This window comes from Micromonospora sp. AB353, assembly GCF_049538395.1.
GTDB classification, from domain to species: Bacteria; Actinomycetota; Actinomycetes; order Mycobacteriales; family Micromonosporaceae; genus Micromonospora; species Micromonospora aurantiaca.
In genome coordinates, this window is the sequence record NZ_JBMVFV010000026.1 from 1 (window position 1) to 56,975 (window position 56,975).

51 protein-coding genes, 1 tRNA gene and 2 pseudogenes (1 of these 54 running past the window's edge) are annotated in these 56,975 nt (G+C 73.4%); 36 read left to right on the forward strand and 18 right to left on the reverse strand.

Annotated features, from left to right (window positions below; genetic code table 11):
- Both ACPCK6_RS13640 and ACPCK6_RS13645 read right to left on the reverse strand, forming a co-directional pair.
- Positions 1–726, reverse strand: a 726-nt coding sequence (locus ACPCK6_RS13640; protein ID WP_423481289.1) for an ABC transporter permease, incomplete at its 3' end; no start/stop codon positions are given.
- Positions 723–1,445, reverse strand: coding sequence for an ABC transporter ATP-binding protein (locus ACPCK6_RS13645; protein ID WP_396882257.1), 723 nt, complete (start codon positions 1,443–1,445; stop codon positions 723–725). The genes ACPCK6_RS13645 and ACPCK6_RS13640, both read right to left, overlap by 4 nt.
- 110 nt (positions 1,446–1,555) lie before the next feature.
- On the opposite strand from ACPCK6_RS13645, the gene ACPCK6_RS13650 reads away from it, so the two are divergent.
- The 5 genes and pseudogenes from ACPCK6_RS13650 (at position 1,556) to ACPCK6_RS13670 (ending at position 5,443) form a co-directional block, all read left to right on the forward strand.
- A complete protein-coding gene (locus ACPCK6_RS13650; protein ID WP_423481290.1) occupies positions 1,556–1,945 on the forward strand; it encodes a MerR family transcriptional regulator in 390 nt (129 codons plus the stop codon).
- Positions 1,946–2,097: 152 nt separating this feature from the next.
- Positions 2,098–2,733: pseudogene (locus ACPCK6_RS13655) on the forward strand (phosphoribosyl-AMP cyclohydrolase); the annotation flags it as partial.
- A 192-nt stretch (positions 2,734–2,925) separates the two neighbouring features.
- Positions 2,926–3,339: a phosphoribosyl-AMP cyclohydrolase gene (gene hisI, locus ACPCK6_RS13660; protein ID WP_366622266.1), complete on the forward strand. Its 414-nt coding sequence runs from the start codon at positions 2,926–2,928 to the stop codon at positions 3,337–3,339.
- The gene (locus tag ACPCK6_RS13665) at positions 3,336–4,889 is read left to right on the forward strand and encodes an anthranilate synthase component I (RefSeq protein WP_423481291.1); all 1,554 of its coding nucleotides are present in this window, start codon (positions 3,336–3,338) and stop codon (positions 4,887–4,889) included. The genes hisI and ACPCK6_RS13665 overlap by 4 nt, the downstream gene beginning before the upstream one ends.
- A complete protein-coding gene (locus ACPCK6_RS13670; protein ID WP_423481292.1) occupies positions 4,886–5,443 on the forward strand; it encodes a Trp biosynthesis-associated membrane protein in 558 nt (185 codons plus the stop codon). The genes ACPCK6_RS13665 and ACPCK6_RS13670 overlap by 4 nt, the downstream gene beginning before the upstream one ends.
- On the opposite strand, the gene ACPCK6_RS13675 is transcribed toward ACPCK6_RS13670, so the two are convergent.
- Entirely contained in the window at positions 5,436–5,711 is a 276-nt protein-coding gene (locus ACPCK6_RS13675; protein ID WP_194801254.1) for a hypothetical protein, read from the reverse strand. The genes ACPCK6_RS13670 and ACPCK6_RS13675 overlap by 8 nt on opposite strands.
- Positions 5,712–6,156: 445 nt before the next feature.
- On the opposite strand from ACPCK6_RS13675, the gene trpC reads away from it, so the two are divergent.
- Genes trpC through trpA form a run of 3 tightly spaced genes read left to right on the forward strand, consistent with a single transcriptional unit; the run spans position 6,157 to position 9,029 of the window.
- A complete protein-coding gene (trpC, locus tag ACPCK6_RS13680; RefSeq protein WP_194801305.1) occupies positions 6,157–6,960 on the forward strand; it encodes an indole-3-glycerol phosphate synthase TrpC in 804 nt (267 codons plus the stop codon).
- 34 nt (positions 6,961–6,994) lie between these two features.
- Positions 6,995–8,221, forward strand: a complete 1,227-nt coding sequence (gene trpB, locus ACPCK6_RS13685; protein WP_396882253.1) for a tryptophan synthase subunit beta — start codon at positions 6,995–6,997, stop codon at positions 8,219–8,221.
- Positions 8,222–8,225: 4 nt separating this feature from the next.
- Positions 8,226–9,029 (forward strand): tryptophan synthase subunit alpha, encoded by an 804-nt coding sequence (gene trpA / locus ACPCK6_RS13690; protein WP_423481293.1) that lies wholly within the window; start codon positions 8,226–8,228, stop codon positions 9,027–9,029.
- A gap of 338 nt (positions 9,030–9,367) precedes the next feature.
- Here trpA and ACPCK6_RS13695 read toward each other — a convergent pair whose 3' ends face one another.
- Positions 9,368–9,919 (reverse strand): NUDIX hydrolase, encoded by a 552-nt coding sequence (locus ACPCK6_RS13695; protein ID WP_396882251.1) that lies wholly within the window; start codon positions 9,917–9,919, stop codon positions 9,368–9,370.
- A gap of 102 nt (positions 9,920–10,021) precedes the next feature.
- Between ACPCK6_RS13695 and lgt the strand changes: the two genes are divergently transcribed.
- Both lgt and ACPCK6_RS13705 read left to right on the forward strand, forming a co-directional pair.
- A complete protein-coding gene (lgt, locus tag ACPCK6_RS13700) occupies positions 10,022–11,242 on the forward strand; it encodes a prolipoprotein diacylglyceryl transferase (protein ID WP_423481294.1) in 1,221 nt (406 codons plus the stop codon).
- Between the two features lie 11 nt (positions 11,243–11,253).
- On the forward strand, positions 11,254–12,441 hold the full coding sequence (locus ACPCK6_RS13705; RefSeq protein ID WP_318334886.1) for an FAD-dependent oxidoreductase: 1,188 nt from the start codon (positions 11,254–11,256) through the stop codon (positions 12,439–12,441).
- Between the two features lie 54 nt (positions 12,442–12,495).
- On the opposite strand, the gene ACPCK6_RS13710 is transcribed toward ACPCK6_RS13705, so the two are convergent.
- Complete coding sequence (locus ACPCK6_RS13710; protein WP_318334885.1) at positions 12,496–13,338, reverse strand: GNAT family N-acetyltransferase; 843 nt, start codon at positions 13,336–13,338, stop codon at positions 12,496–12,498.
- A 145-nt stretch (positions 13,339–13,483) separates the two neighbouring features.
- On the opposite strand from ACPCK6_RS13710, the gene gltB reads away from it, so the two are divergent.
- From gltB to ACPCK6_RS13725, 3 genes are all read left to right on the forward strand, one after another.
- The gene (gltB, locus tag ACPCK6_RS13715) at positions 13,484–18,151 is read left to right on the forward strand and encodes a glutamate synthase large subunit (RefSeq protein ID WP_423481295.1); all 4,668 of its coding nucleotides are present in this window, start codon (positions 13,484–13,486) and stop codon (positions 18,149–18,151) included.
- Positions 18,144–19,649: a glutamate synthase subunit beta gene (locus tag ACPCK6_RS13720; RefSeq protein WP_396882247.1), complete on the forward strand. Its 1,506-nt coding sequence runs from the start codon at positions 18,144–18,146 to the stop codon at positions 19,647–19,649. The genes gltB and ACPCK6_RS13720 overlap by 8 nt, the downstream gene beginning before the upstream one ends.
- Before the next feature lie 146 nt (positions 19,650–19,795).
- The gene (locus tag ACPCK6_RS13725) at positions 19,796–20,323 is read left to right on the forward strand and encodes a hypothetical protein (RefSeq protein ID WP_423481296.1); all 528 of its coding nucleotides are present in this window, start codon (positions 19,796–19,798) and stop codon (positions 20,321–20,323) included.
- Between the two features lie 52 nt (positions 20,324–20,375).
- Here the strand turns inward: ACPCK6_RS13725 and ACPCK6_RS13730 are convergent, their stop codons facing one another.
- Positions 20,376–21,911, reverse strand: a complete 1,536-nt coding sequence (locus ACPCK6_RS13730; protein WP_423481297.1) for a M1 family metallopeptidase — start codon at positions 21,909–21,911, stop codon at positions 20,376–20,378.
- Between the two features lie 197 nt (positions 21,912–22,108).
- On the opposite strand from ACPCK6_RS13730, the gene ACPCK6_RS13735 reads away from it, so the two are divergent.
- On the forward strand, positions 22,109–22,894 hold the full coding sequence (locus tag ACPCK6_RS13735) for an SGNH/GDSL hydrolase family protein (protein ID WP_423481298.1): 786 nt from the start codon (positions 22,109–22,111) through the stop codon (positions 22,892–22,894).
- Between the two features lie 132 nt (positions 22,895–23,026).
- Complete coding sequence (locus tag ACPCK6_RS13740) at positions 23,027–25,705, forward strand: type 1 periplasmic-binding domain-containing protein (protein ID WP_423481299.1); 2,679 nt, start codon at positions 23,027–23,029, stop codon at positions 25,703–25,705.
- Between the two features lie 73 nt (positions 25,706–25,778).
- On the opposite strand, the gene ACPCK6_RS13745 is transcribed toward ACPCK6_RS13740, so the two are convergent.
- A complete protein-coding gene (locus tag ACPCK6_RS13745; protein WP_423481300.1) occupies positions 25,779–27,239 on the reverse strand; it encodes an MFS transporter in 1,461 nt (486 codons plus the stop codon).
- 262 nt (positions 27,240–27,501) lie between these two features.
- Here ACPCK6_RS13745 and ACPCK6_RS13750 point away from each other — a divergent pair, with 262 nt between their 5' ends.
- The gene (locus ACPCK6_RS13750) at positions 27,502–28,095 is read left to right on the forward strand and encodes a TetR/AcrR family transcriptional regulator (RefSeq protein WP_423481301.1); all 594 of its coding nucleotides are present in this window, start codon (positions 27,502–27,504) and stop codon (positions 28,093–28,095) included.
- Positions 28,096–28,132: 37 nt separating this feature from the next.
- Here ACPCK6_RS13750 and ACPCK6_RS13755 read toward each other — a convergent pair whose 3' ends face one another.
- From ACPCK6_RS13755 to ACPCK6_RS13765, 3 genes are read right to left on the reverse strand one after another with little or no spacing between them, the layout of a single operon-like run.
- Positions 28,133–28,387 carry a hypothetical protein gene (locus tag ACPCK6_RS13755; RefSeq protein ID WP_423481318.1) on the reverse strand — a complete coding sequence of 85 codons (255 nt, stop codon included), beginning with the start codon at positions 28,385–28,387 and terminating at the stop codon, positions 28,133–28,135.
- A gap of 26 nt (positions 28,388–28,413) precedes the next feature.
- Positions 28,414–28,689, reverse strand: coding sequence for a hypothetical protein (locus ACPCK6_RS13760; protein WP_366622144.1), 276 nt, complete (start codon positions 28,687–28,689; stop codon positions 28,414–28,416).
- On the reverse strand, positions 28,686–28,814 hold the full coding sequence (locus tag ACPCK6_RS13765; RefSeq protein WP_423481302.1) for a hypothetical protein: 129 nt from the start codon (positions 28,812–28,814) through the stop codon (positions 28,686–28,688). The genes ACPCK6_RS13760 and ACPCK6_RS13765 overlap by 4 nt, the downstream gene beginning before the upstream one ends.
- Positions 28,815–29,047: 233 nt before the next feature.
- On the opposite strand from ACPCK6_RS13765, the gene ACPCK6_RS13770 reads away from it, so the two are divergent.
- Positions 29,048–29,278 (forward strand): winged helix-turn-helix domain-containing protein, encoded by a 231-nt coding sequence (locus ACPCK6_RS13770; protein WP_318334875.1) that lies wholly within the window; start codon positions 29,048–29,050, stop codon positions 29,276–29,278.
- Positions 29,279–29,569: 291 nt separating this feature from the next.
- Here ACPCK6_RS13770 and ACPCK6_RS13775 read toward each other — a convergent pair whose 3' ends face one another.
- The gene (locus ACPCK6_RS13775) at positions 29,570–30,982 is read right to left on the reverse strand and encodes an alkaline phosphatase PhoX (RefSeq protein ID WP_396882240.1); all 1,413 of its coding nucleotides are present in this window, start codon (positions 30,980–30,982) and stop codon (positions 29,570–29,572) included.
- A gap of 183 nt (positions 30,983–31,165) precedes the next feature.
- Here ACPCK6_RS13775 and ACPCK6_RS13780 point away from each other — a divergent pair, with 183 nt between their 5' ends.
- From ACPCK6_RS13780 to ACPCK6_RS13795, 4 genes are all read left to right on the forward strand, one after another.
- Complete coding sequence (locus ACPCK6_RS13780) at positions 31,166–33,682, forward strand: FtsK/SpoIIIE domain-containing protein (protein WP_423481303.1); 2,517 nt, start codon at positions 31,166–31,168, stop codon at positions 33,680–33,682.
- A gap of 58 nt (positions 33,683–33,740) precedes the next feature.
- Complete coding sequence (locus tag ACPCK6_RS13785; RefSeq protein ID WP_423481304.1) at positions 33,741–34,520, forward strand: hypothetical protein; 780 nt, start codon at positions 33,741–33,743, stop codon at positions 34,518–34,520.
- Between the two features lie 62 nt (positions 34,521–34,582).
- Complete coding sequence (locus ACPCK6_RS13790; RefSeq protein ID WP_073830945.1) at positions 34,583–34,846, forward strand: DUF6244 family protein; 264 nt, start codon at positions 34,583–34,585, stop codon at positions 34,844–34,846.
- A gap of 170 nt (positions 34,847–35,016) precedes the next feature.
- On the forward strand, positions 35,017–35,820 hold the full coding sequence (locus tag ACPCK6_RS13795; protein WP_396882237.1) for a lipase family alpha/beta hydrolase: 804 nt from the start codon (positions 35,017–35,019) through the stop codon (positions 35,818–35,820).
- A 41-nt stretch (positions 35,821–35,861) separates the two neighbouring features.
- Here the strand turns inward: ACPCK6_RS13795 and ACPCK6_RS13800 are convergent, their stop codons facing one another.
- A complete protein-coding gene (locus ACPCK6_RS13800; RefSeq protein ID WP_423481305.1) occupies positions 35,862–37,454 on the reverse strand; it encodes a GMC family oxidoreductase in 1,593 nt (530 codons plus the stop codon).
- 78 nt (positions 37,455–37,532) lie between these two features.
- The gene (locus tag ACPCK6_RS13805) at positions 37,533–38,399 is read right to left on the reverse strand and encodes an aldo/keto reductase (RefSeq protein ID WP_355509070.1); all 867 of its coding nucleotides are present in this window, start codon (positions 38,397–38,399) and stop codon (positions 37,533–37,535) included.
- Positions 38,400–38,563: 164 nt separating this feature from the next.
- On the opposite strand from ACPCK6_RS13805, the gene ACPCK6_RS13810 reads away from it, so the two are divergent.
- From ACPCK6_RS13810 to ACPCK6_RS13835, 6 genes are all read left to right on the forward strand, one after another.
- Positions 38,564–38,929, forward strand: coding sequence for a YciI family protein (locus ACPCK6_RS13810; protein WP_013287532.1), 366 nt, complete (start codon positions 38,564–38,566; stop codon positions 38,927–38,929).
- 279 nt (positions 38,930–39,208) lie between these two features.
- Positions 39,209–40,657 (forward strand): pyruvate kinase, encoded by a 1,449-nt coding sequence (gene pyk, locus ACPCK6_RS13815; protein ID WP_318334868.1) that lies wholly within the window; start codon positions 39,209–39,211, stop codon positions 40,655–40,657.
- The gene (locus ACPCK6_RS13820; RefSeq protein ID WP_423481306.1) at positions 40,654–41,532 is read left to right on the forward strand and encodes an acyl-CoA thioesterase; all 879 of its coding nucleotides are present in this window, start codon (positions 40,654–40,656) and stop codon (positions 41,530–41,532) included. Before pyk ends, ACPCK6_RS13820 begins: the two co-directional genes overlap by 4 nt.
- A 71-nt stretch (positions 41,533–41,603) precedes the next feature.
- Positions 41,604–42,074 (forward strand): RrF2 family transcriptional regulator, encoded by a 471-nt coding sequence (locus tag ACPCK6_RS13825; protein WP_135241228.1) that lies wholly within the window; start codon positions 41,604–41,606, stop codon positions 42,072–42,074.
- Positions 42,075–42,185: 111 nt separating this feature from the next.
- Positions 42,186–43,244 (forward strand): sulfite exporter TauE/SafE family protein, encoded by a 1,059-nt coding sequence (locus ACPCK6_RS13830; protein ID WP_423481307.1) that lies wholly within the window; start codon positions 42,186–42,188, stop codon positions 43,242–43,244.
- Between the two features lie 441 nt (positions 43,245–43,685).
- Complete coding sequence (locus ACPCK6_RS13835; RefSeq protein ID WP_423481308.1) at positions 43,686–45,956, forward strand: rhamnogalacturonan lyase family protein; 2,271 nt, start codon at positions 43,686–43,688, stop codon at positions 45,954–45,956.
- Positions 45,957–46,123: 167 nt separating this feature from the next.
- On the opposite strand, the gene ACPCK6_RS13840 is transcribed toward ACPCK6_RS13835, so the two are convergent.
- Both ACPCK6_RS13840 and ACPCK6_RS13845 read right to left on the reverse strand, forming a co-directional pair.
- On the reverse strand, positions 46,124–47,119 hold the full coding sequence (locus ACPCK6_RS13840) for an LLM class flavin-dependent oxidoreductase (RefSeq protein ID WP_396882234.1): 996 nt from the start codon (positions 47,117–47,119) through the stop codon (positions 46,124–46,126).
- A 61-nt stretch (positions 47,120–47,180) separates the two neighbouring features.
- Positions 47,181–47,660: an Lrp/AsnC family transcriptional regulator gene (locus ACPCK6_RS13845; RefSeq protein WP_123110940.1), complete on the reverse strand. Its 480-nt coding sequence runs from the start codon at positions 47,658–47,660 to the stop codon at positions 47,181–47,183.
- An 83-nt stretch (positions 47,661–47,743) separates the two neighbouring features.
- Here ACPCK6_RS13845 and ACPCK6_RS13850 point away from each other — a divergent pair, with 83 nt between their 5' ends.
- Entirely contained in the window at positions 47,744–48,919 is a 1,176-nt protein-coding gene (locus ACPCK6_RS13850) for a trans-sulfuration enzyme family protein (RefSeq protein ID WP_396882233.1), read from the forward strand.
- 36 nt (positions 48,920–48,955) lie between these two features.
- Here ACPCK6_RS13850 and ACPCK6_RS13855 read toward each other — a convergent pair whose 3' ends face one another.
- The 3 genes and pseudogenes from ACPCK6_RS13855 to ACPCK6_RS13865 all read right to left on the reverse strand — a co-directional run bounded on the left by ACPCK6_RS13855 (position 48,956) and on the right by ACPCK6_RS13865 (position 49,809).
- A complete protein-coding gene (locus tag ACPCK6_RS13855) occupies positions 48,956–49,453 on the reverse strand; it encodes a hypothetical protein (protein WP_423481319.1) in 498 nt (165 codons plus the stop codon).
- A 141-nt stretch (positions 49,454–49,594) separates the two neighbouring features.
- Positions 49,595–49,762: pseudogene (locus tag ACPCK6_RS13860) on the reverse strand (hypothetical protein); the annotation flags it as partial.
- Positions 49,736–49,809, reverse strand: a tRNA-Leu gene (locus ACPCK6_RS13865). The gene ACPCK6_RS13865 and the pseudogene ACPCK6_RS13860, both read right to left, overlap by 27 nt.
- Positions 49,810–49,902: 93 nt before the next feature.
- On the opposite strand from ACPCK6_RS13865, the gene ACPCK6_RS13870 reads away from it, so the two are divergent.
- The 8 genes from ACPCK6_RS13870 to ACPCK6_RS13905 form a co-directional block, all read left to right on the forward strand.
- A complete protein-coding gene (locus ACPCK6_RS13870) occupies positions 49,903–50,523 on the forward strand; it encodes an ANTAR domain-containing response regulator (RefSeq protein WP_396882231.1) in 621 nt (206 codons plus the stop codon).
- A gap of 37 nt (positions 50,524–50,560) precedes the next feature.
- Positions 50,561–51,778: a hypothetical protein gene (locus ACPCK6_RS13875; RefSeq protein ID WP_423481309.1), complete on the forward strand. Its 1,218-nt coding sequence runs from the start codon at positions 50,561–50,563 to the stop codon at positions 51,776–51,778.
- Positions 51,779–52,035: 257 nt separating this feature from the next.
- The gene (locus ACPCK6_RS13880; protein WP_423481310.1) at positions 52,036–53,196 is read left to right on the forward strand and encodes a branched-chain amino acid ABC transporter substrate-binding protein; all 1,161 of its coding nucleotides are present in this window, start codon (positions 52,036–52,038) and stop codon (positions 53,194–53,196) included.
- 105 nt (positions 53,197–53,301) lie between these two features.
- The gene (locus ACPCK6_RS13885; RefSeq protein WP_091420555.1) at positions 53,302–54,252 is read left to right on the forward strand and encodes a branched-chain amino acid ABC transporter permease; all 951 of its coding nucleotides are present in this window, start codon (positions 53,302–53,304) and stop codon (positions 54,250–54,252) included.
- Positions 54,249–55,388, forward strand: a complete 1,140-nt coding sequence (locus tag ACPCK6_RS13890) for a branched-chain amino acid ABC transporter permease (RefSeq protein WP_194801286.1) — start codon at positions 54,249–54,251, stop codon at positions 55,386–55,388. The genes ACPCK6_RS13885 and ACPCK6_RS13890 overlap by 4 nt, the downstream gene beginning before the upstream one ends.
- A complete protein-coding gene (locus ACPCK6_RS13895; protein ID WP_374536463.1) occupies positions 55,381–56,226 on the forward strand; it encodes an ABC transporter ATP-binding protein in 846 nt (281 codons plus the stop codon). The genes ACPCK6_RS13890 and ACPCK6_RS13895 overlap by 8 nt, the downstream gene beginning before the upstream one ends.
- Positions 56,216–56,926 carry an ABC transporter ATP-binding protein gene (locus ACPCK6_RS13900; RefSeq protein WP_262014660.1) on the forward strand — a complete coding sequence of 237 codons (711 nt, stop codon included), beginning with the start codon at positions 56,216–56,218 and terminating at the stop codon, positions 56,924–56,926. Before ACPCK6_RS13895 ends, ACPCK6_RS13900 begins: the two co-directional genes overlap by 11 nt.
- Before the next feature lie 32 nt (positions 56,927–56,958).
- Positions 56,959–56,975: the beginning of an ABC transporter substrate-binding protein gene (locus ACPCK6_RS13905; RefSeq protein ID WP_357906337.1), read on the forward strand. 889 nt of this gene lie beyond the right edge of the window; only the first 17 of its 906 coding nucleotides appear in the window; its start codon is at positions 56,959–56,961; its stop codon lies off the right edge, out of view.

Here is a 56,975-nt window from a genome sequence, read left to right on the forward strand (position 1 = left end):
CGGCGCACCGGGCGGCGGCCCGGCCGCCCCGGACACGACCGCGACGTCCCGCCACATCGTCCCGGTCGGTTCGGCGTGCGCGCCGACCTCCTGCAACGCCTCGACCGCGTACGAGAGCGGAAGAGCGTCGCTGATCGCCTGGAGCCAGCCGGCCATCTGGTCGCGCGGCACGAACAGGCCGCACAGCAGCAGTTGCGGCGCCACCACGACCGGCATGAACTGGACCGCCTGGAACTCGGTGCGGGCGAACGCCGAGCAGAACAACCCGAGCGCCACCGCGAGCACCGCGTTCACCCCGGCGATCAGCACGACCAGCCACGCGCTGCCCGCGGTCTCCAGCCCGAACACCCGGTACGCGACGAGCGAGGCGACAGTGGACTGGAGCACCCCGGCCAGGCCGAACGCGATGCCGTACCCGAACAGCAGGTCGAGCTTGCCCAGCGGCGTGGTGAGCAGTCGCTCCAGCGTTCCCGTGGTGCGCTCGCGGAGCATGGCGATGCTGGTCACGAGGAACATGATGATGAACGGGAAGAAGCCCAGCATGATCAGGGCCACCCGGTCGAACGTACTGGGCCCGCCGGGCGGGGCGGGCTGGTCGACGTACATGTAGTAGACGAGCGTGAGCAGCACCGACGGCACCACGACGAGCAGCGCCACGGTCCGCCGGTCGTGCCGGAGCTGGCGCAGGATGCGCCCGGTGGTGGCGGCCAGGATCCGTCCGTTCATCGCGCCTCTCCCTCGGCGTCGCGGATCAGGCGCAGGAACGCCTCTTCCAGGTCGTCGGTGCCGGTGGCGGCGCGGACCGCGGCCGGGGTGTCGTCGGCGACCAGCCGGCCCTCGCGGATCAGCAGCAGCCGGTCGCAGCGGGCGGCCTCGTCCATCACGTGGCTGGACACCAGCAGCGTGGTGCCGTTCGCGGCCATCGCGTGGAACCGGGCCCACAGGTCGGCCCGCAGCACCGGATCCTGGCCGACAGTGGGTTCGTCGAGGACGACGAGTTCCGGTTCGCCGACGAGCGCGCAGGCGAGCGAGGCGCGGCTGCGCTGACCGCCGGAGAGCGTGCCGACGAGCTGGTCGGCCGCCTCGGCGAGGCCGACGTCGGCCACCGCGCGGTCGGCCTCGGCGCGGCCCCGGCCCTGGAGCACCGCGAAGTAGCGGGCGTTCTCCCGCACCGTCAGGTCGGCGTAGACGCTCGGCGCCTGGGTCAGGTAGCCCACCCGGCGGCGCAGGTCGGCCGAGCCGGCCGGGCGGCCGAGCACGTCGACGGTGCCGGAGCCGACCGTCTGCACGCCGACCACCGCGCGCATCAGCGTGGTCTTGCCACTGCCGCTGGGCCCGAGCAGCCCGGTCACCGTGCCCCGGGGCACCGCGCAGCTGATGCCGTGCAGCACCCGCCGCCCGCCCCGGTCGACCACCAGCTCGCGGACCGACACCGCGTCGTCCATGCTCGCCTCCATCAATTCATCACCCGTTGAACTCAACGGTAGGTGAATTCCGTCGGCAGGGCAATGAGGGACTTGACTTCGAGTGCGCTCGAACTGGAAGCCTGGAGGGCGTGGACATCAGCACGCGGGAGATGAGCCTCACCGTGGGTGAGGCGGCGGAACGGGTCGGCCTGACCACCTACACGCTGCGCTGGTACGAGCAGGAGGGCCTGGTGGGCCGCGTCGGGCGGGACTCGTCCGGCCGCCGGCGCTACACCGAGTCCGACGTCAACTGGCTGTTCCTGCTCACCCGGCTGCGGCGCACCGGGATGCCGGTACGCGACATGCGCCGCTACGCCGAGCTGGCCCGGCACGGGGACAGCACGCTCGGCGCGCGGCGGGCGCTGTTCGAGACGCACCGGGCCCGCGTGCTGGCCCGGATGGCCGAGCTGGAGGAGGACCTGAAGGTCCTCGAACACAAGATCGACGCGTACCGCCGGGCGGAGGAGGAGTCGGGCTGACCGCGCCCGACGGCGGACAGGGAGTCCGGCACCGGAAGATCGGATCTCGGCACCATGACGCCGTGGGTCCAGCTCCGTTGCCCGAAAGCGGGTTCCTCGACGACTGGGCCGCCCGACTCCGGCAGGTCGCGGACCGGCCGGTCGTCGGGATCATGCTGCGCGGCAGCCACGCCCGGCGGGCCGCCACCGAGCACAGCGACGTCGACGTGGACGTGCTCGTCGCCGCCGACGACGGACGCGCCGCCGCCGGAGCCCGGCAGCCCACGTCCCGCCGCGGCACCCCGTACGCGGCCCGGCGGGCGTACCTGGCCGAGTTCGGCGGGCGCCTCGTGCACGTGTCGGTGGCCGCCCGCGACATCCGCTCCTGGGTGCGCCGCCTGGGCCAGCCCGCCGACTGGGCGTTCGGGCTCCCGGTCACCGCGCCCGCCCGGCTGCTCTGGGCCGCACCGGAATGGCGCCGCCGGATCGACCTGCCGGTGCTCTGCCAGCCCGCCGACGAACCGCGCCTGGAGGAGCTGATCGCGACGCTGGGCAAGGTCGCCGCGGCCCGGGAGGCCGACGACCCGGCCGGGGTCCGGCTCGCCGCGGCCGACCTGGCCCGGCTCTGCCCCTCGGTGCTGCGGCCGGCCAACCCGTCGGTACGCGTGGTGTCCCGCCGGGCCGCCCTGACCGCCGCGCTGGACCTGCCGGTCGCGCCGCCCGGCTACCGCGACGACATGCTGCTCTGCCTCGGCTCGCGCCCCGGCGACCCGGCCGAGGTCGGCGCCGCCGCCGGACGGCTGGTCACCGGCATCCTCCCGCTGATCCGCCCGTACGCCGACGAGATCGCCGCCACCCACGGCGCGGACCTGGCCGAGGCGCTCGTCGACGGCCGCGTGGACCGCTACCTCGCCCAGCTGGGCCGGGCGCTGGGGCCGGTGACGCCCGCCTCCCGGGACACGTCGGCGGTCCCCGGGCCGCGTGCGGGAGAATGGTCAACCGTGCCCGCCCCTGACGCGCCGCTGACCGGCGCCCCCACTCCCGGCCCGGCCCGGCCGTCCCGGCTCGACCCGGCCATCGCGGCCAAGCTCCGCCGCACCCCGGACGGCCTGGTCGCCGCCGTGGTCCGCGCCCATGACACGGGCGAGGTGCTGATGGTCGCCTGGATGGACGACGAGGCGCTGCACCGCACGCTCACCACCGGCCGGGCCACCTACTGGTCGCGCAGCCGTGGCGAGTACTGGGTCAAGGGCGCCACCTCCGGCAACCACCAGTACGTGCGCTCGGTGGCGCTCGACTGCGACGGCGACGCGCTGCTGGTCAGCGTGGAGCAGGTCGGCGCGGCCTGCCACACCGGGCAGCGCACCTGCTTCTTCACCGACCTGCCGGTCAGCTCCCCGGAGGTGACCCCGTGACCGACGGCACCGTCAGCCCGGACCGGACCACCTTCGCCGGCCTGGCCGCCCGCTGGCGGGTCGTACCGGTGACCCGGCGGCTGCTCGCCGACGCGGAGACACCGGTCGGGGTCTACCGCAAGCTGGCCGGCGGTCCCGGCACGTTCCTGCTGGAGTCCGCCGAACAGGGCGTCGGCTCGGCCGGCACCGCCTGGTCGCGCTACTCGTTCATCGGCGTCCGCAGCAGCGCCACGCTGACCGAGCGCGACGGCGCGGCGAGCTGGACCGGCACCCCGCCCGCCGGGGTGCCCACCGGCGGCGACCCGGTCACCGTGCTGCGGGAGACCGTCGCCGCGCTCGCCGGGCCGGGCTGGGATCCGGCCGGTGACATGCCGCCGCTGACCGGTGGCCTGGTCGGCTACCTCGCCTACGACCTGGTCCGCCGCTTCGAGCGCCTGCCCGAGCTGACCGAGGACGAGCTGGACGTACCCGAGCTGGGCATGATGCTCGCGACCGACCTGGTGGTCCTCGACCACTACGAGGGCTCGGCGATCCTGGTCGCCAACGCGGTGCTGCCGCCGCTCGACGACCCGGACCGGGCGGAGCTGGTGGAGGCCGCGTACCACCACGCCGTCGGCCGGCTCGACGCGATGACCAGCGCGCTGTCCCGACCGATTCCGCCCATGGTCTCGACAGTGGACCGGCCCGGCGTCGGCGAGGTGGTCAGCCGCACCCCCGAGGGCGGCTACCCGAAGGCGGTGGAGACGGCCAAGGAGGCGATCCGGGCCGGCGAGTGCTTCCAGATCGTGCTCAGCCAGCGCTTCGAGCGCCCCACCGACGCCGACCCCCTCGACGTCTACCGGGTGCTGCGCACCACCAACCCCAGCCCGTACATGTACCTGCTGCGCTTCGACGGCTTCGACATCGTCGGCTCGTCGCCGGAGGCGCACCTCAAGGTCAGCGCCGGCCCGGACGGGCGGCGACGGGCGCTGCTGCACCCGATCGCCGGCACCCGCCCGCGCGGCGGCTCCCCGGACGGCGACGCGAGGCTCGCCGCCGAGCTGCTCGCCGACCCCAAGGAACGCGCCGAGCACGTGATGCTCGTCGACCTGGGCCGCAACGACCTGGGCCGGGTGTGCCGGCCGGGCACCGTCGAGGTGCCCGAGTTCGCCACCATCGAGCGGTACAGCCACGTCATGCACATCGTCTCCACAGTCGTCGGCGAGCTGCGCGACGACCGCACCGCGTTCGACGCGCTGGCCGCGACGTTCCCCGCCGGGACGCTCAGCGGCGCGCCCAAGGTGCGGGCCATGGAGATCATCGAGGAGCTGGAGCCGGTCCGGCGCGGCGTCTACGGCGGCACCGTCGGCTACTTCGCCTTCGGCGGCGACCTGGACATGGCCATCGCGATCCGGACCGCGCTGATCCGTGACGGCCGCGCCTACGTGCAGGCCGGCGCCGGGATCGTGGCCGATTCCGACCCCGCCGCCGAGGACCGGGAGACGCGCAGCAAGGCCGCCGCCGTGCTCGCCGCCATCGCGGCCGCCGAGACGCTGCGGGCCGCCCGGTGAGCGCGCCCGGCACCACCGCGCCGGCGGCCCGCGGGCGGCGCGAACTCGCGTACGCGGTGCTGCTCTGCCTGGCCGGCGCGGGCCTGGCCTGCTGGGCGGTGACCCGGACCTGGGCGGTGGAGGCGACCCCCCGGGGGTCACTGCCGTCCGGGCGGGCCGGGCGCACCGGTACGGAGCTGCTGCCCTGGGTGCTGGCGCTGACCTACGTGGGGCTGGCCGGCGGTGGCGCGGTGCTCGCCACCCGGGGCCGGCTGCGCCGGCTGCTGGGTGTGCTGCTGGCCGGCGTCGGGCTGGCGGTGGCCGTCGGCGGCGGGATCGGCCTGACCGAGGCGGGGGTGAGCCGGCAGTGGCCGGCGCTGGTGCTCGCCGGTGGCCTGGCCCTGGCGGCCGGTGGCGCGTTCACCGCCCTGCGCGGGGACGGCTGGCCGGCGATGGGCGCCCGGTACGAGCGGCGGTCCGCTCCGGCGGACGAGCCCGGCCGGCCGGCGGTCGAACGTGGCACCCGGGACGCGTGGGACGCGCTGGACCGGGGCGAGGACCCGACGGTCAGCTGACCGGCTGCGCCTCGCGGGCGTCGCGCCGCTGCCGGGCCGCGGCCCGCGCGGCGGCCAGCTCGGCCACCAGCCGCTCCAGCTCACGGCGCTGGGCGGCGCGGGCCCGGTCGGCGCAGACGGCCTCCCAGGCGTTGCCGCGGGCGGTACGCGCCCGGCCGTCGCCGGCCACCGCGCGTTCGAGCGTGTCCACCACGCCGACGGCGAGGGAGGCGACGGTACGGGAGATGGTGGTCAAGCCGATGGTCTGGGTCGGCCCGTTGGCGCTCATGGTCACCCCATACGAGATCGTTGGCGACGGTCGGCAGCCGCCGGCGTCGAGTGTGCCCGACGACGATGCTTCCGGGCGGACGTTTCGCCGCCGTGAAGCACAGGTCAACGCTGTCGCACCGGGGACGACCTGGGCAGGGCCGGAGGTCCTTGAGCTTGGTCACAGCCCATCGCCGGGACCCGTCCTGCGGGCCCGGAACGATCGTGGTGAGATAGGGGATGGGTGACGGTCGATGCCAGCGGTGGCGCTGCGTGACATGGCGTTCACCGGAAGTCGGCCATCATGCCACAGCCCATGTCGTGAGGTGCGCCATACCCCCCGGCACTCGTCGCCAGGTGGCGCCCCCTAGCATCGGCCCATGACGCCCGGAGAGGGGAGTCCGTTGGTGACTGCTGAGCATGCGCACGCGGAGGGGGACGACGCCGGAGCGGCGCCGTCCGCAGGGGTGCTCGACGAGATCCTGGCCGGCGTGCGGGAGGACGTCGCCCGGCGCCAGGAGCAGGTTCCGCTGGAGCGGATCCGTGAGCTGGCCGCCGCCGCGCCGCCACCGCTGGACGCGTACGCGGCCCTGCGCCGCCCCGGCGTCGCGGTGATCGCCGAGGTGAAGCGCTCGTCGCCGTCCAAGGGGCGGCTGGCCGAGATCGCCGACCCGGCCGACCTGGCCGGTGACTACGCGGCCGGTGGCGCGCGGGCGATCAGCGTGCTCACCGAGGGCCGCTGGTTCGGCGGGTCGCTCGACGACCTGGCCGCCGTGCGGGCCGCGGTGAACGTGCCGGTGCTGCGCAAGGACTTCGTGGTCTCCAGCTACCAGGTGCACGAGGCCCGGGCGCACGGCGCCGACCTGGTGCTGCTGATCGTCGCCGCGCTGGAGCAGAACGCGCTGGTCGGGCTGCTGGAGCGGATCGAGTCGCTCGGCATGACCGCGCTGGTCGAGGTGCACACCGAGGAGGAGGCGGACCGCGCCCTGGAGGCCGGCGCGCAGGTCATCGGCGTGAACGCCCGCGACCTGCGTACCCTGGAGGTGGACCGCTCGGTGTTCGAGCGGATCGCGCCCGGCCTGCCCAGCAGCGTCGTCAAGATCGCCGAGTCCGGGGTGCGCGGTCCGCACGACCTGATCCGGTACGCCTCCGCCGGCGCCGACGCCGTGCTGGTGGGCGAGGGCCTGGTCACCCAGAAGAGCCCGCGCGAAGCGGTGGCCGAGCTGGTCAACGCCGGTAACCACCCGGCCACGCCCCGCCCGGTGCGCTGAGCCGCCGGGCACCCGACCCGAGAGGACGCCCGCGATGAGCGCCGCACCCGCAACCGGCCCGGTCCCCGACTCCGCCGGTCACTTCGGCCGGTTCGGCGGCCGGTTCGTCCCCGAGGCGCTCGTCGCCGCGCTCGACGAGCTGGACGCGGCGTACCGGAAGGCGATGGGCGACGAGGACTTCCTCGCCGAGTTCGACGCGCTGCTGCGCGACTACGCCGGCACGCCCTCGCTGCTCTACGAGGCCCGGCGGTTCTCCGCGCAGATCGGCGCGCGGGTCCTGCTCAAGCGCGAGGATCTCAACCACACCGGCGCGCACAAGGTCCGCAACGTGCTGGGCCAGGCGCTGCTCACCAAGCGGATGGGCAAGCGGCGGGTCATCGCGGAGACCGGTGCCGGCCAGCACGGCGTCGCCACCGCCACCGCCGCCGCCCTGTTCGACCTGGAATGCGTCGTCTACATGGGCCAGGTGGACACCGAGCGGCAGGCGCTCAACGTGGCCCGGATGCGGATGCTCGGCGCCACAGTCGTCCCGGTGACCACCGGCTCGCGCACGCTCAAGGACGCGATGAACGAGGCGATGCGGGACTGGGTCGCCAACGTCGAGGACACCCACTACCTGATCGGCACCGCCGCCGGGCCGCACCCGTTCCCGGAGATGGTCCGCGACTTCGTGCGCGGCATCGGCGAGGAGGCCCGCCGGCAGTGCCTGGACCTGACCGGCGCGCTGCCGGACGCGGTCGCGGCCTGCGTCGGCGGCGGCTCCAACGCGCTGGGCATCTTCCACGCGTTCGTGCCGGACGCCGGGGTCCGGCTCTACGGCTTCGAGGCCGGCGGCGAGGGCGTCGACACCGGGCGGCACGCCGCCAGCATCACCGGCGGCTCGTCCGGCGTGCTGCACGGCACCCGCACGTACGTCCTCCAGGACGCCGACGGGCAGACCATCGAGTCGCACTCGATCTCGGCCGGCCTGGACTACCCGGGCGTCGGCCCGGAGCACGCCTGGCTGCACGACACCGGCCGGGCTACCTACCTCCCCGTCACCGACGCCGACGCGATGGCCGCGTTCGAGCTGCTCTGCCGCACCGAGGGGATCATCCCGGCGATCGAGAGTGCGCACGCGCTCGCCGGTGCCCGCGCCATCGCGCCCCGGCTCGCCGAGGAACTGGGCCGGGAGCCGGTGATCGTGGTCAACCTGTCCGGGCGGGGCGACAAGGACGTGCACACCGCCGGCGCGTACTTCGGCATCCTCGACAAGGAGTGACAGCGTGAGCCGCATCGGGGTCGCCTTCGACAAGGCGCGGGCGGACGGGCGGGCGGTGCTGGTCGGCTGCATGCCGGCGGGCTTCCCGACCGTCGAGGGCAGCATCGCGGCCATGACGGCCATGGTCGAGGCGGGCGTGGACGTCATCGAGGTGGAGATCCCGTACTCCGACCCGGTGATGGACGGCCCGGTCATCCAGAAGGCGAGCGACATCGCGCTCGCCGGCGGGGTCCGCGTCGCGGACGCGCTGCGCGTGGTCGAGGCGGTCGCCGCGACCGGGGCGAGCGTGGTCACCATGACCTACTGGAACCCGATCGAGCAGTACGGCGTGGACGCGTTCGCCCGCGACATGGCCGCCGCCGGCGGTACCGGCCTGATCACGCCGGACCTGATCCCGGACGAGGCCGCCGAGTGGCTGGCCGCCTCCGACGCGCACGGCCTGGACCGCACGTTCCTGGTCTCGCCGTCGTCGACCGACGCGCGGCTGCGGATGACTGTCGAGCACTGCCGCGGCTTCGTCTACGCCACCGCGATCATGGGCGTCACCGGCGCCCGCGCGCAGACCTCCGAGGCGGCGCCGATCCTGGTCTCCCGGCTACGGGAGGTCACCGACATCCCGGTCGGCGTCGGGCTGGGCGTGGGCACCGGCGCGCAGGCCGCCACCGTCGCCGAGTACGCCGACGCGGTGATCGTGGGCAGCGCGCTGGTCCGCTGCGTGCTGGACGCCCCGGACCAGGCCGCCGGCCTGACCGCCCTGCGCAAGCTCAGCGCGGAGCTGGCCGACGGAGTCCGCAACCCCGCCCGCTGACGCCCGGGGTCCGCTCCGTCGCCACCCGCTTGATCGACTCCATTTCGCCGGGCTGGCGTGGTCCAGGACGCCGGGACACCGCCACTTCGCCGATCTGGTGTCGATCATGCGCGAGCGCGACCCGGCCGCCCGAGATCTTGGTACGAAACGGCCCTCATAGGGGCCGAAACGTACCAAGATCTTCAAGGTGTCCCGCGTGAGTGGGAGGGTGGTCAGCGGCTGCTGTCCGCACCACCCGCTTGATCGACTCCATTTCGCCGAGCTGGCGTGGTCCAGGACGCCGGGACACCGCCACCTCGCCGAACTGGTGTCGATCAAGCGAGCGAGCGGGCGGGCGGTCAGCGGCTACTGCTGTCGGCTTGCTCGGAGGCGCGCTGGCCGGGCGGGGCGGGCTGCCCGTCGCCGGGCTGTCCGTCGCCGGGTGGCGTGAGCGCGTCGGCGGTGGTCGTGTGCCGCAGCACGCCGGCGCGGCCGGCGAGCGCGTCCGCGATCGCCGCGCGCGTCGTGGGGGTCAGCACGTCGGGCAGCTCTTGCGGCGGCCACCACCGAGGCAGGCACCCGGTCGCCGGTTCGCCCGCCGGTCCGGCGTCGGCCGGTCCGGCGCGGAACACGTGCACCAGCACGTCCGGCCGCCCGCCGCAGCGCCCGGCCGGCGGCGCGGGCACCTGGGGGTCGGTGACCCGGTAGAGGCCGACCAGGTCGGCCGGCGCCACCGCCCAGCCGGTCTCGGCGCGGACCGCCCGGACGACGGCGTCCGCCGGGCTCTCGTCGTGACGCAGCCGCCCGCCCGGCAGGCCCCAGCGCCGGGCCCCCTCGGACCGGCGGCAGAGCAGCAGCCGGCCGGATGCGTCGGTGACGACAGCGGCGACCGCCCAGGTGAGCGGGCTCATGGACAAACAGCCTACGACCGTGCAAACCAGAAGTCATCCGACCCGTGCGGCAGGCGGCCCGGGGTGCCGCACACACAGTCCGCACCGGTACCGTGTGCACCCGTGACCCTCGCCCCGATGACCCCACTGGCGGCCATGCCCAGCCCCAGCACCGCCGTCTGGCAGCTCGGTCCGGTTCCGATCCGGGCGTACGCGCTCTGCATCATCCTCGGCATCGTGGTGGCCTGCGTGGTCACCGAGTACCGGCTGCGCCGCCGCGGTGTGGCGCCGGGCGCGGTGCTCGACATCGCCGTCTGGGCCGTGCCGGCGGGCATCATCGGCGCGCGGATCTACCACGTGATCACCTCGCCGGAGAAATACTTCGGCGCCGGCGGCGAGCCGATCAAGGCGCTCTACATCTGGGAGGGTGGCCTCGGCATCTGGGGCGCGGTGGCCGGTGGCGCGGTCGGCGCGTGGCTCGCCGCGCGGCAACTCGGCATCCCGCTCACCGTCGTCGCCGACGCGCTGGCGCCGGGCCTGCCCCTGGCGCAGGCCGTCGGCCGGCTGGGCAACTGGTTCAACAACGAGCTGTACGGCGGGCGGACCACGCTGCCGTGGGGCCTGGAAGTGCACGTCATGGATCCGGACAACCCGGGTCACGCGCTGCGCGACGACGCCGGCAACCCGGTGCTCCAGCCCGGGCTCTACCACCCGACGTTCCTCTACGAGGCGCTCTGGAACGTCGGCGTCGCCGCGCTGGTGCTGTTCCTCGACCGCAAGCTGCGGCTCGGCCGCGGCCGGGCGTTCGCGCTCTACGTGATGGGCTACACGGCGGGCCGGTTCTGGATCGAGCTGATGCGTACCGACGAGGCGAACCTGATCCTCGGCGTACGCCTCAACGTCTGGACCGCCGCGCTGGTCTTCCTCGGCGCGCTCGCCTACTTCATCCGGGTCCGGGGCCCGCGCGAATACCTGGTGCCGGTGGGCGAGCCGGCCCCCGTGGCCGGCCCGGCCGGTGACGTGTCCCAGGTCGACCTGTCCGCCCGGGAGGCCGCCGCACGGCCGGCCGCACCCGAGGGCTACCGGGTGGTGACCGAGGAACAGTTCGAGGCGTACCGGAAGACCGGCGAGCTGCCCCCGGAGCCGGCGGCGGACGACGAAGCGGCACGGGCCGAGCCCGTCGACGACGACGCCGCGACGGGCCGCACGGACGACGACGCCGCGACGGCCGAGCGGACGGACGGCGACGCCCCCGACGCCGGCACGGACCCGGAACGGGCGGACGCCGAGCGGACGAACGCCGGCCGGGCCGACGGCGGGCGCCCGGCGGACCGGGACAGCTGAGCGGGGGAGTCATGCGCAGCGCGGTGGTGGTCGGCGCCGGCCTCGGCGGAATGGCGGCGGCCGGTGTGCTGGCCCGGTCGGGCTGGCAGGTCACGCTGCTGGAACGCGCCGACCGGGTCCGCCCGGAGGCGACCGCCGTGGTGCTCTGGCCCAACGGGGTACGCGCGTTGCGCGCCCTCGGGCTGGGCGACGGGCTGGACGCGATCGCCACCCCGCTGCCCGACGGCGGTGTGCGCCGCCCGGACGGGCACTGGCTGGTGCAGGCCCGGTCCACGCCGGCCGAGCGGATGCCGGTGGTGGTGCACCGGGAGGACCTGCACGACGCGCTCATCGCCGGCCTCGGTGACCGGGTCGAACTACGTACCGGCGTGACAGTGCGGACGGTGCGCGCGGCCTCCGGCGAGCGCCCGGCGGTGGGCGACGGCCGGCACACCTACGAGGCGGACCTCGTGGTGGCCGCCGACGGCACCGACAGCGAGATCCGCCGGCACCTCGCCCCGGAGACCGCAGTGGTCAGCTCCGGCTGTGCCGCCTGGCGGGCCGTGATCCCCTGGTACCGGGCCCCGCAGCTGCCCGACGACCAGCCGGTGCACGGCGAGACGCTCGGCGCCGGCTACCGCTTCCTGGCCGCCTCGCTCGGCGAGCGGGGCACCGCGGGTGCCTCCCGCCGGGGCGGCGTCTACTGGGTCGCCACCGCCGCCGGCGCGCCCCGGCCGGAGCCTCCGGAGATCCAGCTGGCGCTGCTCAAGCGCTGGTTCGCGGGCTGGCCCGCGCCGATCGGCACGCTGCTGGAGGCGACCGACCCGGAGGACGTGGTCCAGCAGGAGATCCGCGAGCTGCGCCCGCTGCCGAAGTCGTACGGCTTCCCGGCCGGCCCGGGCGGCGTGGTGCTGCTCGGCGACGCCGCGCACGCGATGCCGCCGCACCTCGGGCAGGGCGCCTGCCTGGCGTTCGAGGACGCGGCGACGCTGGCCGGGCTGCTGCGGGAGTCGCGGCTGCCGGATGCGGTGACCGCGTACGACAGGTTGCGCCGCCCCCGCGCGGCCACGATGGTCCGGCAGACCCGGCGGATGTCGGCGGTCCTGCAGGCCCGGGGCCGGTTGGCGCTGCGCGCCCGGGACGCGGCGCTGGGCACGATCAGCCCGCGACTGCGCAACACCGCCGCCGCGGCGGCCGCCGCCTGGCAGCCGCCGTCCTGACCGTCCCGCCGCACTCGGCGGCGGTCCCGCGCGGCGGGTGGACCACGCCGATGCTCAGATGACGGCGGCGGGCTCGGCGATGCAGGCGGTGCCGATCCGGCGGAACCCGACCCGCAGGTAGACGCGGGCGATGTCCTCGCTGCCGGCGCTCAGGAAGATCAGGTCGGTGCCGGCGGCGCGTAGTTGCCGCGCGAGCGTGGCGGTCACCGCCGCGCCCAGCCCGCGCTGCCGCGCGGACGGCAGCGTGGCCACCCCGGCGATCTCCGCCACGTCGCCGACCCGCATCGCCATCCCGCTGGCGAGCGCGCCCTCGTCGGGTGTCTCGGCGAGCACCGAGATGCGCCGCCCGTCGGCGACCCGGGTCGCCTCCTCCTCCAGCGCCGCCACGTCCAGCTGGGCGAGGCCGGCGTCCCGCTCGGCCGGTCCGGCGTCGCCGCGCGCGGTGCCGCCGTTGGCGAAGCCGACCGCCGCGACCGCCCGGCGCAGCGCGATGTCCGCCGCGAAGCCGGGGTCGCCGGGGTCCAGCACCCGCACCGGTACGTCGCTGAACGTCCCCGGATCGGGCAGGCGCTCCGGCTCCAGCAGCATCAGCGGCGCCTCCAGCACGCTGAGCCCGGCCGAGCGGGCCACCGCCAGCAGGTCGGGCTGGTGTTCGTGCACCCACTCGAACGCCTCGGGCAGGCCCAGTTCGCGCTGCCGGGCGCGGACCGCCGTCACGTCGGCGAGCGTGGGCGCGTCGGTGGCGTCGAGCCGGGGGCGGGCGTAGAACGGCCATCCGGCACCGTCGCGGACGAACAGCACCAGGGCACCGTGATCCTCGGTCCGGGCCCCGTCGCGGGGCACCGCGTCGTAGAACCGCTCCAACCGGGCGAGTACGTCAGCGCGCGCGAGATCCACCGCGCGAGACTACACGTCCCAGCATCTGGAAGTGTGATCAATCTGAACTGGCCTTGTGCCGGAAGCCCTAACGTAGACTCAATAAACCGCAGAGGGCCGACGTCGTCCCCATCATGATCCATCCTGAGTGACGACAGGAGGCCCGGTGGCCTTTCCGTACCCTCACAGCCCGCAGTCGGCCCCGCGGACGACCGGGCTCTACGACCCCGCGTACGAGCACGACGCCTGCGGCGTGGCCTTCGTGGCCGACCTGCACGGGCGGCGCTCGCACCAGGTCGTCGCGAACGGCCTCGGAGCGCTGTGCCGGCTGGACCACCGGGGCGCCCGGGGCGCGGAGCACAACACCGGGGACGGCGCCGGCATCATGATCCAGGTGCCGGACGCGTTCCTGCGCGCCACCGTCGACTTCCCGCTGCCCCCGGCCGGTCAGTACGCCACCGGCCTGGTGTTCCTGCCCGACGACGACGCGGCCGAGGCCCGTGCCCGCCAGGTGGTGGACAAGTACGCGCTGGTCGAGGGCGCCGACGTGCTCGGCTGGCGCGAGGTGCCGACCGACCCGTCCGGCCTGGGGGAGACCGCGCTCGCGGCGATGCCCCGGGTCCGGCAGTTGTTCGTGGCCGCGCACCGGCTGACCGACTCGCCGGCCGGACCGGCCGGCTCCCCGCTGACCGGGCTCGACCTGGACCGGGTGGCGTGCTGCCTGCGCAAGCAGGTCGAGCGGGAGACCGCCGAGCGGGGCGTGCCGGCGTACTTCCCGTCGCTGTCCGGCCGCACCATGGTGTGGAAGGGCATGCTCACCCCGGACCAGCTCCCGGCGTTCTATCCGGAGCTGACCGACGAGCGGGTGGTCAGCGCCATCGCCCTGGTGCACTCGCGCTTCTCCACGAACACGTTCCCGTCCTGGCCGCTGGCGCACCCGTACCGGTTCATCGCGCACAACGGCGAGATCAACACGATCCGCGGCAACCGGAACTGGATGCAGGCCCGCGAGGCGCTGCTCCGGAGCCCGAGCATCCCGGGCAACATCCGCCGGGTCTTCCCGGTGTGCACGCCGGCGGCGTCCGACTCGGCCAACTTCGACGAGGTGCTCGAACTGCTGCACCTGGCCGGGCGGAGCCTGCCGCACGCGGTGCTCATGATGATCCCCGAGGCGTGGGAGAACGACCCGGACATGCGCGCCGACAAGCGCGCGTTCTACCGCTTCCACGCCAGCCTGATGGAGCCGTGGGACGGCCCGGCGTCGGTCGCGTTCACCGACGGCGAGATCGTCGGCGCGGTGCTGGACCGCAACGGCCTGCGGCCGGGCCGCTGGTGGCACACCGCCGACGGCCTGGTGGTGCTCGGCAGCGAGGCGGGCGTGCTCGACCTGGACCCGGCCACCGTGGTCGCCAAGGGCCGCCTCCAGCCGGGCAAGATGTTCCTCGTCGACACCGTCAACGGCCGGATCGTCTCCGACGACGAGATCAAGACCGAGCTGGCCGCCGAGCAGCCGTACCAGGAGTGGCTGCACGCCGGCCTGATCGAGCTGGACGACCTGCCGCCGCGCGAGCACACCGTCTACACCCACGACTCGGTACGCCGCCGCCAGCAGACGTTCGGCTACACCGAGGAGGAGCTGAAGATCCTGCTCGGCCCGATGGCCCGCAGCGGCGCCGAGCCGATCGGCTCGATGGGCACGGACACCCCGATCGCCCCGCTGTCCACCCGGCCACGGCTGCTCTACGACTACTTCCATCAGCTCTTCGCGCAGGTCACCAACCCGCCGCTGGACGCCATCCGGGAGGAACTGGTGACCAGCCTGGCGTCCACCATCGGGCCGGAGGGCAACCTGCTCGACCCGGGCCCCGCGAGCTGCCGGCAGATCGTGCTGCCGTACCCGGTGATCGACAACGACGAGCTGGCCAAGATCCTCTCCATCGACGAGGACGGCGACCTGCCCGGCTTCAAGGCGGTCCGGGTCTCCGGGCTCTACCGCCTGCGCGACGGCGGCGCCGGCATCAAGGCGCGGCTGACCGAGATCTGCCGGCACGTCTCCGAGGCGATCGAGGACGGCGTCCGCATCCTGGTGCTCTCCGACCGGGACTCCAACGCCGACCTGGCCCCGATCCCGTCGCTGCTGCTCACCGCCGCGGTGCACCAGCACCTGGTCCGCGAGCAGACCCGCACCCAGGTGGCGCTGATCGTCGAGTCCGGCGACTGCCGCGAGGTGCACCACGCGGCCGTGCTGATCGGGTACGGCGCGGCGGCGGTCAACCCGTACCTGGCCTTCGAGTCGGTGGAGGACATGATCTCCACCGGCGTGCTGGCCGGCGTCGACCGGGTGAAGGCGGTCCGCAACTACGTCAAGGCGCTCGGCAAGGGCGTCCTGAAGATCATGTCCAAGATGGGCATCTCGACCGTGTCGTCGTACTGCGGCGCGCAGGTGTTCGAGGCGGTTGGCCTGGACACCCGCCTGGTCCACAGGTACTTCCGCGGCACGCCGAGCACCATCGGCGGCATCGGCCTGAACGAGATCCACGCCGAGGTGGCGGCCCGGCACGCGCGGGCCTGGCCGGCGCCGGGCGCGCAGGCCACCGACCGGCTGGAGGTCGGCGGCGAGTACCAGTGGCGCCGCGAGGGCGAGCTGCACCTGTTCAACCCGGAGACGGTCTTCCTGCTCCAGCACGCCACCCGCAGTCGCCAGTACGACGTGTTCCGGCAGTACACCGCGAAGGTCGACGAGCTGGCCGCGCAGGCGGGCTCGCTGCGCGGGCTGTTCACGCTGCGCACCGGCGTGCGCCCGGCGGTGCCGCTGGACGAGGTCGAGCCGGCCGCCGAGATCGTCAAGCGCTTCGCCACCGGCGCCATGTCGTACGGGTCGATCTCGGCGGAGGCGCACGAGACGCTCGCCATCGCGATGAACCGGCTCGGCGGCAAGTCCAACACCGGTGAGGGCGGCGAGGACGTCGAGCGGCTGCACGACCCGGCGCGGCGCTCCGCGGTCAAGCAGATCGCCAGCGGCCGGTTCGGCGTGACAAGCGAATACCTCGTCAACGCCGACGACCTCCAGATCAAGATGGCGCAGGGCGCGAAGCCCGGCGAGGGCGGGCAGCTACCCGGCAACAAGGTCTGGCCGTGGATCGCCCGCACCCGGCACGCCACCCCCGGCGTCGGCCTGATCTCCCCGCCGCCGCACCACGACATCTACTCCATCGAGGACCTCGCCCAGCTCGTCCACGACCTGAAGTGCGTCAACCCGGCCGCCCGGGTGCACGTCAAGCTGGTCAGCGAGGTGGGCGTGGGTACCGTCGCGGCGGGCGTGGCCAAGCTCAAGGCCGACGTCATCCTGATCTCCGGGCACGACGGCGGCACCGGCGCGTCCCCGCTCAACTCGCTCAAGCACGCCGGCACCCCGTGGGAGCTGGGCCTGGCCGAGGCGCAGCAGACGCTGCTGCTCAACAAGCTGCGCGACCGGGTGACGGTGCAGGTCGACGGCCAGCTCAAGACCGGCCGGGACGTGCTGATCGCGGCGCTGCTCGGCGCCGAGGAGTTCGGCTTCGCCACCGCGCCGCTGATCGTCGAGGGCTGCGTGATGATGCGGGTGTGCCACCTGGACACCTGTCCGGTCGGCATCGCCACCCAGAACCCGGTGCTGCGCGAGCGCTTCACCGGCAAGCCGGAGTTCGTGGAGAACTTCTTCCTCTTCCTCGCCGAGGAGGTCCGCGGCTACCTGGCCGAGCTGGGCTTCCGCAGCATCGACGAGGCGATCGGCCACACCGAGCTGCTCGACGTGGCCGGCGCGATCGACCACTGGAAGGGCCACGGGCTCGACCTGAGCCGCGTGCTGCACCTGCCGGAGCTGCCCGAGGGCGCGGCCCGCCGGGGCGTACGCGCCCAGGACCACGGCCTCGACGCGGCGCTGGACAACCGGCTCATCGAGCTGGCCGGGCCGGCGCTGCGCGACAGTACCCCGGTCCGGGTCGAGGTCGAGGTCCGCAACGAGCACCGCAGCGTCGGCGCGATGCTCGGCGGCGAGGTGACCCGCCGCTTCGGCGGCGACGGGCTGCCCGACGACACGATCGAGTTCCGGCTGCGCGGCACCGCCGGCCAGTCGTTCGGCGCGTTCCTGCCGCGCGGGGTCACGCTGCGCCTGTACGGCGACGCCAACGACTACGTCGGCAAGGGACTGTCCGGCGGCCGAATCGTGGTCCGGCCGGACGCCGACGCGCCGTTCGTCGGCGTGGACGCCACGCCGGGCCGCCGCGCCGAGGACCAGATCATCGCCGGCAACACCATCCTGTACGGCGCCACCGGCGGCGAGGTCTACCTGCGCGGCCGGGTGGGGGAGCGGTTCGCGGTGCGCAACTCCGGCGCGGTCGCGGTGGTCGAGGGCCTCGGCGACCACGGCTGCGAGTACATGACCGGCGGCACCGTCGTGGTGCTCGGGCCGACCGGGCGCAACTTCGCCGCCGGCATGTCCGGTGGCACCGCGTTCGTGCACCGGCTCGACCAGCGGCTGGTGAACGCCGAGCTGGTCGACCTGTCGCCGCTGCGCGACGAGGAACGCGACCGGCTGCACGAGCTGGTCCAGCGGCACTTCGCCGAGACGGACTCGGCCGTCGCCGAGGACCTGCTCAAGCGCTGGCCGCAGGCGGTGGAGGAGTTCACCGCAGTGGTGCCCCGCGACTACCGCCGGGTCATGGAGATCATGCGGGCCGCCGAAGCCGCCGGCCGAGACGTCGACGACGCGGTGATGAGCGCGCTCAGCGTGCCGTCGGCCGCGCCGGTACCGCCCGCGCCCCGGGCGGTCGCCCAGGAGGTGGCTCGTGCCTGACCCGAACGGTTTCCTGCGCTACGACCGGCGGCTGCCGGCCCGCCGTCCGGTGCCGGTGCGCATCTCCGACTGGCGGGAGGTCTACCCGCCGGCCGGTGAGGAGCTGATCCGCGAGCAGGCCACCCGGTGCATGGACTGCGGCATCCCGTTCTGCCACGACGGCTGCCCGCTGGGCAACCGCATCCCGGACTGGAACGACCTGGTCCGCACCGGCAACTGGGACGCCGCCGTGGAGTCGCTGCACGCCACCAACAACTTCCCCGAGTTCACCGGCCGGCTCTGCCCGGCGCCGTGCGAGGCGGCCTGCGTGCTCGGCCTCGGCGGCCAGCAGCCGGTCACCATCAAGCAGGTCGAGGTGGAGATCGCCGACGCCGCCGTGGCCCGCGACGGCCTGCGGCCCCGGCCCGCGTCCGCCCCGACCGGGCGGTCGGTGGCGGTGGTCGGCTCCGGCCCGGCCGGGCTGGCCGCCGCGCAGCAGCTCGCCCGCGCCGGCCACACGGTCACCGTGTACGAGCGCGACGACGCGATCGGCGGCCTGCTCCGCTACGGCATCCCCGACTTCAAGCTGGAGAAGCAGCACATCGACAAGCGGCTGGCCCAGCTCACCGCCGAGGGTGTGCGGTTCCGGACCGGCGTCGAGGTCGGCGTCGACGTGACCGCCGAGCAGTTGCGCGCCGAGCACGACGCGGTGCTGCTTGCTTGCGGCGCGTTGCAGGGCCGGGACACCCCGGAGACGCCCGGCCGGGCGCTGCGCGGCGTGCACCAGGCGATGGCGCACCTGGTCGCCGCGAACCGGGTGGTGGCCGCCGCCGGGGACGGGCGGCCCGCGCTCGCCACGCTGCCCGACGGTACGCCGATCGACGCCGCCGGCAAGCACGTGGTGATCATCGGTGGTGGCGACACCGCCGCCGACTGCCTCGGTGTGGCGCACCGGCAGGGCGCGGCCGGCGTCCACCAGCTCGACCTCTACCCGGAGCCGCCGACGGAGCGGGACGCGGCCCGGGATCCGTGGCCGACCTGGCCGTGGGTGCTGCGTAACTACCCGGCGCACGAGGAGGGCGGCGAGCGGGTGTTCGCCGTCGCGGTGCAGGAGTTCGTGGACGACGGCACCGGCCGGGTCCGCGCGGTCCGGATCGCCGAGGTGACAGTGGAGAAGGTGGACGGTCGCCGCATCGTCACCCCGCTACCCGGCTCCGAGCGGGAGATCCCGGCCGACCTGGTGCTGCTCGCCATCGGCTTCGAGGGCACCGAGGAACAGCCGCTGCTGGCCCAGTTCGGGGTGACCCGCAACCGCCGGGGCGCGATCGACTCCGGCCCCGACTGGCAGGCCGCCGACGGTGTCTTCGTCGCCGGTGACATGCACCGGGGCGCCTCGCTGATCGTCTGGGCGATCGCCGAGGGACGCGCCGCCGCGGCGGCGATCCACGCGTACCTGGGCGGCGTGGGCGAGCTGCCCGCCCCCGTCGATCCGGCCCGCCAGCCGCTCGCCGCCAGGTGAAAGGAAGGGCCCCTTCTTAACGCCTCAGGTAGAGGAGGGGGCCCTTCTTAACACCCGCCGTCGCCCGCGCGGCCGTCCGGGAAGGGTGGCCCAGGTCATGCCGGACGGGGCCCCGGCGGCACGACGACCGTCGTTAGGCTGCGGCCATGGACGTCGAGGAACGCCTGCGGCGCATCCGCCGCTGGCTCTGGCTGGTGGTGGCGGGGCTCGTCCTCAGCGGGGTGACCGCGTTCCCGCTGGAGGTCGAGGTGCGCTGGTTGCTGGCGGCGTCCGATCCGCTCGCCGGGCAGTTCCCGGCGCTGGTCGACTGGATCGAGCGGGTCCACGTCGGACTGGTGGCGGCCGGTGAGGACTATCCGTTCCTGCGGTACGGCACCGACTGGCTGGCCTTCGCGCACCTGGTGCTCGCGGTGGCGTTCTGGGGGCCGCTGCGTGACCCGGTCCGCAACGTGTGGGTGGTCCAGGTCGGAATGATCGCCTGCGCCGGCATCGTGCCGCTCGCGGTGATCTGCGGCCCGATCCGGGACATCCCCTGGTTCTGGACGCTCGTCGACCTCTCGTTCGCTGTCGGCGCGTTCCCGCCGCTCTGGTTCGCCTACCGCCACATCCGCGCGGTCGAGGCGGCACAGTCCTGGATTGCGCCGACTGCGGCACCCGTGCCGACCGCCGGTTGACCGCCCGGCCGGGCCGCCCCCGTGGTGGGGGAGCCGCCCGGCCGGCGCCCGGTCAGCGGCCGAGCAGGTCGTGCGCGGCCCGGATCTTCGCCCACGAGGCCGGCTGCGCCGGTGCGGCTGTCGTCCGCGCGGCGGTGGCCACGGCGGGCCGGCCGGGGGTGAACAGCCAGGTGGTGAACACCGCGTCGAGGTCCCGTCCGGAGATCCGCTCGGCGAGCGCCTGGAACTGCGCGACGGTGCCGGTGCCGTACTGCCGCTTGGCCGTCCAGGTGCGCAGGATGCGGAAGAACGCGGCGTCGCCCACGGCGAGCCGGATCTGGTGCAGCGCCATCGCACCCCGGTCGTAGACGGCGGCGTCGAAGATGCCGCTCGGGCCCGGGGCGCCGGGGCGCACCTGCCAGAACTCGGAGTCGGCCGGGTAGCTGTCGTAGGTGAAGTCGAACAGCTCCTGCGCGGTGCCCTCGCCCTGCTCCTCCGACCAGAGCCACTCGGCGTACGAGGCGAAGCCCTCGTTGAGCCAGATGTGCCGCCAGTCCGCCACCGACACCGAGTCGCCGAACCACTGGTGGGCGTTCTCGTGCACCACCACGTACGTGTTGGCGCCGCGCCGCCAGAAGCCCGGCCCGTACACCGGGCGGGTCTGCGTCTCGAGGGCGAAGCCGATGCCGTCGACGGGCCCGGCCACGCCGCCCTGCGCCTCGAACGGGTACGGGCCGAACAGCCCGCTCTCCCATTCGACGATCTCGGCGGTGCGTTCGATGCTGGCCCGCGCGGCCGGCAGGCGCTCGCCGAGCGTGGTGCTGTACGCGTTCACCACCGGCTGCCCGTTCGGCGCGACTTCGGTGACGATGTCGTACTGCCCGATCGCGAGGAACGCCTGGTACGTGGCGCCGGGCTTGACGCTGCGCCAGCTCCACCGGGTGCGGTTGCCGGCCTCGGGCAGCGGGTCGCGCGGCTGCACGCCGTTGCTGATCACCTCGACGCCGGTCGGCACCGACACGGAGACGTCCCAGGTGGCCTTGTCCTTCGGGTGGTCGTTGCTCGGGTACCACCACCAGGCCGACTCGGGCTCGTTGACGGCGAGCGCCCCGTCGGCGGTACGGGTCCACGCGGTGTAGCCGTAGACGGTGGTCTGCGACGGCACGCCCGCGTACCTCACCACGACGGTGAGCTGCTGGCCCTTCGTCAGCGGCCGGGCCGGGGTGATCACCAGCTCGTGGTCGCCGGCCCGGGCGAACCCGGCGGCCCACCCGTTCACCCGCACCGACTCGACGTCGAGGGCGAAGTCCAGGTTGAACCGGGACAGGTCCTTCGTGGCGGTGGCGAGGATCGTGGTGGTGCCGCTGAGCCGGTCGGTGGCGGGCTCGTAGCGCAGCCGTATGTCGTAGTGGCCGACGTCGTAGCCGCCGTTGCCGTAGTCGGGGAAGTAGCTGTCGCCCAGCCCGGGGCTGCCCGGCGTCGGGATGGCCGCCGCGGGTTGCGGCCGGCCCCATCCGGTGGGGGCGGCCTGGCCGGGGGAACCGGTCACTGTGGTGCCGGCCGTGGTGAGGGTCAGGGCGGCGATGGCCGCCGTGAGTGCGCGTCGCACGGTGGGACTCCCTCCGTCGGGTGTCGTCACCGTCAAGCTAATCGACGCATGTGAACGTATCTGTCCTGTCCGGCCGATCGGAGCTATTCAATTTCGACGAATGTTTCGATAGCATTACCGACCAGTAACAGCACCGATCCCTCGGCCACGCGCGCGGTCAACGGGCTCCACCACCCCTGCCCCGTGGAGGCTCTGCCATGCCCCGTCGCGTCCGTACCGTGTTCGCCGCCCTCCTGGCGGCCGTACTCGGCGCCGTGCTCCTGCCCGGTGCCGCCCGGGCGGCCACCGTCAACTACGTCGCCCTCGGCGACTCCTACTCCTCCGGGGTCGGCGCCGGCCCGTACGACCTGTCCACCTGCCTGCGCAGCCAGAAGTCGTACGCCCCGCTCTGGGCCGCCGCCCATTCGGTCACCAGCTTCAGGTTCCCGGCCTGCGGCGGCGCGGTCACCGCCGACGTGCTGAACAACCAGGTCGGCCAGCTCAGCAGCAGCACCACGCTGGTCACCATCACCATCGGCGGCAACGACGCCGGCTTCGCCGACGTGATGACCAGTTGCCGCTTCGGCAGCACGTCCAGCTGCGAGAGCGCGGTGAACGAGTCGAAGGCGTTCGCCACCGCCACGCTGCCCGCCCGGCTCGACGCCACGTACACCGCGATCCGCAACCGGGCCCCGAACGCCCGGCTGGTGGTGCTCGGCTACCCGCGGCTGTTCGAGACCGGCTCCTGTGGACTGCTCGCCATGAGCAGCTACAAGCGCACCATCCTCAACCAGGCTGCCGACACGCTCAACGGCGTCATCTCCGGCCGGGCCGCCGCGGCCGGAGGCACCTTCGTCGACGCGCGGCCGTTCTTCGCCGGGCACGGCGTGTGCGCCGGCGATCCGTGGATCCGTGACGTCAGCGGCGTCATCGAGGCGTACCACCCGAACGCGAACGGCTACCGCTACGGCTACCTGGCCGCGCTGACCGCCGCGATCGGCTGATCCCATGTGAGGAAGTGCCCCATATGAGGAGAGGGCCCCGCTCGACACCCGTCCGTCGAGCGGGGCCCCGCCGTGCCGGGTTGCATCGAACGTCGACAATGGTGCGACACCCCGTGCGACCCGGAGGTGACCATGCGTGAACCGGTGACCCGGCCGCGTCCGGTCCGTGAGCAGCTCCCGGCCGGCGGCCCGGAGCTGCTCACCCTGCTGGCCCGGCTGCTGCGGCGTCCACGCCGCGGCGACCGCCGGCTCCCGCTGCTCTGGCTGGTCCGGCCCGCCGGGGACGGCGCGGTCGCGGCCCTGCTACGGCGCTTCGCGGCGCGCCGGGCCGGGCGGCGGGTACCGCACGCCGTGCTGGACCTGACCGGCCGGCCCGCCGGCGACGACGTCGCGTCCGTGCTGCGCGAGCTGCACCGGCAACTCTCCGTGGAGGCGTTCGGCGCGCCCCGGCTGCGGTTCCGGCACTACCCGCTGGCCGACTGGCTGATGCACCAGACGCTCGCCGTGGACCTGGACGCCGCCGACAGCGGCCGGGCCGCGCTGGTACGCCGGCTACGGGACTGGCGAGGACGGCGGACCGGTGACGACCCCCAGGTCGGCGGCGACTCCGGCCTCGGCGCCGCGCTGCACCTGCTGCTCTGGCTGCTGTGGCGGGCCGTACCCGGCGTCGTGTTCCGGATCGCCGTCTCCGGCCGGGTGCCGCTCGTCGGACGGCAGTACCGCTGGTTCATGCGCCAGCAGTACCTGGCGCCCCGGCAGTCGGTGACGTTCCTCGGCTTCGCCGAGCGGCTCACCGCCGGCTGGCGCGACGGCGAACACCCGGCCCAGGTGGAGAAGCTGCTGCTGCACGCGTTCCTGGAGGATCTGCGCCTGGCGTACCGGCGGCGGTTCTGGCGGCCCGGGGACTGGCGCCGCACCGCCTATCCGGTGCTGGTGCTCGACGGCGCGCGGCCGGACAACGTCGGGCACACGCTGGTCCGGCTCGTCGACGAGGTCCGCAACGAGACCGGCCGCAACGACCCGCTGCTCGTCGTCGCGGTCGCCGCGGACCCGCCTCCGGAACCGGCCGCGGCCCGGCCGCTGGCCGAGGCCGAGGAGGCGTACGAGGAGTGGGTCGAGGCGCTGCCGGAGAACCGCCGGCTGCGCCGTCCCGGCGCCTGGCTGATGCTGCTGGAGGCGGACGACCGGGACGTCGACGCCCCGGTGGGAGGCGTCCCGCCGGCCCTTGTCGCACCCGACCCGCCCTGGTGGGCGCGGCGGTTCCTGCCCGCCGCGGTGGCCCTGGCGCTCGTCGCCGGGCTGGGCGTGTGGGCGCACGGGCGGTGGGCGCCGGACTGCCGCCCCTGGCCCACCGACCGGGTCACCGTCCGGCTCGTCGGAGGGGAGTGCGTCGGCTACAGCGACACCGCCGGGCAGGTCTTCAACAGCGAACCCGGGCAGGACCGGCTGCGCGCCGTGCAGCGGCGCATCTTCGCCCAGAACCGGGCCGCCGAGGAGGTGTGGCGGCGCAGCGAGCACCGCCGCCCCTACCTGACGCTCGTCTACCTGGGCAGCCTCACCGGCAACCGGACCCGCGCGGACGAGGAGTCCTACGTCTCCGAGCGGGAGGAGCTGGAGGGCATGGCCACCGCCCAGTACGCCCTGCTCCAGGAGTCGGCGGCGGCGGACGACGCGGCGCTGCTGCACATCGTGGTGGCTAACGCCGGCCGGCAGATGCGGCACGCCGGCGACGCGGTACGGATGCTGGAGGGGCTGGCCCGCGACGACCCCACAGTGCTCGGCGTGGTCGGGCTGGTGGACAGCCGCACCAGCACGGCGGCGGCGCTGCGCGAACTCAACCGGGTCGGCCTGCCGGTGCTCGCCCCCACGCTGTCCGCCGACCGGATGGACGCCAACTCCAGCCTCTACCTGGCCATGTCCGCGCCGAACCGCGACCAGGCCCGGATGGTCGAGACGTACGCCCGGCAGGTGCTGCGGGTGGGTGAGGCGCACGTCTACTGGACCACCGGCGAGGGCAGCTCGCTCGCCGACGACCTGTACGTCGCCACCCTCGTCGACGGCCTGCGGGAACGCTTCGGCGACCGGATCACCCGGCTCGACGAGTGGCGCAGCGGGCGGCGGCTCACCCAGGAGTGCGGCTACCCGGGGATGCTCTTCTTCGCCGGCCGCTGGTCGGAGTTCGACGGGTTCATGCGCGCACTCAAGGAGTGCGGCGCGAACCCGCCCCGGCACCTGGTCGCCGACGACTCGGTGAACCGCTACATGGCCAACCCGGGGCTGCGCGCCAGCGCGCCGGGCAACCTGCCGGTCACGTACGTGTCGAAGGCCGCGCTGGCCACGTGTGCGTCGCTGCGGGCCGCGCAGGCCGGGCGCGACGACGCCCGGGGCAGTTTCCTCACCTGGATCGGCGCGGACGGCCTGCTCGACCCGCCCCGATGCCGCGCCGGGACCGGTCCGCCGGTCGGCGAGCGGGTCAGCCTGGCCTACGACGCCACCATGATGACGGTACGCGCGCTGGAGAGCCTCGCCGCCCGGCTGCGCCACGCCGACACCGGCCGCCGCTGGGAGCCCCGCTCGGTCAACCCGGTCGGGGTGCACGCCGAGGTGCTGCGGCAGAACGCCGCCGGCGGCTACCCGGGGGTCAGCGGCCTCATCCGGTACGCCCCGGACTCCGGTGAACCGGTCGCGAAGCGGCTGGCGCTGCTCACCGTGGCGAAGGTGCCCGACGTGGACGCCGCCCCGGTCGAGGTGTTCCACTGCGGCGTGGCCGACACCGGCCCCGACCCCGGCTGCCGCGTCGCCCCACGCTAGGCGAGATCTTGGTACGCCCACGCCCCGCGCGGGGCGTGGGCGTACCAAGATCCACGGAACGAGAGGGCTCAGCTCAGCGGGCCGGGACCAGCTCCGCGGCCGGCGCCGGCGCCAGGTCCGGCACCGCCGGCCCGATCCGCCGCCGGGGCCACCGGCGGCGGCCGGAGGGTACGGCGAGCGCGGCCAGCGCCGCAGCCACCGAGATGCAGGTGAGCAGCAGGAAGCCCGCCGTGAAACCGGCCTCCCGGGGCAGCCCGCTCGGCTGCGGGTTCGCGGTGATCACGGCGCTGGCGAGCGCCGCGCCGATCGCGCCGCCGATGGTACGGATGTTGGCGTTCATGCCGGTCGCCGCGCCGGTCTGCCCGGCCGGCACGTTCGCCACGATCAGGTTCGCCATCGAGGCGAACGCCAGCCCGATGCCGAGGCCCACCAGACCACCGGCGATACCGACCTGCCAGCGGGTGTCGTGCGCGACGGTCAGCATGGCGGCGGCCGCCACGTTGAACACCGCGCCGGTGCTCAGCTGCGCCTTGGCGCTGAACCGGGACTGCAACCGTCCGGCCAGCAGGCCGGCCACGAACATGCCGACGAGCATCGGCAGCATCAGCAGCCCGGCCTGGGTGACGCTGGCGCCGAAGCCGTAGCCGGCGCTGGTCGGGATCTGCGCGAACTGCGGCAGGAACGCGTACACGGCGAACATCGACGCGCCGTAGAGCAACCCGACGAGGTTCGTGGTCCAGACCGCGGGCAGGCGCATCATCCGCAGGTCGATCAGCGGGTTCGCGGCGCGGGCCTCGGTCGCCAGCCAGGCGGCCGCCAGCACCGCGGCCAGCGCCAGCAGCCCGACCACCCGGCCGGAGCCCCAGCCCCACGCGGCGCCCTTGCTGACCGGCAGCAGCAGCGCCACCAGCCAGCCGGACAGGAGTACGGCGCTGAGCCAGTTGATCCGGCCCGGGGTGCGTACCGGCGAGCGTGGCACGAACCGGTGCGCGGCGAGCGCGGTCAGGCCGACCACCACCAGCGGGATCCAGAACAGCCACCGGTAGCCCAGGGTGGCCACGATCGGCCCGGCCAGCACCACGCCCAGCCCGCCGCCGACGGCGACGACCGCGGAGATCGAGGCCACGGCCGAGCTGACCCGGGCGGCCGGGAACTCGTCGCGGATGATGCCGAACGACAGCGGGAACACGGCACCGCCGACGCCCTGTACCACCCGGGCGGCGATCAGCACGCCGATGCTGGGGGCGACGGCTGCCAGCAGGCAGCCCAGCGCCAGCGCGGCGAGCGAGAAGACGAGCGTCTTCTCCTTGCCGACCATGTCGCCGATGCGACCGACGATCGGCGTGAAGACGGACGCGGAGAGCAGGTACGCGGTGAGCACCCAGGTCACCGTGTTGGGCGAGGTGTGCAGGTCGTGCTGGATGGTGGGCAGCACCGGCGTGATCAGCGACTGGAGCATCGCGAAGAATCCGGTGCCGGCGGCCAGCACGAGGAAGGTGAGCCGGCGCGAGCCGCGCCCTGATGAGTGGATCATGTGGGAGAACTCCCCGTTGTCGGTACGAGACTGGTGGCCGCTCGCGCAGTCGTGCGGCGGTGGCGGCCGGGTCGTGCGGGCGCTCAGCGGTCGGCGGGCATGGTGGGACCTCCCGGGTCCGTGTCGTGGCGCGAGGATCGCGTGGCCGGAGGGCGGCCGGAAGTCCGGAGTAAGCTATCCGGAGGGGTGGCTCCGGTCAGCAACCGGAGGCGTGCCTCCATTAACCTAGCGGAGGGGTGCCTCCGGTTGCAAGGTGGAAGGGGTGACGCGCGTCATGGCTGACGCCGACGTGTCCGGCGAGGTCTTCGCGCGCCGCCCCAAGCGAGCCGACGCCCGCCGCAACTACGACGCGCTGATCGCCGCCGCCCGCGAGGTCTTCGGCGAGCGCGGCGCGGGTGCGTCGCTCGAGGAGATCGCCCGCCGGGCGGGCGTGGGCATCGGCACGCTCTACCGCAACTTCCCCCAGCGGCGGGAGCTGTTCGAGGCGGTCTACGTCGAGGAGGTGCGGGCACTCAGTGCCTCCGCCGCCGACCTGGCCGACGAGCCGCCGTGGGACGCCCTGGTCGGCTGGCTGCACCGGTTCGTCGCCTACGTCGCCACCAAGCGGGCGCTGGCCGAGGAACTGGTGCACGACTCCGAGGTGTTCCGCAGCTGCCGCACCGAGATCTACGCGACCGGCGAGCCGTTGCTGCGCCGCGCGCAGCAGGCCGGGGCGGCCCGGACGGACGCCGGCTTCGACGACGTGATCCGGCTGATCAGCGGGCTGGCCGCGTACCAGTTCCCGGATCCGGCCCAGCGCGACCGCGTCCTGGCCATCGCGCTGGACGGCCTGCGCCCGCCGGCGGGCATGAATTGATACGTCTTGTCGCCCGGCCGTCTGTTGACGTGACGCATCAAGGGCTGCGCTGTGCGGGAGGAAGTGGCGGGCACGGCCGTGCCCAGCCGACGAATCGAGCGAACAACACTTGTGGGCTGGGAGCCTCGTACGGGTTGAGTCGATGTAGCTCGTGGGCTGCGTCATAGAGCTGCCCACACAGGTAGATCGACAGGGCGACACGATCGTTCGCGTACTCGGCGAGCAGGTCGAGTCGAGCCTCCGCGCACGGCCACGGATAGGCGCAGCGTTTGCAGATCCAGAGCGGGCGCATGGGCAGATGCGGGCGTGCGCCGGTGCTCACGCCGGTATCCGTGGTCGTCTCGCCGTGTGGCCGCAGTCGGCGACGGCCGGGTTGAGCCAGCGCAGCCCGGCCGGCTGGACGAACAGTTCTCGCCTGGCGATCGCGTCGCCCCCGGCGTTCAACTCGTACGCCTCGATCCACGCCCAGCCGTCGAACGTCTGGCGGTCGGTGATCTCCCGGATGAATCGCACCGTGATCGGGCGGCAGAACTGCACGCTCGCTGCGCGGTCGAGGTGGAGGAGGTCGCCCGCCAGGATGGGACCGGCCTTCACCGGGGAGCGTCGGAACGGATGACGGCGGCCTTGGTCAGGCGCGTGCATGCCACCTCCAGGCAGGCATGGTCCTGCGCCGAGGCGAAGGGCTCGCCGGGGTTGAGGTTGTCGGTGCGCTCGCCCATCGGGCCTCCCGCCGGGTACGACGTGCGGATGACAGGTGCGCACGCCCGGCCGACCGGGGGATTGGTCGACCGAGCGCTTTGCGCGGTGGGAACGGACCAACTCCGGTTTGCAGACCTGGGAGCCGGTCAGCTGGAGCTTTACACAACTAGTCACGCATAGCAAGCACGACAACACGTTGCTTGTCACGACTAGTTGTGCGTGATCGAATGGCGGGGCAGACCTGGGAGTCCATATGCCCGTCAAACCGAAGTGGGAACAGCTCGCGGACCAGCTCCGCACTCAGATTCAGTCAGGAGAACTCTCGCCCGGAGACAAGTTGCCGTCCACAGCGCAGCTCAAGGCGGAGCATGGCGTCTCAACGACAGTGGTCCGCCAGGCCATCCTCGTGCTTCAGACGCAGGGATGGGTAGAGGGCGTACACGGCCTCGGGGTGTTCGTCGCTGAGCGTCCCGAGTCGCCGTAGTCGCGGACGCTGCGAGATCTTGGAAGCTGACGGCCCTCCCGGGGGCCTTCAGCTTCCAAGATCTGCGTGGGAAGGGGATGGCGAGGCGCGGCTGACCCCGCCACGCTCCGCGATCGCCGAGAGCGTCCGCGCGGATATCGTCGGCGCGGTCCAGCGCGCCGATCTTGCACTTTCGGCTGGCGAACTGCGGCTTATGCACCCATCCTTCGGGGCTGCAAGTGCAAGATCGCCGAGGTGAGGCGGGTCGGCCGACGGTTCCCGCCCCTGGGGAAACCACCGGCCGGCGCCCTCTCAGCGATGCGCGTTACCCGGCCGCCCCCACGGTCCGGTGATCGCGAACACGTACCCCGGCGACTGGATGTTGGCGAACAGCGTCCTCCCGTCCGCGCTGAACGTCGGCCCGGTGAACTCGCTGTCGTTCAGTTCGTTGCGCGCCAGCGGGTACGTCTTGCCCTGCTCGGTGACGCCGACCAGGTGCGACACGCCCTCGCCGTCCTCGGCCAGGATCACCCCGCCGTACGGCGAGACGGTGATGTTGTCCGGCCCGTCGTAGTTGCCGGTGTCGGCCTCCGGGTCGGTGTTCACCCCGAAGATGGTCTTCAGTGTCACGGTCTGCCGGCGCGGGTCGTAGAACCACACCTGCCCGTCGTGCTCGTTGGCGCTGCCGTCGTCGTGGCGGGCGTAGCTGGCCACGAAGTACGCGCCGCCGTCGCCCCACCAGGCGCCCTCCAGCTTGCGGCTGCGGGTCACCTCGGCGTCGGTGAACTGCTTGCGGACCGACACGGTGCGGGCGTCGCGGTCGGGTACCTCGATCCACTCAACCCGGTAGCGGGTGCCGGGCGTGGTGGCCTCGGACAGGTCGGCCACGTGGCCGTCGCCGCGCAGGCAGCGCATCGCGGCGAGGCTGCCGGCGGTACCACCGTCGGGCCGCTGGGCGAGCGCCCGCAGCGCGCCCTTGCCGGCCCGGAAGCCGGGCGGCGGCGTCCACCGGAAGTACAGGCCGTTGGGCCCGCTCGCGTCCTCGGTCAGGTAGATCGAGTGCGTGTACGGATCGACAGCCACCGCCTCGTGGGAGTAGCGCCCGAGGAACGTCAGCGGCACCGGATCGGTGTTGGCGGACCTGTCGTGCGGGTCGACCTCGAAGACGTACCCGTGGTCCTTCAGGAATCGCCCACCGGCCCGCTGCTCGGTCTCCTCGCAGGTCAGCCACGTGCCCCACGGGGTGATGCCACCGGCGCAGTTGTTGTGCGTGCCCGCCACGCTGACGTACTCGCGCAGCCGCCGCCCGTGCCGGTCCACCTCGATGGTGGTGGTGCCGCCGCGGGCGCCCGGATCGTAGGTGAGGCCCGGTAGCGCCGGCACTGGGTACGGCTCGTCGCCGCCGATCTCGTGGTTGTTCACCAGCACCGAGCCGTGCGGGCCGCGGAAGCAGCCGGTGCCGTCCGCGTCGCTCGGGGTGGGCTGCCCGGACTCCAGCAGCGTCGCGCCCGCCTGCGCGACGACCGTGTACGAGAAACCCGGCGGCAGCGCCAGCAGGCCGGCCGGGTCCGGCACCAGGTCGCCGTAGCCGACGGCGGGGCGGCACGCGGGCCGGGCCGCCGCCGGTCCGGCGATCGCCTCCAGGCTGCCGGCCACCATGATGCCGAGTCCGCCGGCCACGCCGCCGCGCAGCAGGGACCGCCGGGGGAGAGGTGAGGTGGTCACGTCGTCGCCTTCCTGTGCGCACGATTGCCTGAGCGAAGGCAAGCGGGGCCGGGGGAACGGCGGGCGGCGTGCCCGTCCGTAGCCGGGTGAACAGTGGACGAATCCCCGGTGCGGAGCACCAGGTGCCGGTGCGGCGCGCGTCCGTTAGGGTTCCCTTCGATCGCAAACGTCGGAGGGCGGACGGTGGGCAGACTCGCGGCGGCGTACCGGCAGGCGGTCGATCGGCATCGGCGGGCGGTGCGGCACTGGGAGGCGACCCGGCGGCTGCTGGGCGCCGCGGGCCCGGCACCCGTGGGCAGCCCCGAGCTGGTCGCGCGGCTGGCCCGCCTCGGCGGTGAGCTGGCCGCCGCGGTGCCCGGCACGGCCCGCGTCGCCACCCACCCCGTTCCGGTACGCCTCGGCGCCGCGACCACTGTCGACGGCGCGTTCCCGGTGCTCGTGCCGGTGGGCGCGGGCGCGCACCTGGCGGTCGACGCGGACGCCCGTGACCCGCGCGTCGGCGAGCTGCTGCGGGCGGTGGTGGTACGGCTGCTGACCGCCGCTCCGGCCGGCGCGATCCGGGTCGCCGGCATCGACCAGGCCGCCTTCGGTGCGGCGTTCCTGCCGCTGCGCCCACTCCAGGACGCCGGGGTGCTCGCCGCGACGGCGACCACCGAGGCGGAGACGACGGCCCTGCTCGACCTGGCCGAGCGGCACGCCCGTACCGCCCAGCGGTCCGCGCCGGAGGACCGCGAGCTGCTGGTGGTGGTCGCCGCGTCCGCGCCGCCGCCCCGGGAACTGGCCCGGCTCGCCGCGCTCACCCACGCCGGCCCGGCCGCCGCGGTCTGCGTGCTGCTGGCCGGTCACCCACCGGCCGGGCCGTCCGCCGCGCCGCCGCTGGGCGCCACCACCCAGCTGCGCGTCACCGAGCGGTACACGCTCGTCGGCGACCCGCCCGGGCGCCCGTTCAGCACCGACGGCAGCGGGCTGGCCGCGCCGGTGGTGCTCGACGGCGACCCGTCGCACGCCACCGTCACCGCGCTGGCCCGCCGGTACGCCGAGGCCGCCGGCCAGGACGGCGTCACGTTCACCGACCTGCTCCCGGCGCAGCGCTGGGCCGGGTCCGCCGCCTCCGGGCTGCGTACCGTGCTCGGCCGGGCCGGACGCCGTCCGCTGAGCGTGGCGTTCGACGACGCCACCCCGCACTGGCTGATCGGCGGGCGGACCGGCGCGGGCAAGACGGTCCTGCTGCTCGACGTGCTGTACGGGCTGGCCGCCCGCTACTCCCCGGCCGAGCTGCGGCTGATGCTGCTCGACTTCAAGGAGGGCGTCAGCTTCACCGAGTTCGTGCCCACCGACCGTGACCCGTCCTGGCTGCCGCACGCCGACGCGGTCGGCATCGAGTCCGACCGCGAGTACGGCGTGGCGGTGCTGCGCGAGCTGCGCGCCGAACTGGGCCGCCGCGCCGACCTGCTGAAGCGGCACGGCGTCAGCCGCCTGGCGGACCTGCCGCCGAACGCCCGGCCGCCCCGGATCGTCACCGTCGTCGACGAGTTCCACGTGCTGTTCGCCGGCAACGACGCGCTGGCCCGGCAGGCCGTCGACCTGATCGAGGAACTGGCCCGCAAGGGCCGCTCGTACGGCCTGCACCTGGTGCTGGCGAGCCAGAGCACCACCGGCATCGAGGCGCTCTACGGCCGGGCCGAGGCGATCTTCGGGCAGTTCCCGCTGCGGATCGCGCTACCCGGCGGCGACGCCGTGCTGGACCCGCGCAACGACGCCGCGCGCGGGCTCACCGTCGGCACGGCAGTGGTGAACACCGGCGCCGGGGCGCCCGGCCCGGACGTGGAGGTGCGGTTCCCCGACGCGCACGCGGCGTCCGCCGACCTCGCCGCGCTGCGCCACGAGCTGCACGCGTCCCGCCCGGCCGGGGCGCGCCCGCCGGCCGTCTTCCGGGGACACGAGACGCCCCGGCTCACCGACGACAGTGCCTGGGCGGCGCTGACCCCGGGCACCGACCCGCCGTACGCGCTCGTCGGCCGCGTGGTCGACGTCCCCGGCAGCCCGGCCGGGTTCGCGCTCGACGGCAGCCCGGGCCGGCACCTCGCGGTGGTCGGCACCTCGGCGGCCGGCGCGGACGTGCTCCGGTCGGCCACCCTGTCCCTGGCCCGCCAGCACGTCCCCGGCACCGCACGGTTCCTGTTCGTGCCGCTGGCGCCGGGCACCACGGACGCCGCCGACGACCTCGCCATGACGCTCGCCGCCGCCGGGCACCCGGTCCGGCGCCTCGACGCCGGCGCGCTGCGCGCCCAGCTCGCCGAGGCCGCGACCGGCGACGCCCCGGCGACCGGGCGCACCTACCTGGTGGTGTTCGGGATGGACGCCGCCGCGACGACGCTGGCCGTCTCCGACCCGGCGACGTTCCGCTCCGGGTACGACGACCTGCGCGCCGTGCTGCGCCAGGGCCCGTCGCGCGGGGTGCACCTGCTCGGCTGGTGGCGCGGGCTGCGCCGCCTCACCGACGACCTCGGCGGCAGCGGGCACCGCGACGACGTGACCGGCCTGGTCGCGCTGAACGTCCCCGCCGCCGACCTGGGCCTGCACCTCGGCGTGCACGACCTGGCGTACGTCCCGCGCGAGGGGCGCGCCCTGCTGGTCGACCGGCACGAGCACCGCACCGCGCTGATCGTGCCGTTCGCCGCCGGGGGAGATATCACGTGAGCGCGAGGAGTGAGCCGGGTTTGCGAGCCCCGGAGTCGCGAACGGAAGACGGCCCAGCATGAGCGGATTCGACGAGTACGCGGCGCTGCTGCGGGAGCTGTCCACCCGGCAGCGCGGCGGGGAGCGGGAGATCGCGGCCGAGGCGGAGCGCCGCCGTGGCCTCCAGTCCGCCGTCGACACGCTCGGGCAGCGGCTCGCCGCCCAGGGGCAGCACCTGGACCGGCTCGGGCAGGCGATCGGCGTGCCGATGACGTCGGTACCGGCGGAGGCACCGGCGCCGGTGATGGCTGCCGGTGGGGGAGCGCCGGATCTCGCGCCCGGACCGGGGGACGGGGTGACCGGCGGCGCAGCCGACGCGCCGGGGCGGCCGGATGTCGGGGCGTACCCCTCGGGTGGTGTTCCGGCGCCGCGGGCCGGCGACCCGGCGGCGGAGCTGGCGGCGGCGGGGCGGCTCGCCGAGGAGGCCGACGTGTTCGGGCAGCAGGCCGACGCGCTGGCCCGCACGCCGGTGCTGCTGCCCACCTGGTCGGCGCCGGCGCGGGCGGTGGTGGTGTACGCGGGCTGCGCGCTCGTCGGCTCGCTGCTGATGCTGATCGCGATAGTGGGTTCGTCGCTGCCGGTGACCGGTCTGGACCTGGTGGCGGCGCTGAGCTGCGCGGGCGTGCCGTTGATGTCCTTCGTGGCGGGTCAGGTGGTGCTCGCCCGCTGGGGCCGCCCGGTGGTGGAGGGTGACGCGCCGCCGGCCGGACGGTACGTGCCGCTGGGTTTCGTGATCTGCGCGCTGGTCTCCCCGTCCTTCTTCTGCCTCTACCTCCTCCTCTTCCGCCTTCTGCGCTGACAGCGGGGCGGGGCGGGGCGGGGCGGTAGGCTGCGCGCGGGTCGGTGAGCTGGGGAGGGCGTGTGAGCGCGGCGGAGATCATCGCCAGGCTGGCGGCGGCGGCACAGAAGCTGGACGAGGCCAAGGCGCGCACCGCCGCCGCCGCGCAGGACGCGGCCGAGGCGCGGGCGCTGGTGGCGGGCGCGCTGGAGGGGGCGACGGCGGGGCCGCTGATCGGCGCCATCGACTCCTACCGGCAGGCGCTGGCACAGGCCGCGCAGGGCGGGGAACCGGCGCGGCAGCACGTGCAGGAGACCATCGCGAAGGTCCAGGCGCTGGGCAACTGAGCCCGGTCCGGCATGCCGGTTTGCGCGCAGGGCGCGACAAGAGTTACCGCCGCGTAACTTTTCATTGACGTGTGTGAAATCGGACACGCATCATCGTGTCCACGATCGATCGGATCCCACCCGTCCCCCCCCCGGGTACGCCCGGGTGCCTCCCCCCGGAGGTGCAGCCCATGCTGCTCCGAACGATCCTGGCCGTCACCACCGCCGCCACCGTCCTGCTCGTCCCGGCCGCCGCCCAGGCCGCCACCGCCGAACCCGCCGCCCCGTCGGACACGGCCACCGTCGCCACCGCCGCGCAACGGGCCGCCGCCGCGGCCGCCGACCCGGTGATCGTGGTCGGCGGCCTCAGTGGAATCTCCATCGCGTACGAGCCGATCGCCGCCCGGCTGCGCGCCGACGGCTACCGGGTCTCGATCTTCCAGTTGCCGAACCTCGGTCTCGGCGACATCCGCGAGTCCGCCCGCGCGTTGTCGTCCTATGTGGACCGGGTGCGCGCCGGCACCGGCGCGGCGCGCGTCGACCTGGTCGGCCACTCCGAGGGCGGCCTGGTCAGCCGCTGGTACGTCAAGTACCTCGGCGGCGCGGCCACCGTCGACCAGTACGTCAGCCTGGGCAGCCCGCAGTACGGCACCTACGTCGCCAACCTGGTCGCCTTCCTCGGGCTGGGCAGCTGCGCCGGAGTGATCGCCTGCCAGCAGATGACCATCGGGTCGAGCTTCCTCGCCGACCTCAACGCCGGGGACGACACCCCCGGCCCGGTCCGGTGGGCGACGGTGCGCACCTGGCAGGACGAACTGGTCCGGCCGGTCGACAACGCCGTGCTCGCCGACGGCGCGACGAACATCCTGGTGCAGGCGTGGTGCCCGCTGCGGGTGGTCGGCCACCTCGGGCTGGTGCTGGACGGCACCACGTACACGGCGGTACGCCAGGTGCTCTCCGGCGCCGCGGTCCAGCCGAACTGCTTCGCGGTCTGAGCCACGTGCCCGGGCCCGCCGCCGCGCGGTCCCGGGCACGTTCAGTCCGCGTCCCGTCCCCTGATCACGTCGGCGGCCCGCCAGGCCAGCGCGGTCACCGGGGCGTTGGTCCAGCCCGCCACCATCACCGGAAGCACCGACGCGTCGGCCACCCGCAGCCCGTCCACGCCGCGTACCCGCAGCCGCGGATCGACCACGTGGTCGTCGCCGGTGCCCATCGCGCAGGTGCCGATCGCGTGGTAGCCGCAGTAGCCGCGTGCCACCGCCGCCTCGACGATCTCCGCGTCGGTGGTGGTCGCCGTCCCGGGTACCGTCTCGGCCCGGATGCGCTTCGCGATCGGGCCGGTGCCGAAGAACTCCCGCATCCGGCGGAACAGGTCCACCGCCACCCGCCGGTCGTGCGCGGTGGCGAGGTAGTTCGCCACGATGGCCGGCGGCGTACGCGGGTCCGCGCCGGTGATCGTCAGGCTGCCCTCGCTGTCCGGGCGGGTCACCGTGCCCAGGCACATCAGCCCCGGCTCCCGTTCCAGTTCGAGCGCCTTGCCGGGCCGGGGCGGGGCGGCCGAGAACGGCGCCATCAGCAGGTGCGCGTCCGGGCGGTCCAGGTCGGGGCGGGACTTGAGGTGGGCCGCCACGTCCAGCACCGGCAGGGCGAGCGGGCCGCCCCCGGTGAGCAGCCAGCGCAGTGTGGCCCGGGCCTGCCCGAGCGGGCTGCCGATGGTCATGTTGTGGCCGCCGCGTTCGGCGAGGCGGTACTGGAGCACCATCGACCGGTGCTCGCGGAGCCCGGCGCCGACCCGGGGCCGGTCGAGCAGCACCGGCACCCCTGCCGCGCGCAGCGTGTCCGCCGGACCGATGCCGGAGACCTGCAACAGGTGCGGGGTGGCCAGGGCGCCGGCGGCGAGGATCACCTCACCCGCCGCCCGGTACGTGGTCTCCCCGCCGCCGCGCGCCACCCGTACACCGGTGGCCCGGCCGCCCTCGACGAGCACCCGCAGGACGACGGCGCCGACCTCGACGGTCAGGTTGGGCCGGCGCCGCACCGGGTGCAGGAACGCGTCAGCGGCACTGACCCGGCGTCCGGCGCGGATCGTGGCGGTCGGGTAGCCGATCCGCTCGTCGTCGTGGGCGTCCAGGTCGTCGGCGTGGCGCCAGCCCAGCTCGGCGCCGGTCGCCACCATCTCCTCGGCGAGCGGGTCGGTGCCGGTGGCGATGGACAGCCGCACCGGGCCGCCGGTGCCCCGGTGCGGCGCGGGCCCGAGCGGGTGGTCCTCCAGTTGCGGGAACACCCGGCCCATGACCGACCAGCCCCAGCCCAGCGGTTCGAGGGCGTCCCAGTCCCGGGCCGCGCCGCGGCTCCAGATCATGCCGTTCACCGACGTCGAGCCGCCGATCATCCGTCCGCGCTGCCAGATCTCCTGGCGGCCCGGCCCGGTGGTGGCCGGGTAGTGCCAGGCGGTGCGCTCGTCGTCCATCAGCCGGGAGAACGCCTTGGGCACCCGCACGTACGGGCTGCGGTCCCACCCGCCCGCCTCCAGCAGCAGCACCCGCGTTCCCGGATCCTCGGTGAGCCGGTTGGCCAGCACGCATCCCGCCGCGCCGGCCCCCACGATGACGTAGTCGAACTCCTCCACAGGGGACCCCCACTCATGAGAATCCCTCTGACAGTAGTTGTCCGGTCACGTTCCGCGAAAGGGCCGGGCGCGTCCGGGTCAGGCGGCCTTGGCCAGCGCCTCGAACTCGTCGTCGGTCAGCTCCACCCCGGCCGCCGCCACGTTCTCCTCCAGGTGCGCCACCGACGACGTACCCGGGATCGGCAGCATCACCGGCGACCGGCGCAGCAGCCAGGCCAGCGCGAGCTGCGCCGGACTGGCGCCGTGCGCGGTCGAGATCGCGTCCAGCGGGCCGCCGGGGCGGGCCAGGTTGCCGGTGGCGATCGGGAACCACGGGATGAACGCCAGGTCGTGGCGCTCGCAGTGCTCCAGCACGTCCTCCGCGCTGCGGTCGGCCAGGTTGTAGAGGTTCTGCACGGACACGATCGGCGCGATCGCCCGGGCCGCCTCGATCTCCTCGACGCTGACCTGGGACAGCCCGATGTGCCGGATCTTGCCCTCCTGGCGCAGCAGCGCCAGCTCACCGAGCTGGTCGGCCAGCGGCACCTTCGCGTCGATGCGGTGCAACTGGTAGAGCGGGATGCAGTCCAGGCCCAGGTGGCGCAGGCTCAGCTCGCACTGCTGGCGCAGATACTCCGGGCGGCCCACCGGCCGCCAGTCGTCCGGGCCGGAGCGGGTCAGCCCGGCCTTCGTCGCGATGACCAGGTCGTCGGCGTACGGGTGCAGCGCCTCGCGGATCAGCAGCTCGCTGACGAACGGCCCGTACGAGTCGGCGGTGTCGATGAACGTGACGCCCAGCTCGTACGCGCGGCGCAGCACCCGTACCGCCTCGGCCGGATCCTTCGGGTCGCCCCACACGCCGGGGCCGGTGAGCTGCATCGCCCCGTAGCCGAGGCGGTCGACCGGCAGGTCGCCACCGATCCGGTAGCTGCCCGACGCCTTGGCGGGCTGGGTGCTGGTGGCCATTCGTGGTCCTCCTGTGCTCGTTCGTACCTCGCGGGGCGGTGCTGCGCCCCGACCCCGGGACATTCCCCGAATCGTGGCGGCGAAGCACCGGTAGTTGCGGCGAGCGGCCCCGGCGCACCGGTCCGCCGTGGGAGGCTGGACGGGACGGTGGTCAGGAGGTGCGCATGGCCGCGACGCCACGGCTCGACTTCGCGCTCGACACGTACGAGTGCATCGTGCTCTACCCGGGGCCCTCGGGACGGGCCCTGCCGGACGAGACCGTGCAGCGGTTGCAGGCCGAGCACCTCCAGCACATGCGGGCGCTGCAGCGGCGCGGCATCGTGCTCGTGGACGGGTCGGTCGACGGCCCGGCCCGGGAGCCCGACCCGCCGATCGGTTTCGGCCTGGCCCGGACCGGTTCGGTGGACGACGTCCGTAGCGTGATGGAGGCCGACCCGGCGGTGCAGGCCGGGCTCTACCGGGTCGAGGTGCTCACCTTCCTCTGCCCGGCCGGCTCACTCGAGTTCCCGCTGGTCAAGACGGAGAGCTGAGGCGCGACGCCCGCCCCTCCGACGGCACCGATCGCTGCCGCGTACCCAGTGCCCGCCCACTGCCGGACGGCCGGGCGCGGCGGCCCCACAGTGCCCCCGGCCGGTCCGTGACGGGGAGCGGTACGATTTCTCACCGCGCGGTCGCTGATGCCCGCCACACGACGTTCCGGTGCGGTACGCCTACCGCCCGCCCACGCGGTTGACGCGCGTCGTTGGACAAATGTTCCGCAGTCCGCAAGGGGTCGGCCGGGAGGCCGATCCGGAGGAGAGACTAGCCTGATGGGCGTGACACGCCGCGCGAAGATCGTCTGCACTCTCGGCCCCGCAACCGCGTCCCCGGAGCGTATCCGCGGCCTCGTCGAGGCGGGCATGAACGTGGCGAGGCTCAACTTCAGCCACGGCAGTCACGCCGACCACGAATCGGTCTACCGGCTGGTCCGCGAGGCGGCCGAGGCGGCCGGCCGGCCGGTCGCCGTGCTCGCCGACCTCCAGGGCCCCAAGATCCGCCTCGGCCGGTTCGCCGACGGCCCGCACGAGTGGCGCACCGGCGACTCGGTGGTGATCACCGGCGACGAGGTGGAGGGCACCAAGGAGCGGGTCTCCTGCACCTACCGCAAGCTGCCGCAGGAGGTGAAGCCGGGCGACCGGCTGCTGATCGACGACGGCCGGGTCGCCGTCGAGGTCAGCGACGTCACCGGCAACGACATCCGGTGCCTGGTCACCGAGGGTGGCCCGGTCTCCAACAACAAGGGCGTCTCGCTGCCGAACGTCGCGGTGAGCGTCCCGGCCCTGTCCGACAAGGACGCCGAGGACCTGCGCTTCGCCCTCGGCCTCGGCGTCGACCTGGTCGCGCTCTCCTTCGTCCGCTCGCCGGAGGACATCAAGCTCGTCCACTCGATCATGGACGAGGAGGGCGTGCGCCGCCCGGTCCTGGCCAAGGTCGAGAAGCCGGAGGCGGTCGACCACCTCGAGGCGATCGTGCTCTCCTTCGACGGGGTCATGGTCGCCCGCGGCGACCTCGGCGTCGAACTGCCGCTGGACCAGGTGCCGCTGGTGCAGAAGCGCGCCGTGCAGCTCTGCCGGGAGAACGCCAAGCCGGTCATCGTGGCCACCCAGATGCTCGACTCGATGATCGAGAACTCCCGCCCGACCCGCGCCGAGGCCTCCGACGTGGCGAACGCGGTGCTCGACGGCGCGGACGCGGTGATGCTCTCCGGCGAGACCAGCGTCGGCAAGTACCCGGTGCTCACCGTCAGCACCATGGCGAAGATCATCACCACCACCGAGGCCGGCTCGATCGCCGTCCCCCGGTTGCAGCACGATCCGCGTACGCACGGCGGCGCGCTCACCGTCGCCGCCTCGTCGATCGCCCGGGCCATCGGCGCCAAGGCCATGGTCGCGTTCTCGCAGACCGGTGACACCGTCAAGCGGCTGGCCCGGCTGCACTGCGACCTGCCGCTGCTGGCGTTCACGCCGGTGCCGGAGGTGCGCAACCAGCTCGCGCTGTCCTGGGGCGTCGAGACGTTCCTGATGCCGTTCGTCCAGCACACCGACGACATGTTCCGCCAGGTCGACCAGGCGCTGCTCGGCCTCAACCGGGCCAACCCGGGCGACTACGTGGTGATCGTGGCGGGCAGCCCGCCCGGCACCCCCGGTTCCACCAACACGCTGCGCGTGCACCAGCTCGGTTCGCTGGTCGACGCCGCTTCGGCGCGAGCTCTTCAATGAGTGGTGTGGCCACCGGGCAGGCGGCGGTCGACCAGCTGCTGGAGGTGCTCGACCTCGCCCGTACCGGAGAGATGACCTTCCGGGGGATGAGCCCGCCGGTGGGCCCGCAGCGGGTCTACGGCGGGCAGGTCGCCGGCCAGGCCCTGGTCGCGGCCGGCCGCACCGTCGACGCGGAGCGGGCCGTGCACTCCCTGCACGGCTACTTCGTGCGCCCCGGCGACCCGGCCGAGCCGATCGAGTACCAGGTGGAGAACGTCCGTGACGGCCGCTCCTTCTCGGTACGCCGCTCGGTGGCGTTGCAGCACGACAAGCCGATCTTCTTCATGTCGGCGTCGTTCCAGCGCCAGGAGGAGGGGCTGGACCACCATGCCCCGCTCCCGCCGGACGTACCCGGCCCGGACGACGTGCCGACCATGGCCGACCGGCTGTCCCGCTACCCGGAGCGCCTGGGTATCTGGGGGATGATCCCGCGCCCGATCGACGTGCGCTACGTCGGCGAGCCCGGCTGGGTCCGCCCCGGCGACCGCCCGGCCGAACCGCACCAGCGGGTGTGGATGCGCCTGGACGGCAAGCTGCCGGACGATCCGCTGCTGCACGCGTGCGCCCTCACGTACGCCTCCGACCTGACGCTGCTGGACTCGGTGCTGTCGGTGCACGGCGAGGTGTGGGGCCCGGGCGGTGTGGTCGGCGCGAGCCTCGACCACGCGCTGTGGTTCCACAGGTCGTTCCGCGCCGACGAGTGGTTCCTGTACGACTGCTGGAGCCCGTCCGCGTCGGGCGCCCGCGGCCTGGCCACGGGCCGGATGTTCACCACCGGCGGCCGGCACATCGCCAGCGCCGTCCAGGAGGGGCTGCTGCGGCGGGTCGGCGACTGACCGTCCGGCCGATGATCGTCCGGGCGCGGGTCGGGCGGCAGGTCCGCACCGCAGCGGACTAACCTGGCCGTATGCGTCTCTCCGCCCGGGTCGACTATGCCCTCCGCGCGGCCGCTGAGCTGGCCTCGGTCGCGGACGGGGGAAGCACCGGACGGAGCCGCCCGGTGACCGCCGAGCAGATCGCCCGCGCCCAGGACATCCCGCCGAAGTTCCTCGAGAGCATCCTGCTGCAACTGCGCCGGGGCGGCATCGTGCACGCCCAGCGTGGCCCCGAGGGCGGCTACTGGCTGGCCCGGCCGGCCGGCGAGATCTCCCTGGCCGAGGTGATCCGCGTCATCGACGGTCCACTCGCGCACGTGCGCGGGCAGCGCCCGGAACAGCTCGGCTACCAGGGCGCGGCACGCGCGTTGCAGGACGTCTGGATCGCGCTGCGGGCCAGCGAGCGGGAGATCCTGGAGCTGGTCACCATCGCCGACGTGGCCGCCGGCGCGCTGCCCGGCCGCGTCAACGAACTGGCCGCCGACCCGCGCGCCTGGAGCTGACCACACCGTCCGGCGTCTCCTACCAACCGGATGGGGGACTTGACCCGGGGTGCCCTCGTGCCGCATTGTCGACCAAGTTGATAGGAGATACCGAAAAGTCAGGGGGCGCTCGTGCGCAAGCTGCTGGTCCTCGCCCTCGTCGGGCTCGCCGCGCAACTCGTCGACGGCGCGCTCGGCATGGCGTACGGGCTGACCTCTTCCACGCTTCTCCTGTTCGCCGGCGTGGCTCCGGCCGCGGCGTCCGCCTCGGTGCACCTGGCCGAGATCGGCACGACGCTCGCCGCAGGCGTCTCGCACTGGCGTTTCGGCAACGTCGACTGGAAGGTGGTCGGCCGCATCGCGCTCCCCGGCGCGATCGGCGCGTTCGCCGGGGCGACATTCCTCAGCTCCATCTCCACCGAGGCGGCGGCGCCGTGGATGGCCGCCATCCTGTTCACGCTCGGCGCGTACCTGCTGGTGCGGTTCTCCCGGCCGCTGCGCGCCAACCGTGCCGCCGGCCGGCTCCGCAGCCGCTTCCTCGCCCCGCTCGGCCTGGTCGCCGGCTTCGTCGACGCCACCGGCGGCGGTGGCTGGGGTCCGGTCGCCACCCCGGCCCTGCTCGTCTCCGGCCGGATGGAACCCCGCAAGGTCATCGGCTCGGTGGACACCTCCGAGTTCGTGGTGGCCGGCGCGGCCAGCATCGGCTTCCTCATCGGCCTGGGCTCCGAGGGCTTCCTGCTGCCCACGGTGGCCGCCCTTCTGGTCGGCGGCCTGATCGCCGCGCCGATCGCGGCCTGGCTGGTCCGCATCGTCCCCGCCCAACTGCTCGGCGCCGTGATCGGCGGCGTGATCGTGCTGACGAACGCCCGCACGCTGCTGAGCGCCGGCGGCGTGGGCGGCTCGGTGCCGGTCGTGGTGTACGTGCTGCTCGGCGCCGCCTGGCTGATCGCCGTCGGGCTGGCGGTGCGCGCCCTGCGCCGTACCCGCCGGGCCCGCGCCACCGTCGAGGCGGCCCTCGCCGACGGCCCTGCTCCGGCGGGAGAGGCCGCCGCGGCGGCGCCGGCGGAGTCGGGGGTGCCGGGGGAGTTCGCCGAGCCGGGTGAGTCCGCCGAGCCGGCGGAGCCTGCGGCGTCGGGGGAGTCTGCCGGGCCGGCGGAGTCGCGGAAGCTCGCCGCAGCCGTCGAAGGCTGAGCCCTCAGCTCTCTGCGGGGCGTGCTCCCGCACCCGCCCGGGGGGTGTTCCTCGGCGTGTCGCCCCTTGGCCGACACAAGCATTCCAACCGGTATGCCTCTCGGTCATATTGATGACCGAGAGGCATACCGGTTGTCGGTTGTCCCGCCGCCCGCCGCCCGCCGCCCGCCGCCTGCCGCCCGCCGTGCCGTCGACGTGCCGATCGCTGACCGCCGCCGCGCCGGCCGCCACTGTGCCGGGACGGGGTGGAAGGTGCGTGCGAGGTGCGCGGTGAGCCCGGCGCTTGTGGGCGTGTCCAGCGGTGACCTAGGCTGACGGAGCGCGGAGCCGAATCATTGACGTCGATGTGTCGACGTCGCTCGTCGCGTCACGGCACGAATTCGCCGGTCCGGGCAGGCCGGCGCTCGCCCCGTGCCTGACCTCCGCGAAAGGCATTCCCCCGTGCACCTCATCACCCCACGCCGCCGGATCGCGCTGCTCGCCGCGGCTTCGGCGGTCACCCTGTCGGCCGGCGCGCTCACCACGATGACCGCCGCGGCGGCGGCCGCCGCCTGCCGGGTCGACTACCGGATCACCAACCAGTGGAGCGGCGGCTTCGGCGCCGACGTGACAGTGACCAACCTCGGCGACCCGGTCAACGGCTGGACCCTCGGCTGGAGCTTCGCCGCCGGCCAGCAGGTCGTCCAGGCGTGGAACGCGACGGTCAGCCAGTCCGGCGCGCAGGTGAGCGCCCGCGACGCCGGCTACAACGCGGCCATCGGCACCGGCGGCACCGCGAACTTCGGCTTCAACGGTTCGTGGAACAACTCGGCTAACCCGGTCCCGGCCGCGTTCACGCTGAACGGCACCGCCTGCACCGGCGCGCCGTCCACCAGCGGGCCCCCGTCGACGCCACCACCGAGCACGCCCCCGCCCACCACACCGCCACCGACCACGACCCCGCCGCCGACCACCCCGCCGGCCGGCGCGAAGCAGATGGAGGACCTCGACCGAGGGCTGGTCAGCGTCCGCTCCGGCAGCGGGAACCTGGTCTCCTGGCGGCTGCTCGGCACCGAGACCACCGGGGTTTCGTTCAACCTGTACCGGGGCGGCACCAAGGTCAACGGCAGTCCGATCACCGGCGCCACCACGTACCTGGACAGCGGCGCGGCGGCCGGATCGGCGTACACCGTGCGGGCCGTGGTGAACGGCGCCGAGCAGGCGGCGTCCGCCCCGGCGCTCCAGTTCGCCAACGGTTACCTGGACGTGCCGATCCAGCCGCCGCCCGGCGGCACCACCCCCTCCGGGGAGGGCTACAGCTACGCGGCGAACGACGCGAGCGTCGGTGACCTCGACGGCGACGGCCGGTACGAGTTCGTGCTCAAGTGGGACCCGTCGAACGCCAAGGACAACTCGCAGTCCGGCTACACCGGCAACGTCTACGTCGACGCGTACACGCTCACCGGCACCCGGCTGTGGCGCATCGACCTGGGTCGCAACATCCGCGCCGGCGCCCACTACACCCAGTTCCAGGTGTACGACTACGACGGCGACGGCGACGCCGAGGTGGCCATGAAGACCGCCGACGGCACCCGCTCCGGCACCGGCCAGGTGATCGGGAACGGCTCGGCCGACCACCGCAACTCCAGCGGCTACGTACTCGCCGGCCCGGAGTACCTGACCATGTTCGACGGCCGCACCGGCGCCGCGCTCTCCACTGTCGACTACGACCCGCCGCGCGGCACCGTCTCCTCCTGGGGCGACTCGTACGGCAACCGGGTCGACCGGTTCCTCGCCGGCACCGCGTACCTGGACGGGCAGCGCCCCTCGCTGATCATGGCGCGGGGCTACTACACCCGGGCCGTCGTCGCGGCCTGGGACTTCCGCGACGGCACGCTGCGCAAGCGCTGGACGTTCGACTCGAACGCCTCCGGCAACGGCGCCGCCGCCGGCCAGGGCAACCACCAGCTCTCCGTGGCCGACGTGGACAACGACGGCCGCCAGGAGATCGTGTACGGCGCCGCCACGATCGACGACAACGGCCGGCTGCTGTACTCCACCGGCAACGGCCACGGCGACGCGCTGCACGTCGGCGACCTCGACCCGTCCCGCTCCGGTCTGGAGGTGTTCAAGGTCGACGAGGACGGCAGCAAGCCCAGCTCCTGGATGGCCGACGCGCGCACCGGGCAGATCATCTGGCAGACCGCGCCGAGCGGCGACAACGGCCGCGGCGTCTCCGGCGACGTCTGGGCGGGCAGCCCGGGTGCCGAGTCCTGGTCGTCAGCCGTCGACGGGCTGCTCAACACCCGGGGCCAGAACGTCGGGCGCAAGCCGTCGTCGGCGAACTTCCTGATCTGGTGGGACGGCGACCCGGTCCGGGAACTGCTCGACGCCACGAAGATCGACAAGTACGGCACCGGCGGCGAGACCCGGCTGCTCACCGGCAGCGGCGTCGCCTCGAACAACGGCACCAAGTCCACCCCGGCGCTCTCGGCCGACCTGCTCGGCGACTGGCGGGAGGAGGTCGTCTGGCGCACCTCCGACAGCACCGCGCTGCGGATCTACAGCACGCCGGTGACCACCGGCCTGCGGCTGCCGACACTGATGCACGACCCGCAGTACCGGGTGGCGGTGGCCTGGCAGAACACCGCCTACAACCAGCCGCCGCACCCGGGCTTCCACCTGGGCGACGGCATGAGCACCCCGCCCGCGCCGAACATCTACCTGCGCTGAAACGGCAGGCACCGGGTCGCCGGCCGCGGAATCCGCTCCGCCGGCGACCCGGTGCACCACACCGCAGCATTCCCGACCCGTCCCGACCGGGAATGCCGTACCACCACCGAGGACAAAGTTAGGCGTCCTGCGCGACGCTGCGGTGACGTGGCTATGAAGAGCGTGTTTCAGCCCTCCCGGCGCAGCCCGCCCGCCACCTTCCCGGCGATCAGCTCGAACGAGCGGACCCGGTCCGCCACGTCGTACACCATCGTGGTGAGCATCAGCTCGTCCGCGCCGGTGCGCTCGAGCAGCTCACCGAGCTGCCGGGCCACCGTCTCCGGTGAGCCGGTCGCCTGGCCGTCGCGGCGCTGGGCGACGAACTCCCGCTCGAACTCCGAGTACGGGTACGCCGCCGCCTCCTCCGGCGTGACCAGCGGCTCCGGCCGCCCCGACCGCAGCTTCAGGAACGACAGCCCGGCCGGCCCGGCCAGCCACTCGGCCCGCTCGTCGGTCTCCGCGCAGACCGCGTTGACAGCCACCATCGCGTACGGCCGGTCCAGCCACTGCGACGGCCGGAAGTTCTGCCGGTAGAGCTGCAACGCCGGAATCGTGTTCTGCGAGCTGAAGTGGTGCGCGAACGAGAACGGCAGCCCGAGCAGACCGGCGAGCTGCGCGCTGAACCCGCTCGACCCGAGCAGCCACACCTGCGGCGACTGGCCGCGGCCCGGCGTCGCGGTGATCGGGCCCGGCTCGGCACCGGAGAAGTAGTTCATCAGGTCGGCCAGCTCACGCGGGAAGTGCTCCGCGGACAGGCCCTCCATGGTGCGGCGCAGCGCCAGCGCGGTCACCTGGTCGGTGCCGGGCGCCCGGCCGATGCCCAGGTCGATGCGGCCCGGGTGCAGCGCGTCGAGGGTGCCGAACTGCTCGGCCACCACCAGCGGCGCGTGGTTGGGCAGCATCACCCCGCCCGAACCGAGCCGGATCGTGCTGGTGTGCGCCGCCAGGTGCGCGAGCAGCACCGCCGGCGCGGAACTCGCGATCGCGGGCATGTTGTGGTGCTCGGCCACCCAGAACCGGCGGTAGCCCAGCTCCTCGGTGCGGCGGGCCAGCTCCGTGGTGTACCGCAGCGCCTCACCGGCACTGCCGGTCGCCGCCACCGGGGCAAGATCAAGAACAGACATGGGTACGTCGATCACAGCGTGGTGCAACAGGCCACGTGCCGGAATTGTTCCGCCGGGTGCGCTACCCCATACCCCGGGCCTGCTCGAAGATCAGGCTGGTCTGGGTGTGCTGCACCACCGGATCGACTGCGAGATGGTCGAGGACGAAGTCCCGCAGCGCGTCACCGGAGGCGGCCCGCACGTGCAGCACGTAGTCCTCCGCGCCCGCCACGTGGAACACCGACACCACCCCCGGCAGCCGCACCGACCGGGCCCGGAACGCGTCCACGGCGGCCCGCTCGTGCGCCGTCAACCGCACCGAGACCAGCGCCTGCAACGGCAGACCCACCGCCGCCGGGTCCACCTCGGCGTGGAACCCGCGGATCGCCCCGCACTCCCGCAGCGCCCGGGTACGCGTCAGGCACGTCGACGGCGCCACCCCCACCCGCTCGGCCAGCGCGTTGTTCGGCAGCCGGCCGTCCGCCGCCAGCTCGGTGAGGATCGCGCGGTCGACGTCGTCCAGGCCGGCGAACGGCCGTACATCATTCGGTGCGGCAGGCATGTGAGCATCCTTCACCGAATCACCGCCGAGCGAAAGCGTGATTGGCAGAATCTTCTTCGCTGCTATTGCCTCTAGCCGTCGTCATGTTCGACAGTTCCGGCATGACTTCCGTGGACACCGCAGCCGTACACGCCGGGCGCGCCGACCTCGCCGGGCTCGGCGTCCACGTCCCGCCCATCGACCTGTCCACCACCAACCCGCTGCCCTCGGTCGTCGGCGGCGGCGACGACTACGAGACGCTCGCCACCGGCGGCACCCTCCCGGCCGGCGGCAGCGCCGTCTACCAGCGCCTCTGGAACCCCACAGTGGCCCGGTTCGAGACCGCGCTCGCCCAGCTCGAAGGCACCGCCGAAGCCGTCGCGTTCGCCAGCGGCATGGCCGCGCTCACCGCCACCCTGCTCGCCGCCACCCGCGACGGCAAGCGGCACGTCGTCGCCGTCCGTCCCCTCTACGGCGGCACCGACCACGTCCTCGCCACCGGCCTGCTCGGCACCGAGGTCACCTGGGCCACCACCGCCGACGTGGCCGCCGCGATCCGCCCCGACACCGCCCTGGTCGTGGTCGAGACCCCGGCGAACCCCAGCCTCGACCTGGTCGACATCGCCGCGCTCGCCGACGCCGCCGGTGACGTCCCGCTGCTCGTCGACAACACCGTCGCCACCCCGGTGCTCCAGCAGCCCGCCCGCCACGGCGCCGCGCTCGTGCTGCACAGCGCCACCAAGAGCATCGGCGGTCACGGCGACGTCCTCGCCGGCGTGATCGCCTGCGGACCCGAGTGGGCCGCCCGGCTGCGCCAGGTCCGTGCCGTCACCGGCGCCGTCCTGCACCCGCTCGGCGCGTACCTGCTGCACCGCGGCATCCAGACCCTCCCGCTGCGCGTCCGCGCCCAGCAGGCCGGCGCGGAGAAGCTCGCCGCCTGGCTCGCCGGGCACCCCGCCGTCGAGCGCGTCCACCACCCGTCGCTGCACGACCCGGCCGGGCTGGTCGGCCGCCAGATGTCCGGCACCGGCAGCCTGCTCGCCTTCGAGGTACGCGGCGGCGCGCCCGCCGCGGCCGAGGTCGCCGGCGCCTGCGAACTGATCACGCACGCGGTGTCGCTCGGCGGCGTCGACACGCTGATCCAGCACCCGGCCTCGCTCACCCACCGGCCGGTTGAGGGCGACGCCAAGCCCTGCGGCGGACTGCTGCGCGTCTCGGTCGGCCTGGAGGACCCGGAGGACCTGCGGGCGGACCTCGCGCGGGCACTGTCGCGGATCTGACGTCGCCCGGCAGGGCGCGTCCGCGGTGTCGTCCGGTCACGACTTCGGGCCCACGTGCCGGTCGAGGGCGGCGACCGCCTCCCGGCGGGCCACCGACAGGGAGTTGCGGCGGTTCATCCGCCAGGCGATGCCGAGCCGGTCGAGGGCCCACTGACAGAGGCCCATGATGTCGGCGGACTCGTTGACGAACATGTAGCGCGGGTAGACGTACTTCTTGCCGCGCACGGTCACGCGGTTGCTGACCCGGCAGCCGTCGGAGTGGAAGAGGCCACGCAGGAAGTCGCCCGGGTGCGCCTCGACGACGGCCCGCTGCCAGTCAGCCAGGACGATCGGGCGCTCGTGCTTCTTGCCCGGCCCGTGCTGGGGGAACAGGCAGGGCCAGTGCATCCCGTAACTCTGCACGGAGACGCACCCTCGCTTCTGCACCCGCTGCACCGACGTGGCTAGGACCGCCCTCATCGCGTCCTCGCAGGCGGCGATCAGGTCCGGCCAGGCGTCGGCGCAGAAGACGCGCAGGACCGGCACCCGGCCCACGACGAGATGACCGTCACCGAGGTAGAGGCCGAGGAGGTAGGCATACTGCGCCGGTTCTGGCGGATCGCCGACACCTGCCCGGCAGCGGAAACAGCGCTCCGCGGTGCTCCGTTGCCTCGGCTCGGGGCGCTCCTTGCACCAGTGCCGCACGGTCGGATAGGACAATCCGACGGCGCGGGCGGCCTCGGCGACAGTCGCTCCGGCGAGGTACAGGCTTCGTGCGTGGGCGCGTATCTCGGGTGGATGCACCAGGTCATTTTCGAACGCCTGTATGACAATTTGTGCCCCCGGTGGGATTCGAACCCACACTGTATGCAGTTTGAGTGCATGGCCTCTGCCGGTTGGGCTACAGGGGCTTCTGTAGTTCGGCTCCAACAGGTTACCTACTAGGCTAGGGGCGGCGACACCCGGCAGGGCGGGTGTCGGGCTCGAACCGGTGGGAGTGGCTCGTGGGCGAGATGCAGGCGGACGCCGAGCGCAAGCGCGTTCTGATCGCCGAGGACGAGGCGCTCATCCGGCTGGACCTGGCCGAGATGCTCGTCGAAGAGGGCTACGACGTGGTCGGCGAGGCCGGTGACGGCGAGACCGCCGTCAAGCTCGCCGAGGAGCTCAAGCCGGATCTGGTCATCCTCGACATCAAGATGCCGATCATGGACGGGCTGGCCGCCGCCGAGCGGATCGCCGGCGCGCGCATCGCTCCGGTGATCATCCTGACCGCGTTCAGCCAGCGTGACCTGGTGGAGCGGGCGCGGGCGGCGGGCGCGATGGCGTACCTGGTCAAGCCGTTCCAGAAGAGCGACCTGGTGCCGGCCGTGGAGATCGCGCTGTCCCGCTACTCGGAGATCGCCGCGCTGGAGTCGGAGGTCGCCGGCCTCACCGACCGGCTGGAGATCCGCAAGACCGTGGAGCGCGCCAAGGGCGCGCTGATGACGACGTACGGCATGACCGAGCCGCAGGCGTTCAAGTGGATCCAGCGCACCGCGATGGACCACCGGATGACCATGAAGGAGGTCGCCGAGCGGATCCTCGCCGAGACCGCCGGCGGCGAGGTGGAGCAGCCCACGCCCTGACCCGCCCGGGAGGCGTCCGATCGATAGGATCGGATGCATGTTGTCCGCGCGCGTCCGGCCGGCCCTCGTCGCCGCTGCCGCCGTGCTGCTCCTGGCGGCCTGTGACGCCACGCCGCGACAGCTGCCCGAGCCCGCGCCGGTACGCCCCCAGTGGCAGCCCGTCGAGCTGGCCCTTCCCGCCGGCGCCACCGGACGGCCGGTGCTGCGTGACGCCGCGCGGTGCGCCGGCCGGTGGTACGTGGTGGGCGGGCTGGTCGATCCGGCGGGGGAGACCCGACCGGCGGCGTGGTCCTCATCGGACGGCGTGACCTGGTCGCCGATTCCGGTGCGCGCGCAGACGTTCTACGGCCGCCAGCACGTGCTCTACGCGGTGGCGTGCCGCGACGACGGGATGGCGGCGCTGGGTGCGAAGACCGGTGGCGTGCACGGCAATCCGCGTACCGGAACGTGGGTGTGGGGTCCGGGTGGGCCGTTGCGGGAGGTGCCGGCGGCGTTCGAGTTGTTCGGCGGTCCGCGCGCGGTGAGCGCGTCGCGGCTGGCGGCCGGGCCGGGCGGCTGGCTGGTGGTGGGGGCGCGCGCGGACGGCGCGGCGGTGTGGTCGTCGCCGGACGCCGAGGGGTTCGTCCTGCACGAGGGCGTCGCGGAACTGGCCGGCGACGGCCGGGGCCGGACGGCGGCGTACGACGTGGCGGCGGTGGGGTCGGGCTGGCTGGTGGTGGGGTCGTTGCTGCCGCCCGGCGGGACGGCCCGGACGCCGCTCGCGTGGGTCTCGGCCGACGGCCGGGTGTGGCAGCGGGTGGTCCTGCCGGTGCCGGCGGGGGCGGCCGGGGCGGCCGAGCGGGTGGTGTCGGCCGACGGCGGGCCGGTGGCGGTCGGCCCGGTGGGTGACCGCTTCGCGGTGTGGCGCGGGTGCGACGACTGCGGCTCGCCGTCGGCCGGTTCGGCGGGTGTAAACCAGGGGTGGCGGCGGGTAGGCGGGTTCGGCTCGGCGGGTCCGGGGGTGTCGTCGGTGGACGCGTTGGCGGCGTCCGGTGGGCGGCTCGTCGCGGTGACCGGGGACGGGGGTCAGCGACGGCTCTGGATGTCGCGTGACGGCGGCGCGTCGTGGCTTCCGGTGATCACGTCGGTGCCGGTGCCGGACGGGGGCGACGCGGCGCTGGCGGTGGCGGTCCGCGACGACAGGCTGCTCGTGGTCGCCGATGACGGGAAAACGTCCCGTGCCTGGTGGGGGGCGTTGCCAACCGTCGATCGGTAGCGGGTGGGGAGGGCATGGCTCGTTACCGAGGAATAGTCGGCGAAAGCCTTTGCCCGCCTTCGGTTCTTACGCCGATGGGCTTGAATCCGCCACGGCGTGTAACGGTTCGGTCAACCCCGCTTTCCAGGTCTTACGCCACCGCTCACGGTGGGATAACGTCCCGCCCCAGACCGGCGACGACGGTCTTGGTTCGTCCACCCCGCAAGGGCCAATCAGCGGCGGGTGGTTCGGATCATGGACGGAGGAGGGTTCGGGCCTTGAGGCAGAAGCTCGCACGCGTGATCGGCGGGGTCGCCATGCTGGCGCTCGTCGCCGGTGGTACCGCTTGTTCCAGCGGCAGCGACGATGAGGCGTCCGGGGGCAGCGCCTGCGGGAGCAAGATCGCTTTCTTCGGCGCGCTGACCGGTAGCTCGGCCGCGCTGGGCATCAACGAGAAGAACGGCGTCAAGCTGGCCGTCGACAAGTACAACAAGGAGAACGCCGACTGCAAGGTGGAGCTCGCCGAGCTCGACTCGCAGGGCAGCCCGGACCAGGCGCCGGGTCTGGCCCAGAAGGCGATCGACGACACCAAGATCCTGGGTGTCGTGGGTCCGGCCTACTCGGGCGAGTCCGAGGCCGCCGGCCCGCTGTTCAACGAGGCCGGTCTGGTCACCATCACCCCCTCCGCGACCCGTCCCAGCCTCGCCGAGCAGGGTTGGAAGACCTTCTTCCGCGCGGTCGGCAACGACCTGAGCCAGGGCCCCGCCGCCGGTAACTACATCAAGAACGTGATGAAGGCCGACCGGGTCTACGTCATCGACGACCAGTCCGCGTACGGCGCCGGCCTGGCCGACGAGGTCAAGAAGGTTCTCGGCGCCTCGGTCGTGGGCAGCGACAAGGTCCAGGGCGAGGGCAAGCAGACCGAGTTCTCCGGTGTGGTCACCAAGGTCAAGGCCGCCAACGTCAAGGCGGTCTTCTACGGCGGCTACTACCAGGAGGCCGGCCTGATCCGTAAGCAGCTCACCGCTGCCGGGGTCACCGCTCCGCTGGTCGCCGGTGACGGCGTGAACGACGGCGCCTACATCACCTCCGCCGGTGCGGCCGCCGCCGAGGGCACCATCCTCACCTGCCCCTGCGCTCCGTCCACCGAGGCCCGCGGCACCTTCGCCGCCGACTTCAAGGCGCTCAACGGCACCGACCCGGGCACCTACAGCGACACCGCCTACGACGCGGCGAACATCCTGCTGGCCGGCATCAAGGCCGGCAAGACCAGCCGCGCCGACCTGCTGGAGTTCGTGAAGGGCTACAGCGGCGAGGGCGTTGCCGCCAGCTACAAGTTCGTCGAGGGCGGCGAGCTCGACCCGGCGCAGGTCAAGGTCTGGGCGTTCAAGGTGCAGGGCGGCAAGGTCGTCCCGGACCAGGAGATCCCCAAGTCCTGATCGTTCGATCGCTGGACTGGCGATTGAGTAGTGATCGCGGGTGCGGCCGGGAGCTGGCTCCCGGCCGCACCCTCTTTTTCTCTTGAGCGACGGAGCGTCCCTCCCTTGGACTTCGACGGATTGTTCTCCAACTTCGGGGAACTCACCACGACCGGCTTGACGCAGGGCGCCATCTACGCCCTGGTCGCGCTCGGCTACACGCTCGTGTACGGCGTGCTCAGGCTCATCAACTTCGCCCACTCCGAGGTCTTCATCGCCGGCGCGTTCGCCGCGATCTGGACCTGGAACGGCTTCGGACTCGACCAGAACTCTCAGGTCAGCGGCATCGGCTCGATCCTGTTCTACCTGCTGGTGGCGATGATCGTGGCGGCCATCGCCTCGGCGGGCACCGCGACGGTGATCGAACGGGTGGCGTACCGGCCGCTGCGCAAGCGCAACGCGCCGCCGCTGGCGTTCCTCATCACCGCCATCGGTGCCTCGATCGCCATCTCGGAGGCGTTCGGCGTCTACACCCGGCGGCGGCCGGAGGGTGCGCCGATCCTGGTCAGCTCGGAGCCGCTGTTCCACATCGCCGGGGTGCCGATCGACGCGGTGCAGCTGCTCACGATCGGTTCCGCGCTGGTGATGATGTTCGCGCTGGACCAGTTCATCAACCGCAGCCGTACCGGCCGCGGCATCCGGGCGGTGGCCCAGGACGCCAACACGGCGGCGCTGATGGGCGTCAACAAGGACCGCATCATCCTGATGGTCTTCATCGCCGGTGGCACCATGGCCGGCGTCGCGGGCCTGCTGTACGACGTGCGGATCCAGACGCTCACCTACAGCGTCGGCTTCCTGCTGGGCCTCAAGGCGTTCACCGCGGCGGTGCTCGGCGGCATCGGCAACCTGCGCGGCGCGCTCGTCGGCGGGTTGCTGCTCGGCGTCGTGGAGAACTACGCCGCGGGCCTGTTCGGCAGTCAGTGGAAGGACTTCGCCGCGTTCGCGGTGCTGGTCGTGCTGCTGATGTTCCGGCCGACCGGTCTGCTCGGCGAATCACTGGGGAGGGCACGCGCATGACGACCACCATCGACCCGCCGGAGCGACGGGAGACGGCGGCGGACAAGCTGCGGCAGGGCCGGCACGCGATCTCGGAGCGCTGGCACCACGCGCCGCGCTGGGTGCGCTGGGTGCTGCTGGTCGCGGTCATCGCGTTCTTCTACGCGCTGCCGAACAAGGAGTTCTACCAGTACCTCGGGCCGATCCCGACCCCGGGAGCGAACTTCACCCAGGTGATGTTCACGGTCTCGATCTACGTGCTGCTGGCGGTCGGGCTCAACATCGTGGTCGGCTTCGCCGGCCTGCTCGACCTCGGCTACTTCGGCTTCTTCGCCGTCGGCGCGTACACGGTAGCGGTGCTGACCTCGCCGAGCAGCGACCTCAAGACGCTGTGGCCGTGGCTGGCGGTGGTGCCGATCGCGATCGGCCTGACCATGGTCTCCGGCGTCATGCTCGGCACGCCGACGCTGCGCCTGCGCGGCGACTACCTGGCGCTCGTGACGCTCGGCTTCGCCGAGATGATCCGGATCGCGGCGGTCAGCTCCGAGTTCCTCAAGGGACAGCGCGGCTTCAACCAGATCCCGCACCCGCCCGGCGAGTACGCCGACGGCCGGCCGTGGTTCGGCGTGCTCGACGCCCGCCCGTACTACTGGCTGGTGCTCACGCTGATCATCCTGGTGGTGATCGGGGTGCGGAACCTGACCCACAGCCGGGTCGGCCGGGCCTGGATCTCGATCCGCGAGGACGAGGACGCCGCCCAGCTGATGGGTGTGCCGACGTTCAAGTTCAAGCTGTGGGCGTTCGCCTCCGGCGCGGCCATCGCCGGCCTGGCCGGTGCGCTGTTCGCCGGCAAGCAGAACTTCGTCAACTCGCAGAACTTCGAGCTGCTCAACTCGATCATCATCCTGGCCGCCGTCATCTTCGGCGGCTCGGGCAACATCGTCGGCGCGATCGTCGGCGGTGGCCTGGTGGCGTACATGATCGAGCGGTTCCGTGGCATCGAGCTGTTCGGCGTGGAGCTGTACGAGTACCGGTTCCTCTTCTTCGGTCTGGTGCTCGTGGTGATGATGATCTTCCGCCCGCAGGGCCTGATCCCGAACCGGCGACGAGCGGCGGAGTTCAAGGACCGCCGCAAGGAGGTGATCGTCGGTGAGTGACACCGAGCAGACCCCGGCCGTTCCGGCCCAGGCGGCGGCCCCGGCCGTCGAGACGGTCGACGAGCGGGAACCGTTGCTGGAGGTCGACCACGTCACGCTGCGCTTCGGCGGTGTGGTGGCCCTCAACGACGTGGACTTCACCCTCTACAAGGGTGAGATCCTCGGCCTGATCGGCCCGAACGGCGCCGGCAAGACCACCTGCTTCAACGCGATGACCGGCATCTACCAGCCCACCGAGGGGCAGATCCGGTTCCTGGGCCAGAAGATCAGTGGCAAGAAGCGCCACCAGATCACCCGGATGGGCATGGCCCGTACCTTCCAGAACATCCGTCTCTTCCCGGAGATGACCGCGCTGGAGAACGTCCAGGTCGGCGCGGACGCGCACCACAAGACCAGCGTGATCTCCGCCCTGCTGCGCCTGCCGCGGCACTGGAAGGAGGAGCGCGAGGGCCGGGAGAAGGCCGAGCGCCTGCTGGAGTTCGTCGGCATCAGCAACCGGATGCACGAGTTCGCCCGCAACCTGTCCTACGGCGAGCAGCGGCGGTTGGAGATCGCCCGCGCGCTGGCCACCGACCCGAAGCTGCTCTGCCTGGACGAGCCGGCCGCCGGCTTCAACCCGGCGGAGAAGGAGGAGCTGCTCCAGCTCATCCGGCAGATCCGGGACCAGGGCGTGACGGTGCTGCTGATCGAGCACGACATGCGCCTGGTGATGGGCGTGACCGACCGGATCGTGGTCCTGGAGTTCGGAAAGAAGATCGCCGAAGGGCTGCCCGCCGAGGTGCGGGACAACCCGAAGGTGGTCGCGGCGTACCTGGGGGTGCCGGACGATGCTGCTTGAGATCGAGGACGTGAGCCTGCTCTACGGGCGGATCCAGGCGCTGCACGGCATCAGCCTGACCGTGGACGAGGGGGAGATCGTCGCGCTGATCGGCGCGAACGGCGCCGGCAAGTCCACCACCATGCGGGCGATCTCCGGTATCCGGCCGGTCGCCTCCGGCACGATCAAGTTCGCCGGTGAGGACATCACCAAGCTCCGGGCCGACCTGCGGGTCCGGCGCGGCCTGTGCCAGGCGCCCGAGGGCCGGGGCATCTTCCCCGGCATGTCGGTGCTGGAGAACCTGGACATGGGCGCGTACACCCGGCGCGACAAGGCCGGCATCGCGCAGGACCTGGCCCGGGTGCTGGACCTGTTCCCGCGGCTGGCCGAGCGGCGCAAGCAGGCCGGCGGCACGCTCTCCGGCGGTGAGCAGCAGATGCTGGCGGTCGGCCGGGCGCTGATGAGCCGGCCGAAGCTGCTGCTGCTCGACGAGCCGTCGATGGGTCTCGCGCCGATGCTGATCCAGCAGATCTTCACGATCATCACGGAGATCAACCAGCAGGGCACCACCATCCTGCTGGTGGAGCAGAACGCCCAGCAGGCGCTGGCGCGCGCCCACCGGGCGTACGTGCTGGAGACCGGCCGGATCGTCAAGAGCGGCACCGGCGCGGACCTGCTGCACGACCCCTCGGTCAAAGAGGCCTACCTCGGCGTGGCCTGACCGACCGACCCCTCGCAATAAGGAGTACAGCCATGTTCCACCCCAACCC

Excerpts from the sequence above, each read along its gene's own strand:
- ACPCK6_RS13735 (WP_423481298.1), top strand. The coding sequence starts at position 22,109 with ATGCCCCGTCGCGTCCGTACCGTGTTCGCCGCCCTCCTGGCGGCCGTA.
- ACPCK6_RS13705 (WP_318334886.1), top strand. The coding sequence starts at position 11,254 with ATGCGCAGCGCGGTGGTGGTCGGCGCCGGCCTCGGCGGAATGGCGGCG.
- ACPCK6_RS13900 (WP_262014660.1), top strand. The coding sequence starts at position 56,216 with ATGCTGCTTGAGATCGAGGACGTGAGCCTGCTCTACGGGCGGATCCAG.
- ACPCK6_RS13795 (WP_396882237.1), top strand. The coding sequence starts at position 35,017 with ATGCTGCTCCGAACGATCCTGGCCGTCACCACCGCCGCCACCGTCCTG.
- ACPCK6_RS13825 (WP_135241228.1), top strand. The coding sequence starts at position 41,604 with ATGCGTCTCTCCGCCCGGGTCGACTATGCCCTCCGCGCGGCCGCTGAG.
- ACPCK6_RS13645 (WP_396882257.1), bottom strand. The coding sequence starts at position 1,445 with ATGGACGACGCGGTGTCGGTCCGCGAGCTGGTGGTCGACCGGGGCGGG.
- ACPCK6_RS13840 (WP_396882234.1), bottom strand. The coding sequence starts at position 47,119 with ATGTCTGTTCTTGATCTTGCCCCGGTGGCGGCGACCGGCAGTGCCGGT.
- ACPCK6_RS13820 (WP_423481306.1), top strand. The coding sequence starts at position 40,654 with ATGAGTGGTGTGGCCACCGGGCAGGCGGCGGTCGACCAGCTGCTGGAG.
- ACPCK6_RS13675 (WP_194801254.1), bottom strand. The coding sequence starts at position 5,711 with ATGAGCGCCAACGGGCCGACCCAGACCATCGGCTTGACCACCATCTCC.
- ACPCK6_RS13755 (WP_423481318.1), bottom strand. The coding sequence starts at position 28,387 with ATGCGCCCGCTCTGGATCTGCAAACGCTGCGCCTATCCGTGGCCGTGC.
- ACPCK6_RS13770 (WP_318334875.1), top strand. The coding sequence starts at position 29,048 with ATGCCCGTCAAACCGAAGTGGGAACAGCTCGCGGACCAGCTCCGCACT.
- ACPCK6_RS13785 (WP_423481304.1), top strand. The coding sequence starts at position 33,741 with ATGAGCGGATTCGACGAGTACGCGGCGCTGCTGCGGGAGCTGTCCACC.
- ACPCK6_RS13745 (WP_423481300.1), bottom strand. The coding sequence starts at position 27,239 with ATGATCCACTCATCAGGGCGCGGCTCGCGCCGGCTCACCTTCCTCGTG.
- ACPCK6_RS13725 (WP_423481296.1), top strand. The coding sequence starts at position 19,796 with ATGGACGTCGAGGAACGCCTGCGGCGCATCCGCCGCTGGCTCTGGCTG.
- pyk (WP_318334868.1), top strand. The coding sequence starts at position 39,209 with ATGGGCGTGACACGCCGCGCGAAGATCGTCTGCACTCTCGGCCCCGCA.
- trpB (WP_396882253.1), top strand. The coding sequence starts at position 6,995 with ATGAGCGCCGCACCCGCAACCGGCCCGGTCCCCGACTCCGCCGGTCAC.
- ACPCK6_RS13810 (WP_013287532.1), top strand. The coding sequence starts at position 38,564 with ATGGCCGCGACGCCACGGCTCGACTTCGCGCTCGACACGTACGAGTGC.
- ACPCK6_RS13695 (WP_396882251.1), bottom strand. The coding sequence starts at position 9,919 with ATGAGCCCGCTCACCTGGGCGGTCGCCGCTGTCGTCACCGACGCATCC.
- ACPCK6_RS13740 (WP_423481299.1), top strand. The coding sequence starts at position 23,027 with ATGCGTGAACCGGTGACCCGGCCGCGTCCGGTCCGTGAGCAGCTCCCG.
- ACPCK6_RS13805 (WP_355509070.1), bottom strand. The coding sequence starts at position 38,399 with ATGGCCACCAGCACCCAGCCCGCCAAGGCGTCGGGCAGCTACCGGATC.
- ACPCK6_RS13845 (WP_123110940.1), bottom strand. The coding sequence starts at position 47,660 with ATGCCTGCCGCACCGAATGATGTACGGCCGTTCGCCGGCCTGGACGAC.
- ACPCK6_RS13765 (WP_423481302.1), bottom strand. The coding sequence starts at position 28,814 with ATGGGCGAGCGCACCGACAACCTCAACCCCGGCGAGCCCTTCGCCTCG.
- ACPCK6_RS13890 (WP_194801286.1), top strand. The coding sequence starts at position 54,249 with ATGACGACCACCATCGACCCGCCGGAGCGACGGGAGACGGCGGCGGAC.
- ACPCK6_RS13875 (WP_423481309.1), top strand. The coding sequence starts at position 50,561 with ATGTTGTCCGCGCGCGTCCGGCCGGCCCTCGTCGCCGCTGCCGCCGTG.
- ACPCK6_RS13850 (WP_396882233.1), top strand. The coding sequence starts at position 47,744 with ATGTTCGACAGTTCCGGCATGACTTCCGTGGACACCGCAGCCGTACAC.